General features: G+C 63.0%; 56 protein-coding genes (2 of these 56 cut by a window edge). 19 read left to right on the forward strand and 37 right to left on the reverse strand.

Annotated elements, in window-relative coordinates; translation table 11 throughout:
• Positions 1-430, reverse strand: the 5' portion of a protein-coding gene (gene secG / locus LB577_RS17180) for a preprotein translocase subunit SecG (protein WP_224687597.1). The gene continues 35 nt to the left of window position 1, outside the view; only the first 430 of its 465 coding nucleotides appear in the window; the start codon lies at positions 428-430; its stop codon lies off the left edge, out of view.
• A gap of 167 nt (positions 431-597) precedes the next feature.
• Complete coding sequence (gene tpiA / locus LB577_RS17185; protein ID WP_224687598.1) at positions 598-1,368, reverse strand: triose-phosphate isomerase; 771 nt, start codon at positions 1,366-1,368, stop codon at positions 598-600.
• 143 nt (positions 1,369-1,511) lie between these two features.
• On the opposite strand from tpiA, the gene LB577_RS17190 reads away from it, so the two are divergent.
• The 5 genes from LB577_RS17190 to glp are packed head-to-tail and all read left to right on the forward strand — an operon-like array spanning position 1,512 to position 6,917.
• A complete protein-coding gene (locus LB577_RS17190; protein ID WP_224687599.1) occupies positions 1,512-3,404 on the forward strand; it encodes a SurA N-terminal domain-containing protein in 1,893 nt (630 codons plus the stop codon).
• A complete protein-coding gene (trpD, locus tag LB577_RS17195) occupies positions 3,401-4,411 on the forward strand; it encodes an anthranilate phosphoribosyltransferase (protein WP_224687600.1) in 1,011 nt (336 codons plus the stop codon). Before LB577_RS17190 ends, trpD begins: the two co-directional genes overlap by 4 nt.
• Positions 4,412-4,414: 3 nt before the next feature.
• Positions 4,415-5,227, forward strand: coding sequence for an indole-3-glycerol phosphate synthase TrpC (gene trpC, locus LB577_RS17200; RefSeq protein ID WP_224687601.1), 813 nt, complete (start codon positions 4,415-4,417; stop codon positions 5,225-5,227).
• A 2-nt stretch (positions 5,228-5,229) separates the two neighbouring features.
• Positions 5,230-5,712: a cyclic pyranopterin monophosphate synthase MoaC gene (moaC, locus tag LB577_RS17205; RefSeq protein ID WP_224687602.1), complete on the forward strand. Its 483-nt coding sequence runs from the start codon at positions 5,230-5,232 to the stop codon at positions 5,710-5,712.
• Positions 5,712-6,917, forward strand: a complete 1,206-nt coding sequence (glp, locus tag LB577_RS17210; RefSeq protein WP_224687603.1) for a gephyrin-like molybdotransferase Glp — start codon at positions 5,712-5,714, stop codon at positions 6,915-6,917. Before moaC ends, glp begins: the two co-directional genes overlap by 1 nt.
• 44 nt (positions 6,918-6,961) lie before the next feature.
• Here glp and LB577_RS17215 read toward each other — a convergent pair whose 3' ends face one another.
• Positions 6,962-7,792, reverse strand: a complete 831-nt coding sequence (locus tag LB577_RS17215; RefSeq protein WP_224687604.1) for an alpha/beta hydrolase — start codon at positions 7,790-7,792, stop codon at positions 6,962-6,964.
• A gap of 310 nt (positions 7,793-8,102) precedes the next feature.
• Between LB577_RS17215 and LB577_RS17220 the strand changes: the two genes are divergently transcribed.
• Both LB577_RS17220 and kynA read left to right on the forward strand, forming a co-directional pair.
• Positions 8,103-9,728: an AMP-binding protein gene (locus LB577_RS17220; protein ID WP_224687605.1), complete on the forward strand. Its 1,626-nt coding sequence runs from the start codon at positions 8,103-8,105 to the stop codon at positions 9,726-9,728.
• On the forward strand, positions 9,725-10,561 hold the full coding sequence (gene kynA / locus LB577_RS17225) for a tryptophan 2,3-dioxygenase (protein WP_249490902.1): 837 nt from the start codon (positions 9,725-9,727) through the stop codon (positions 10,559-10,561). The genes LB577_RS17220 and kynA overlap by 4 nt, the downstream gene beginning before the upstream one ends.
• 4 nt (positions 10,562-10,565) lie before the next feature.
• Here kynA and kynU read toward each other — a convergent pair whose 3' ends face one another.
• The 4 genes from kynU to LB577_RS17245 all read right to left on the reverse strand — a co-directional run bounded on the left by kynU (position 10,566) and on the right by LB577_RS17245 (position 14,608).
• Positions 10,566-11,813, reverse strand: a complete 1,248-nt coding sequence (kynU, locus tag LB577_RS17230) for a kynureninase (RefSeq protein ID WP_224687606.1) — start codon at positions 11,811-11,813, stop codon at positions 10,566-10,568.
• Between the two features lie 18 nt (positions 11,814-11,831).
• The gene (locus LB577_RS17235; RefSeq protein ID WP_224687607.1) at positions 11,832-12,755 is read right to left on the reverse strand and encodes an ABC transporter permease; all 924 of its coding nucleotides are present in this window, start codon (positions 12,753-12,755) and stop codon (positions 11,832-11,834) included.
• Positions 12,756-12,760: 5 nt separating this feature from the next.
• Positions 12,761-13,540: an ABC transporter ATP-binding protein gene (locus LB577_RS17240; RefSeq protein WP_023777423.1), complete on the reverse strand. Its 780-nt coding sequence runs from the start codon at positions 13,538-13,540 to the stop codon at positions 12,761-12,763.
• A gap of 81 nt (positions 13,541-13,621) precedes the next feature.
• On the reverse strand, positions 13,622-14,608 hold the full coding sequence (locus tag LB577_RS17245; RefSeq protein WP_224687608.1) for an ABC transporter substrate-binding protein: 987 nt from the start codon (positions 14,606-14,608) through the stop codon (positions 13,622-13,624).
• 126 nt (positions 14,609-14,734) lie between these two features.
• Between LB577_RS17245 and LB577_RS17250 the strand changes: the two genes are divergently transcribed.
• Together LB577_RS17250 and lexA are read left to right on the forward strand one after the other, a co-directional pair.
• Positions 14,735-15,532, forward strand: a complete 798-nt coding sequence (locus LB577_RS17250) for a GntR family transcriptional regulator (RefSeq protein WP_411969286.1) — start codon at positions 14,735-14,737, stop codon at positions 15,530-15,532.
• 429 nt (positions 15,533-15,961) lie between these two features.
• Positions 15,962-16,714 carry a transcriptional repressor LexA gene (lexA, locus tag LB577_RS17255; protein WP_013895379.1) on the forward strand — a complete coding sequence of 251 codons (753 nt, stop codon included), beginning with the start codon at positions 15,962-15,964 and terminating at the stop codon, positions 16,712-16,714.
• Here the strand turns inward: lexA and LB577_RS17260 are convergent.
• The gene (locus LB577_RS17260) at positions 16,708-19,161 is read right to left on the reverse strand and encodes a ComEC/Rec2 family competence protein (RefSeq protein WP_224687609.1); all 2,454 of its coding nucleotides are present in this window, start codon (positions 19,159-19,161) and stop codon (positions 16,708-16,710) included. The genes lexA and LB577_RS17260 overlap by 7 nt on opposite strands.
• Positions 19,162-19,262: 101 nt before the next feature.
• On the opposite strand from LB577_RS17260, the gene gltX reads away from it, so the two are divergent.
• Both gltX and gltA read left to right on the forward strand, forming a co-directional pair.
• Positions 19,263-20,687 (forward strand): glutamate--tRNA ligase, encoded by a 1,425-nt coding sequence (gene gltX, locus LB577_RS17265; protein WP_224687610.1) that lies wholly within the window; start codon positions 19,263-19,265, stop codon positions 20,685-20,687.
• Positions 20,688-20,871: 184 nt separating this feature from the next.
• Complete coding sequence (gene gltA, locus LB577_RS17270) at positions 20,872-22,200, forward strand: citrate synthase (protein ID WP_013895376.1); 1,329 nt, start codon at positions 20,872-20,874, stop codon at positions 22,198-22,200.
• Between the two features lie 38 nt (positions 22,201-22,238).
• Here gltA and lpxB read toward each other — a convergent pair whose 3' ends face one another.
• The 13 genes from lpxB to LB577_RS17335 form a co-directional block, all read right to left on the reverse strand.
• Positions 22,239-23,423 carry a lipid-A-disaccharide synthase gene (gene lpxB, locus LB577_RS17275; protein WP_224687611.1) on the reverse strand — a complete coding sequence of 395 codons (1,185 nt, stop codon included), beginning with the start codon at positions 23,421-23,423 and terminating at the stop codon, positions 22,239-22,241.
• Positions 23,413-24,315, reverse strand: a complete 903-nt coding sequence (locus LB577_RS17280) for an LpxI family protein (RefSeq protein WP_224687612.1) — start codon at positions 24,313-24,315, stop codon at positions 23,413-23,415. The genes lpxB and LB577_RS17280 overlap by 11 nt, the downstream gene beginning before the upstream one ends.
• Positions 24,302-25,135 carry an acyl-ACP--UDP-N-acetylglucosamine O-acyltransferase gene (gene lpxA, locus LB577_RS17285; protein ID WP_224687613.1) on the reverse strand — a complete coding sequence of 278 codons (834 nt, stop codon included), beginning with the start codon at positions 25,133-25,135 and terminating at the stop codon, positions 24,302-24,304. Before lpxA ends, LB577_RS17280 begins: the two co-directional genes overlap by 14 nt.
• 12 nt (positions 25,136-25,147) lie before the next feature.
• The gene (gene fabZ / locus LB577_RS17290; RefSeq protein WP_013895372.1) at positions 25,148-25,615 is read right to left on the reverse strand and encodes a 3-hydroxyacyl-ACP dehydratase FabZ; all 468 of its coding nucleotides are present in this window, start codon (positions 25,613-25,615) and stop codon (positions 25,148-25,150) included.
• Positions 25,608-26,663, reverse strand: a complete 1,056-nt coding sequence (gene lpxD / locus LB577_RS17295) for a UDP-3-O-(3-hydroxymyristoyl)glucosamine N-acyltransferase (RefSeq protein WP_224687614.1) — start codon at positions 26,661-26,663, stop codon at positions 25,608-25,610. Before lpxD ends, fabZ begins: the two co-directional genes overlap by 8 nt.
• Positions 26,664-26,738: 75 nt before the next feature.
• The gene (gene bamA / locus LB577_RS17300; RefSeq protein WP_023764923.1) at positions 26,739-29,111 is read right to left on the reverse strand and encodes an outer membrane protein assembly factor BamA; all 2,373 of its coding nucleotides are present in this window, start codon (positions 29,109-29,111) and stop codon (positions 26,739-26,741) included.
• Between the two features lie 217 nt (positions 29,112-29,328).
• On the reverse strand, positions 29,329-30,471 hold the full coding sequence (gene rseP, locus LB577_RS17305) for an RIP metalloprotease RseP (RefSeq protein WP_023764921.1): 1,143 nt from the start codon (positions 30,469-30,471) through the stop codon (positions 29,329-29,331).
• 96 nt (positions 30,472-30,567) lie between these two features.
• Positions 30,568-31,383, reverse strand: a complete 816-nt coding sequence (locus LB577_RS17310) for a phosphatidate cytidylyltransferase (protein ID WP_224687615.1) — start codon at positions 31,381-31,383, stop codon at positions 30,568-30,570.
• A complete protein-coding gene (locus tag LB577_RS17315; protein WP_023764919.1) occupies positions 31,380-32,114 on the reverse strand; it encodes an isoprenyl transferase in 735 nt (244 codons plus the stop codon). The genes LB577_RS17310 and LB577_RS17315 overlap by 4 nt, the downstream gene beginning before the upstream one ends.
• 31 nt (positions 32,115-32,145) lie before the next feature.
• The gene (frr, locus tag LB577_RS17320; RefSeq protein ID WP_224687616.1) at positions 32,146-32,700 is read right to left on the reverse strand and encodes a ribosome recycling factor; all 555 of its coding nucleotides are present in this window, start codon (positions 32,698-32,700) and stop codon (positions 32,146-32,148) included.
• Between the two features lie 99 nt (positions 32,701-32,799).
• Positions 32,800-33,522 (reverse strand): UMP kinase, encoded by a 723-nt coding sequence (pyrH, locus tag LB577_RS17325; protein ID WP_013895365.1) that lies wholly within the window; start codon positions 33,520-33,522, stop codon positions 32,800-32,802.
• Positions 33,523-33,670: 148 nt separating this feature from the next.
• Positions 33,671-34,780 carry an aldo/keto reductase gene (locus tag LB577_RS17330; RefSeq protein ID WP_224687617.1) on the reverse strand — a complete coding sequence of 370 codons (1,110 nt, stop codon included), beginning with the start codon at positions 34,778-34,780 and terminating at the stop codon, positions 33,671-33,673.
• Between the two features lie 47 nt (positions 34,781-34,827).
• Positions 34,828-35,355 carry a nuclear transport factor 2 family protein gene (locus LB577_RS17335; RefSeq protein ID WP_224687618.1) on the reverse strand — a complete coding sequence of 176 codons (528 nt, stop codon included), beginning with the start codon at positions 35,353-35,355 and terminating at the stop codon, positions 34,828-34,830.
• A gap of 116 nt (positions 35,356-35,471) precedes the next feature.
• Here LB577_RS17335 and LB577_RS17340 point away from each other — a divergent pair, with 116 nt between their 5' ends.
• Positions 35,472-36,398, forward strand: a complete 927-nt coding sequence (locus tag LB577_RS17340) for a LysR family transcriptional regulator (RefSeq protein ID WP_224687619.1) — start codon at positions 35,472-35,474, stop codon at positions 36,396-36,398.
• Positions 36,399-36,475: 77 nt separating this feature from the next.
• Here LB577_RS17340 and tsf read toward each other — a convergent pair whose 3' ends face one another.
• The 5 genes from tsf to LB577_RS17365 all read right to left on the reverse strand — a co-directional run bounded on the left by tsf (position 36,476) and on the right by LB577_RS17365 (position 40,278).
• Positions 36,476-37,396: a translation elongation factor Ts gene (gene tsf / locus LB577_RS17345; RefSeq protein ID WP_224687620.1), complete on the reverse strand. Its 921-nt coding sequence runs from the start codon at positions 37,394-37,396 to the stop codon at positions 36,476-36,478.
• A 109-nt stretch (positions 37,397-37,505) separates the two neighbouring features.
• Complete coding sequence (gene rpsB / locus LB577_RS17350) at positions 37,506-38,288, reverse strand: 30S ribosomal protein S2 (protein WP_023777441.1); 783 nt, start codon at positions 38,286-38,288, stop codon at positions 37,506-37,508.
• Between the two features lie 176 nt (positions 38,289-38,464).
• The gene (locus LB577_RS17355) at positions 38,465-39,076 is read right to left on the reverse strand and encodes a LysE family translocator (RefSeq protein WP_224687621.1); all 612 of its coding nucleotides are present in this window, start codon (positions 39,074-39,076) and stop codon (positions 38,465-38,467) included.
• The gene (locus LB577_RS17360; RefSeq protein ID WP_013895358.1) at positions 39,073-39,351 is read right to left on the reverse strand and encodes a DUF4031 domain-containing protein; all 279 of its coding nucleotides are present in this window, start codon (positions 39,349-39,351) and stop codon (positions 39,073-39,075) included. Before LB577_RS17360 ends, LB577_RS17355 begins: the two co-directional genes overlap by 4 nt.
• 96 nt (positions 39,352-39,447) lie before the next feature.
• The gene (locus LB577_RS17365) at positions 39,448-40,278 is read right to left on the reverse strand and encodes a cell envelope integrity EipB family protein (protein ID WP_013895357.1); all 831 of its coding nucleotides are present in this window, start codon (positions 40,276-40,278) and stop codon (positions 39,448-39,450) included.
• A gap of 139 nt (positions 40,279-40,417) precedes the next feature.
• Between LB577_RS17365 and LB577_RS17370 the strand changes: the two genes are divergently transcribed.
• From LB577_RS17370 to LB577_RS17390, 5 genes are all read left to right on the forward strand, one after another.
• Positions 40,418-40,882: a RidA family protein gene (locus LB577_RS17370; RefSeq protein ID WP_224687622.1), complete on the forward strand. Its 465-nt coding sequence runs from the start codon at positions 40,418-40,420 to the stop codon at positions 40,880-40,882.
• A gap of 13 nt (positions 40,883-40,895) precedes the next feature.
• Entirely contained in the window at positions 40,896-41,624 is a 729-nt protein-coding gene (locus tag LB577_RS17375; protein ID WP_224687623.1) for a glycerophosphodiester phosphodiesterase, read from the forward strand.
• A gap of 55 nt (positions 41,625-41,679) precedes the next feature.
• Positions 41,680-42,891 carry a GNAT family N-acetyltransferase gene (locus LB577_RS17380; protein WP_224687624.1) on the forward strand — a complete coding sequence of 404 codons (1,212 nt, stop codon included), beginning with the start codon at positions 41,680-41,682 and terminating at the stop codon, positions 42,889-42,891.
• Positions 42,892-42,998: 107 nt separating this feature from the next.
• Complete coding sequence (locus LB577_RS17385) at positions 42,999-43,445, forward strand: HIT family protein (RefSeq protein ID WP_224687625.1); 447 nt, start codon at positions 42,999-43,001, stop codon at positions 43,443-43,445.
• A gap of 98 nt (positions 43,446-43,543) precedes the next feature.
• On the forward strand, positions 43,544-44,626 hold the full coding sequence (locus LB577_RS17390) for a phosphatase PAP2 family protein (RefSeq protein ID WP_224687626.1): 1,083 nt from the start codon (positions 43,544-43,546) through the stop codon (positions 44,624-44,626).
• Here LB577_RS17390 and LB577_RS17395 read toward each other — a convergent pair.
• The 5 genes from LB577_RS17395 to LB577_RS17415 all read right to left on the reverse strand — a co-directional run bounded on the left by LB577_RS17395 (position 44,623) and on the right by LB577_RS17415 (position 49,141).
• Positions 44,623-45,213, reverse strand: a complete 591-nt coding sequence (locus LB577_RS17395) for a chloramphenicol phosphotransferase CPT family protein (protein ID WP_224687627.1) — start codon at positions 45,211-45,213, stop codon at positions 44,623-44,625. The two genes, LB577_RS17390 and LB577_RS17395, sit on opposite strands and share 4 nt — an antisense overlap.
• Before the next feature lie 78 nt (positions 45,214-45,291).
• Positions 45,292-47,760 (reverse strand): ATP-dependent Clp protease ATP-binding subunit ClpA, encoded by a 2,469-nt coding sequence (gene clpA / locus LB577_RS17400; protein WP_224687628.1) that lies wholly within the window; start codon positions 47,758-47,760, stop codon positions 45,292-45,294.
• Positions 47,761-47,766: 6 nt separating this feature from the next.
• Positions 47,767-48,096 carry an ATP-dependent Clp protease adapter ClpS gene (gene clpS / locus LB577_RS17405; protein ID WP_010909565.1) on the reverse strand — a complete coding sequence of 110 codons (330 nt, stop codon included), beginning with the start codon at positions 48,094-48,096 and terminating at the stop codon, positions 47,767-47,769.
• 299 nt (positions 48,097-48,395) lie between these two features.
• Entirely contained in the window at positions 48,396-48,725 is a 330-nt protein-coding gene (locus LB577_RS17410) for a phasin family protein (protein ID WP_013895348.1), read from the reverse strand.
• Between the two features lie 152 nt (positions 48,726-48,877).
• Positions 48,878-49,141, reverse strand: a complete 264-nt coding sequence (locus LB577_RS17415; protein WP_224687663.1) for a hypothetical protein — start codon at positions 49,139-49,141, stop codon at positions 48,878-48,880.
• On the opposite strand from LB577_RS17415, the gene LB577_RS17420 reads away from it, so the two are divergent.
• Positions 49,068-50,453, forward strand: coding sequence for a D-alanyl-D-alanine carboxypeptidase family protein (locus LB577_RS17420; protein WP_224687629.1), 1,386 nt, complete (start codon positions 49,068-49,070; stop codon positions 50,451-50,453). The two genes, LB577_RS17415 and LB577_RS17420, sit on opposite strands and share 74 nt — an antisense overlap.
• Positions 50,454-50,499: 46 nt before the next feature.
• Here LB577_RS17420 and LB577_RS17425 read toward each other — a convergent pair whose 3' ends face one another.
• The 3 genes from LB577_RS17425 to LB577_RS17435 form a co-directional block, all read right to left on the reverse strand.
• Positions 50,500-51,201 (reverse strand): DnaJ domain-containing protein, encoded by a 702-nt coding sequence (locus LB577_RS17425; RefSeq protein ID WP_224687630.1) that lies wholly within the window; start codon positions 51,199-51,201, stop codon positions 50,500-50,502.
• 302 nt (positions 51,202-51,503) lie between these two features.
• Complete coding sequence (locus LB577_RS17430; RefSeq protein ID WP_013895345.1) at positions 51,504-51,941, reverse strand: DUF1489 family protein; 438 nt, start codon at positions 51,939-51,941, stop codon at positions 51,504-51,506.
• A gap of 77 nt (positions 51,942-52,018) precedes the next feature.
• A complete protein-coding gene (locus LB577_RS17435; RefSeq protein ID WP_224687631.1) occupies positions 52,019-53,422 on the reverse strand; it encodes an L-serine ammonia-lyase in 1,404 nt (467 codons plus the stop codon).
• A gap of 175 nt (positions 53,423-53,597) precedes the next feature.
• Between LB577_RS17435 and LB577_RS17440 the strand changes: the two genes are divergently transcribed.
• Positions 53,598-54,341 (forward strand): DUF599 domain-containing protein, encoded by a 744-nt coding sequence (locus LB577_RS17440; RefSeq protein ID WP_224687632.1) that lies wholly within the window; start codon positions 53,598-53,600, stop codon positions 54,339-54,341.
• On the opposite strand, the gene LB577_RS17445 is transcribed toward LB577_RS17440, so the two are convergent.
• The 3 genes in view from LB577_RS17445 to LB577_RS17455 are tightly spaced (at most 22 nt apart) and all read right to left on the reverse strand, a layout consistent with a single transcriptional unit that may run on beyond the window.
• Positions 54,290-55,087 carry a YdcF family protein gene (locus LB577_RS17445; RefSeq protein WP_224687633.1) on the reverse strand — a complete coding sequence of 266 codons (798 nt, stop codon included), beginning with the start codon at positions 55,085-55,087 and terminating at the stop codon, positions 54,290-54,292. The two genes, LB577_RS17440 and LB577_RS17445, sit on opposite strands and share 52 nt — an antisense overlap.
• A 22-nt stretch (positions 55,088-55,109) precedes the next feature.
• Positions 55,110-55,643: a hypothetical protein gene (locus LB577_RS17450; RefSeq protein ID WP_224687634.1), complete on the reverse strand. Its 534-nt coding sequence runs from the start codon at positions 55,641-55,643 to the stop codon at positions 55,110-55,112.
• A 1-nt stretch (position 55,644) separates the two neighbouring features.
• Positions 55,645-55,910: the final stretch of an amidase gene (locus LB577_RS17455; RefSeq protein WP_013895340.1), read on the reverse strand. It continues 1,300 nt past the right edge of the window; the window shows 266 of its 1,566 coding nt (coding positions 1,301-1,566); its start codon lies off the right edge, out of view — the gene reads right to left on this strand; its stop codon occupies positions 55,645-55,647.

Genomic DNA, 55,910 nt, shown 5'->3' on the forward strand with positions numbered 1-55,910 from the left:
TGTTGGTGGTGCCGCTGCTTGCCGGCGGCGTCGAGCCGGCGGCCGGCGCGGTGGCCGGAGGCGTCGTCGCGGCACCGTTGCCGGATGGCGGCGTCGGCTTGGCGTTGCCGGCGGGTGCCGGAGTGGTCGTGCCGGGCAATTGGTTGAGCACGCCCTTGCCGGCTTCACCCGACGTCGCGGGAACGCGGTCGAGGATGTCGATCGGCTTCTCGCCGTAGCGGGCAATGATCGACAAGGTCAGCGATGTGACAAAGAACGCGGCCGCCAGGATCGCCGTCGCGCGGGTCAGCGCGTTGGCAGCGCCACGCGCGGTCATGAAGCCCGATCCGCCACCAATGCCAAGGCCGCCGCCTTCGGAGCGCTGCAGCAGCACCACGCCGACAAGGGCGAGCACGACCATGAGATGGATGACGATCAGTACGGTTTGCATAGTTTATCCTGGCAAGGCCTTGCCCGGCCGCGAACACGACCGGTGAATTGGAGGCGGCTCAATACAATGCTTTCACGGCATTTCCAAGCCCGTGGCCGGAATATGGGAAGCAACGCCACCTTTGCAACGAATTTGGACGCGCCGCGACGCGTCCATCATCGCAAATCTCATCCGGAAATGCTGCGATAGGCTTCCGCGATAGCAAGGAAATCCGCTGCTTTCAGACTGGCGCCACCGACCAGTGCGCCATCGACATTCCTGACACCCAGCAGTTCGACCGCGTTGGACGGCTTGACCGAGCCGCCATAGAGAATGCGCATTTTGGCGGCTACGGCGCCAAGCTTTTCCGCCAGTTTTTCGCGGATATGCGCATGCGCTTCGGCAACGTCGGCCGCGGTTGGCGTCAGGCCGGTGCCGATCGCCCATACCGGCTCATAGGCAATGACGGTGTTGGACGCGGTGGCGCTTGGCGGCACCGAGCCGGCGACCTGGCGCGACAGCACCTCCAGCGTGGCTCCAGCCTCGCGTTCCTTCTGTGTCTCGCCGATGCAAATGATGGCCACGAGCCCGGCGCGCCATGCGGCGGTGGCCTTGGCCTGGACCGTCGCATCGTCCTCGCCGCGTTGTTCGCGGCATTCGGAATGGCCGACGATGACATGGCTCGCGCCGGCATCCTTCAGCATCTCCGCCGAGATGCAGCCGGTATAGGCGCCGCTTTCCTTGGCGTGGCAGTCCTCGCCGCCGGCATGGACCGGCGTGCGCGAAAGAATCTCCGCGGCATGGGAAAGCAGCGTCGCGGGAACGCAGACCAAGGCTTCGGTTTCCGCATCGAGCCCGCTCATGAACCCGTTGCCGATCATCCTCAGTTCGTTCAGCGAGGCACTGGTGCCGTTCATTTTCCAGTTGCCGGCGACGAGCGGGCGAATTCCTGGCGTCATGGTCTGCTTCTCCGGGCAATATCTGGCTCTGGCCCTCACTACCAAAATCAGGCCACAAAGCAATCGACAGTGGACCGGAAGGGCGCTATTGCGCTTGTTTCAGACTCGGCGCATGCGAAAATGCGCATAAATCGGAAGTAACCATGCTTGGTACATTGAGAAGCGCGGCAGGCACCTGGGTCGCGAAGACACTGCTTTCGCTCCTGGTGGTCAGTTTCGCCGCCTGGGGCATTTCCGGGCGCCTGATGGGCGGCTTTGCCGGCCACGATTCGGTGATAACCGCCGGCGGCACCAAGGTGTCGATCAACGAATACCGCCTCGCCTACGATCGCCAGCTGGCCGTCATGTCGCAGCAGTTCGGACAGCGCCTGACCCACGAACAGGCCAAGGGGCTCGGCATCGACAACCAGATCCTGGCTCAGCTCGTTTCCGGCGCCGTTCTCGACGAACAAGCAAGGAAACTGGGGCTCGGCCTGTCCAAGGACAGGCTGGCGGAACTGACACGCGAGGATCCGGCCTTCAAAGGCCCAGGCGGCCAGTTCGACAGAAGGACGTTCGAATACATGCTGCGCGAGATCGGCATGCGGCCCGAGGATTATCTGAAGAACCGCGCCCAGGTGGCGGTGCGCCAGCAGATCGTCGAGGCAGTTTCGGACGGCCTCAAGGCGCCGGACACCTTCTTCAAGGCGGTCGCGCTCTATCGCGGCGAGGACCGCACGGTCGACTATCTGACATTGCCAAAGGCGCTCGTCGAGCCGGTCGAGGCGCCGAGTGACAGCGTGCTTCAGGCCTATTTCGAGGCCAACAAGAAAACCTACGCCGCGCCTGAATACCGCAAATTCTCCTATGTCCGCCTCGAACCGGTGGACATCATGGATACGACCGCGGTCACCGACCAACAGGTCAGCGACGACTACAACAAGAACAAGGCGCGCTACACGACGCCCGAAATGCGCACCATCGAGCAACTCGTGTTCAAGACGCCGGACGCGGCCAAGGCCGCGCTTGATTCGCTCAAGGCGGGCGCCACCTTCGACAAGCTCGTCGCGGCCGAAGGCAAGACGCCGGCCGACACGTTGCTCGGCACGCTGGCCAAGGACAAGATCGCCGACAAGGCGGTCGCCGATGCCGCCTTTGCGCTCAACGCGAACGAGGTCAGCCCGGTCGTCCAGGGCGCCTTCGGTCCGGTTCTGCTGCGCGTCACCGAGATCAAGCCCGAAGTGGTGAAGCCGCTGGCCGAAGTGTCGGACCAGATCCGCAAGGACCTGGCGCTGGGTGAGGCAAGCCGCATCCTTTTGGATGTGCACGACAATTACGAGGACACTCGCGCCTCCGGCAGCTCGCTGGCCGACGCGGCGGCCAAGCTGAAGCTCAAGGACATCACGATCGACGCCATCGATCGCTCAGGCCTCAGGCCGGACGGTTCGATCGTCAAGGACCTGCCGGAATCGCCGGAGCTGATCAAGGCCGTCTTCGATGCCGAACCCAACACTGAAAACGACGGGCTGACCACGGCGGACAATGGCTTCGTCTTCTATGAGGTCAGTTCGGTCACGCCGGCTCGCGACCGGACGCTTGATGAGGTCCGCAAGAAAGTCGTCGCCGACTGGACGGCCGCCGAGACCACCAAGCGCCTCGCCGCCAAGGCGGACGAACTCGAAAAGCGGCTCAAGGCCGGCGCCACGCTGGACGTCATCGCCGGTGAGCTCAAGCTGGAGAAGCAGACCAAGCGCGGTCTGAAGCGTGAAGCCGACGATGCGGACTTCGGCAAGGAAGGCGCTGCCGTGATGTTCGGCGTCGGCGAAGGCGGAACCGGGTTGATCCCCTCGCCCACCGGCGACGGACAGATCCTGTTCAAGGTCGCCGAAGTGTTCGAACCAGCCGGGGCCGATGCCAGCTCGGTACCGGAGGACGCGCAGAAATCCTTCACCTCCGGCATGTCGGACGATCTGCTCGACCAATTGGTGGCGCAGTTGCAGACGCAGTACGACGTCCGCGTCGACCAGGCCGCCGTCGCCCAAGCCTCGACAAGATGAGCGCGCTGAAAACCCATATCGCCAAGGTCGCGACCGGCAGCGCGCTTTCCTTCGAGGAAGCGCGCGAGGCTTTCGACATCATCATGTCAGGCGACGCGACCCCGGGGCAGATCGGCGGCTTCCTGATGGCGCTGCGCGTGCGCGGCGAGACGGTGAGTGAGATCTCCGGTGCCGTCGCCACCATGCGCGCCAAGATGCTTCGCGTCGAGGCGCCGCCAGGCGCGATCGATATCGTCGGCACCGGCGGCGACAATTCCCATAGCGTCAACATTTCGACAGCCTCGGCCTTCGTCATTGCCGCCAGCGGCGTCCCGGTCGCCAAGCACGGCAATCGCGGCCTGTCCTCGCTGACCGGCGCCGCCGATGTCCTGGTCGCGCTCGGCGTCAAGATCGACCTCTCGCCGGAGCTCATCGGCCGTTGCATCCATGAGGCGGGCGTCGGCTTCATGTTCGCCCCCGCGCACCATCCGGCGATGAAGCATGTCGGCCCGACCCGCGTCGAGCTCGGCACCCGCACCATCTTCAACCTGCTCGGGCCCCTCTCCAATCCGGCCAGCGTCAAGCGGCAGATGGTCGGCGTGTTCCTGCCGGAATGGGTCATGCCGGTGGCCGAGACGCTGAAGGCGCTGGGCACCGAACATGCCTGGGTCGCCCATGGCGATGGCTATGACGAGATCACCACCACCGGTGAGACGCAGGTTGCCGAACTGGTTGGCGGCGAAATCCGCAGCTTCACGCTGACCCCGGAAGAGGTCGGACTGAAGCGCCATACCAAGGACGATCTCCGGGGCGGCGACGCCGCCTACAACGCCAGCGCGTTGCGCGATATGCTGGGGGGAGCTGCCGGCGCCTATCGCGACACCGTGCTGATGAATGCCGGCGCCGGGTTGGTGATTGCGGGCAAGGCGACGACGCTGGGCGACGGCATCACGCTCGCCGCGCAGGCCATCGACAGCGGCCGCGCTTTGCAGGTGCTTGACCGGCTGGTCGAAATCTCGAACGGGTGAACCGTGTCTGACATTCTGCGCAAGATCGAAGCCTACAAGCGCGACGAGATCGCCGCCGCCAAGGCACGCGCGCCGCTGGCGGAGATCAAGGCGCGAGCCAAGGATGCCGACGCACCGCGTGGTTTTCTCGCCGCACTCGAGGCGAAGCGCGGATCCGGCAACTTCGCCCTGATCGCCGAGATCAAGAAAGCGAGCCCGTCCAAGGGGCTGATCCGGGCCGACTTCGATCCACCGGCATTGGCACAGGCTTATGAAAAAGGCGGCGCTGCCTGCCTTTCCGTGCTGACCGATGCACCATCCTTCCAGGGCGCGCCGGAATTCCTCACCCGGGCACGGGCAGCCACCGCCCTGCCCGCGCTGCGCAAGGATTTCCTGTTCGATCCCTACCAGGTCTATGAGGCCCGCGCCTGGGGCGCGGACGCCATCCTGATCATCATGGCCATCGTCGACGATGCCTTGGCGAGCGAATTGGAAGCGACCGCATCCGAACTCGGCATGGATGCTTTGATCGAGGTGCATGATGAGGCCGAGACGCAGCGTGCGGTAAAACTGTCGTCGCGGCTGATCGGCATCAACAACCGCAATCTGAGAACATTCGAAACCAGCCTTAAGACCTCGGAGCGGCTGGCGCCGATGGTGCCGGGCGACCGGCTGCTGGTCAGCGAGAGCGGTATCTTCACGCATGACGATTGCCTCAGGATGCAAAAGACCGGCATCGGCACCTTCCTCGTCGGCGAAAGCCTGATGCGGCAAGAGGATGTCACCGCGGCGACGCGCCTGCTTTTGACGGGCAAGGCGTTGACCGAGGCAGTCTGACGATGGCAGCCGCCCTCACCCATCTCGGCGCGCAAGGCGAGGCCAACATGGTCGATGTCGGCGACAAGCAAGAGACGACCCGCACCGCGATAGCCGAGGGTTTCGTCTCGATGCAGCCCGAAACGCTGAAGACCATCCTCGCCGGCAACGCCAAGAAGGGTGACGTGCTCGGCACCGCGCGTATCGCCGGCATCATGGCGGCGAAGCGGACGCATGAGCTTATCCCGCTCTGCCATCCGCTGCTCTTGACCAAGGTTTCCGTCGACATCGAGCCGGACCATGCCCTGCCTGGGCTGAAAGTCACCGCTCTGGCGCGCGTCACCGGCAAGACAGGCGTCGAGATGGAAGCGCTGACCGCCGCTTCCGTGGCCTGCCTGACCATTTACGACATGGCGAAAGCCGTCGATCGCGCCATGGTCATTTCCGGCATCAGGCTGGTCGAAAAGACCGGCGGCAAGTCCGGCGACTACAAGGTGGGCGCCTGATGGCGCTGCTTCCGGTCGCCGAGGCGCTCGAGCGCCTGCTTGACGGCGCAGCACCCTTGGCTGGCGAAAGCGTTTCTCTTTTCGAGGCGATCGATCGCGTGCTGGCGGAGCCGGTCGTGGCGCTTCGCACCCAGCCGCCTTTCAACGCCTCGGCCATGGACGGTTATGCGGTGCGCGCCGCCGACATGGCCTCGGTGCCATCGAAACTCTCGGTGATCGGCATGGCGCCGGCGGGGCGCGGTTTTGACGGTATAGTCGGCAAGCGCCAGGCGGTACGCATCTTCACCGGCGCGCCGCTGCCTGATGGCGCCGACACCATCGTCATCCAGGAAAATGTCCGCGATCTCGGCCGCGGCGATATCGAAGTGATCGAACCCACCGCTGAGGGACGCAACATCCGCCGCGTGGGCCTCGACTTCGCGACAGGCGATGTCCTGCTGGAAAGAGGCCGGATGCTGGATCCGGCGGCGCTTTCCCTGACCGCATCGGCCAATCACCCTCGGGTGAGCGTGGTGAAGAGGCCGCTGGTCGCCATCATCGCCACCGGGGACGAGTTGCTGCCGCCCGGGAGCGAGCTCGGGCCGGACCAGATCATCTCGTCCAACGCCTATGGTGTCGCCGCGGCGGCGCAATCGGTCGGCGCCCGCGCGCTCGATCTCGGCATTGCCGCCGACCGCAAGGACGCAATCGCGGCATTGGTCAGGAAAGCCGTTGCCGCTGGCGCCGATGTCATCGTCACGCTGGGTGGCGCCTCGGTCGGCGACCACGATTTGATCCATGACGTGCTGACCGGCGAAGGCATGACGCTCGGTTTCTGGAAGATCGCCATGCGCCCCGGCAAGCCGCTGATGTTCGGCCGCCTCGGCGACATCAGATGCATCGGCCTGCCCGGCAACCCGGTGGCAAGCCTGGTCTGTTCGCAATTGTTCCTGAAGCCGATTCTGGCAAGGCTTGGCGGCCGCGATTATCGCCAGGACGTCCGCCAGGCCCGGCTGGGCGCCGCAATGGCGGCCAATGATCTGCGCCAGGATTATGTGCGGGCGATGGTCAGGGAAGACGATGGCGGGCTGGTGGCGACGCCATTCAGTATCCAGGATTCTTCGATGCTGCGGATGTTGGCCGACGCCAACGGGCTTGTCGTGCGCGCCCCCTTTGCCCCCGCATCCGCTGCCGGTGACACTTGCAACGTGCTGATGCTACGCTGAAGAATAGCAACATAAGCACTGATATAGGTCACAAAAGATCTTGATTATTCCGAGATCAAGACCCGTGTCAGCGCATGCGCCGGATCGGCAAGCCCGTCGACAATGTCGTAGTGATGCCGGTCGGGCTCGACTACGGCGCTGGTGGCGGCGCCAAGGCCGATCCAGATGTTGGCCAGCAGCGCATTCTGGCGCAGGAATTCGGAACGCTCGCCGCCGCCGGCCCAGCAGGTGATGCGGGCGCCGTCCATTGGCCGCAGCAGGGCCGGGCTTTCAGTCAGCGCCTCGTGCTCGTCGATTGCCAGCGCCTCGTTCATGCCGGTGCGCATGAGCGGACGCAGGTCATGCAGGCCCGAAATCGAAACGACATGGCGTACGCGCCTTGCCACATCGGCGGCCAGCGGCGTGGTCGTGGTCACCATTCGGGTGGCAAGATGGCCGCCGGCCGAATGGCCGGTCAGCATCAGCGGTCCCTCAACGAGTGCCGCTGCCTTGCTGATCGCCGCTCCGATCTCGCTGACGATGCCGGCGATGCGTATGTCCGGACACAGCGTGTAGGACGGCATCGCCACGGCGAAGCCGCTGCTGACCGCGCCCTTGGCTAGGTGCGACCAGCCGCTCTTGTCGGACTCCAGCCAGTAACCGCCATGGATGAACACCACGAGCCCCCTGGGAGCGGCATCGGGCAGGAAAAGATCGAACCGGTTGCGCGGTCTATCGCCATAGGCGACATCGAACCTTGCGCGACCCTGCGCCGACAGCGCATCGCGAAACGCTTGCGCCGGCTCCGCCCACGCGGCGGGCCACCGGTCGCTACCGGCGATATTCGCGCCGTTGGCGTAGGCATTGTTCCAATCGGCAATGCGATGTTCGATCATCGGCACCCTCCCCCGAAGCGGCATCGTTTCAGCGCTAGCAATGGCGGCCACCATGCCACGCGTCAATGCTCCAGGGCAAAACATTTTAGGCTTGAAACAAATTTCGACTGGTGCGATCCTGCCTGCGGAACAGTCGGCAAAATGGGAGGTCTGCTGTGCTGCCCTATCTCGGATATCCATCTTCCGATGGCATGGTCGAGCAGGTGCAGCCGGCGTCACGAAACCTCCACGAAAGACAGGAACGACGGATTAACCGCCTTCGGCCAGATGCCTCGCGCATTGGCCAGGTAGCACATAGGATAGCGGCGAGATGCTTGGGCCTTCAGCGCATATCGACACGTTCACGCGCGATCACCTGCCGCCGCCGGAACAATGGCCCGATATCCTGCTCGACGGTTTTGATTATCCTGAACACCTCAACGCCGGTGTCGAACTGACCGACAGGCTGGTGCAGAAGGGGCTTGGTGACCACACCGCCTTGATCGGCAACGGCCGCCGCCGCACCTACAAGGAGCTGTCCGACTGGACGAACAGGCTCGCCCATGCGCTGGTCGAGAATTATGGCGTCAAGCCGGGCAATCGGGTGCTGATCCGTTCCGCCAACAACCCTGCCATGGTCGCCTGCTGGCTGGCCGCCACCAAGGTCGGCGCCGTGGTCGTCAACACCATGCCGATGCTGCGCGCCGGCGAGCTCTCCAAGATCGTCGACAAGGCCGAGGTCACCACCGCGCTCTGCGACACTAGGCTGATGGACGAGATGACCGCCTGCGCCAAGGACAGCGCGTTCCTGAAACAGGTCATCGGCTTCGACGGCACCGCCAACCATGATGCCGAACTCGATCGCGCCGCGCTCGACAAGCCGGTGACCTTCACCGCCGTCAACACCGGCCGCGACGATGTCGCCCTGCTCGGCTTCACCTCGGGCACGACAGGCGTGCCGAAGGCGACGATGCATTTCCACCGCGATCTCCTGATCATCGCCGACGCCTATGCCCGCGAAATCCTGCAGGTGACGCCGGACGATATTTTTGTCGGCTCGCCGCCACTCGCCTTCACCTTCGGCCTTGGCGGGCTTGCCATCTTTCCCCTGCGCTTCGGCGCGGCGGCGACGCTGCTGGAGCAGGCGACGCCGCCCAACATGATCCACATCATCGAAACCTACAAAGCGACTATCTCCTTCACCGCGCCGACTGCCTACCGCGCGATGCTGAAGGCCATGGACGAAGGGGCGGACCTGTCGTCGCTGCGTGTCGCCGTGTCGGCCGGCGAGACATTGCCAGCTCCAGTCTTCGAGGAGTGGACGAAGAAGACCGGCAAGCCGATCCTCGACGGCATCGGCGCCACCGAAATGCTGCACATCTTCATCTCCAACCGCTTCGACGACATGAAGCCTGCATCGACCGGCAAACCTGTCGGCGGCTACGAGGCCCGCATCGTCGACGACGAGATGCGTGAAGTGCCGCGCGGCGCGACCGGACGGCTTGCGGTACGTGGACCGACCGGCTGCCGCTACATGGCCGATGACAGGCAGAGGGACTATGTCCGCGACGGCTGGAACCTTACCGGCGATACCTTCACGCAGGACGAAGACGGTTTCTTCCATTTCGCCGCCCGCTCCGACGACATGATCGTCAGCGCCGGCTACAACATCGCCGGACCGGAGGTCGAGGCGGCGCTGCTGTCGCATCCCGATGTCGCCGAATGCGCAGTCATCGGGGCCGGCGATGCCGAGCGCGGCCAGATCGTCGAAGCGCATGTCGTGCTGGTGCAAGGCGTGGCGCCGGACGCGTTGACCGTCAAGCGCCTGCAGGACCACGTCAAGGCCACCATCGCACCTTACAAATACCCGCGATCGGTGAAATTCATCACCGCGCTGCCCAAGACCCAGACAGGGAAGATCCAGCGCTTCCGGCTGCGCACGGAGACCGTCAATTGAGCGAGCCCTACGATCCAGCGTCCGAAGGCGCCCAGATGTCGTTCAAGGAACGCATGTCCTACAGCGACTATCTGCATCTGGAGAAAGTGCTGGAGGCGCAGACGCCGCTGTCGTCGGCGCATGACGAGATGCTGTTCATCATCCAGCACCAGACCTCCGAGCTCTGGATGAAGCTCGCTTTGCACGAGATCGGTGCCGCGATCCATTCCATCCGTGCCGATCGGCTTGAGCCCAGCTTCAAGATGCTGTCGCGCGTCGCCCGCATCTTCGAGCAGTTGAACAATGCCTGGGACGTGCTGCGCACGATGACACCCAGCGAATACACCGAGTTCCGCGATGCGCTCGGCCAGTCCTCGGGCTTCCAGTCCTGGCAATATCGCGCCATCGAGTTCATGGCCGGCAACCGCAACCTTGCAATGCTCGGGCCCCACAAGCACCGGCCGGACCTCAGCGGCAAACTGGAGGCAATCCTGGCGGAGCCATCGCTCTACGATGAAGCGCTGCTGCTTCTGGCGCGCAACGGTTTCGACATCGGTGCCGACGCCGGGCGAACCGACTGGCGCGAAACCCGGACCGAGAATGAGGCGGTCCTGGTCGCATGGCAGACCGTCTATCGCGACCCGCAGCGCTACTGGATGTTTTATGAATTGGCCGAAAAGCTGGTCGATTTCGAGGACTATTTCCGCCGCTGGCGCTTCAACCATGTCACCACGGTCGAGCGCATCATCGGCCTGAAACGCGGCACCGGCGGCACGTCGGGCGCCTCCTATCTCAAGAAGATGCTGGAGGTCGTGCTGTTCCCGGAACTCTGGACGGTCCGCACCCGGCTCTAGTTTCTCAAGTCACCGCCGTCTTGACCGCAAATCGCGCCTCTTTCCAAGCTTCAGTGCGCAAAATGTCCTCCAGCACCTCGACCGCCTGCCAGACGTCTCTGTAGCCGACATAGAGCGGCGTGAAGCCGAAGCGGATAGTCGACGGCGCGCGGAAGTCTCCGATCACGCCGCGCTCGATCAAGGCCCGCATCACCTGGTAGCCATGCGGATGCATGAAGGAAATCTGGCTGCCGCGCTGATTGCCGTCCCGCGGGCTCTCCAGTTCGAGGCCATAGGCACCGCATCTTGCTTCGACGAGCTGGATGAAAAGATCGGTCAGCGCAATGCTCTTCGTGCGCACCGCTGTCATGTCGACATCGTCCCAGATATCCAGCGCCCCTTTCAGCGCCCGCATCGAAAGCACGGGCTGCGTGCCGCACAGGAAGCGCCGGATGCCGCTGCCGGCGGCAAAACCCTGTTCGAAGGCAAACGGCCGCGCATGGCCCCACCAGCCGCTCAGCGGCTGGTGGACATCGCCGTGATGACGCTTTGCGGCATAGATGAAGGCCGGAGCGCCCGGACCGCCATTGAGATATTTGTAGGTGCAGCCGATGGCGAAATCGGCATTGGCGCTGTCGAGCTCGACCGGCAAGGCGCCGGCGGTGTGGCAGAGATCCCAGACGATCAGCGCGCCGGCTTGATGGGCCTTACGTGTCAGCGCGGCCATGTCACGCAACTGGCCGGATTTGTAATTGACGTGGTTGACCAAGATGACCGCGACGCGCTCGTCGATCAGCTCTTCGATATCAGGCGCATCGACGCCTTCGAGCCGCAGCACGGTACCCGGCCGAGTCGAGGCGACGCCTTCGGCCATATAAAGATCGGTCGGAAAGCTGTCGCCCTCGGCGACGATGACCGACCGGTCCGGCCGCATCCCGAGTGCGGCATGCAGCACCTTGTAGATGTTGATCGAAGTCGTGTCGCAGACCACCGTCTGGCCCGGGGCGGCGCCGATCAGCCGGCCGAGCTGGTCGCCAAGCGCGACCGGCATATCGAACCAGCCGGCGGTGTTCCAGGCACGAATGAGGTCCTGCGCCCACTCTTTGGTCGCGGCCTTCTGCAGCTCGTTGAAAACCGCAGGCGCCGCGGCGCCGAGCGAATTGCCGTCGAGGTAGATCACACCCTCCGGCAATGTGAACCGGTCGCGCATGGCGCGTACCGGATCCGCCGCATCCATGGCTTCGACGGCCTTGAGGTCGAGCGTTGCGTTCATGATTGGTGATGTCCTCGATTATTCACGAATGGCTTCGCGAGCCGGCGCGGGTCCCCGGCTGCGCTTGAGGCTTGGCAGAGCAAGCATGGCGAGCACGAACAGGCCCGTGGCAAGCTTCAAATCGGGAGGCGGCATGCCGGCGGCAAGGCAGAACGACACCAGTTGGTAGTAGATGATCGCGCCGGCAAAGGGCGCCAGCAGCTGGCGCCAGACCGTCTGCTTGCCGACAACCGCCTCGCCGATCATCAGCGCGGCCAGTCCGTTGATGAGGATGCCCAGCCCCATATTGACGTCGGCGAAACCCTGCGACTGCACCATCAGCGCACCGCTTGACGCCGAAAACGCGCTCGCCAGCCCGACGCCGCCGATGGTCGCCGCCCAGACATTGATGCCTTGCGCCTCGGCCATATCAGGATTGGCGCCCACGGCGCGCACCGCGGTCCCTTTCTCGGTCCTGAAGAACATGTGGAGCGACACGAAGACGACGAGCGCGAGAAGGCCGGCGACGACGATCTTGCTGGCCGGAAAACCCGGCCGCGCGAACGGTACCCAGTCGAACACCGCGGGCGAACCGAAGACGGAGAGATTGGACTTCCCCATGATGCGAAGATTGATGCTGTAGAGCATCGTCATCATCAGGATACCGGCAAGCAGCGTGTGGATACGGAAGCGCAGATGGATGAAGGCGGTGCAGCAGCCCGCCGCGAAACCCACGATGAATGCGACCAGGATGCCGGTCACCGGCGCTGCTCCGGCAGCCAAAAGCACGCCGCAGACGCAGCCGCCCAGCGGAAACGCGCCTTCGCTGGTGAGATCGGGAAAATTCAGCATGCGAAACGGGATCATGATGCCGAGCACGACAAAGGCCAGGATCAGGCTTTGCGCCAGGGTGACCGGCATGATCGCGATGAAGCTGGAGAGAACTTCCTGAATAAAGCCCATGGGGATCAGCTCGCCAGCAGCATGCGGTCGGTCTTGACGGAAAAATGGCCGATCAGATCGATAACCGTGACCCTGGCCTTTTCCTCGCCGGTGACTTCCAGCAGGACCCGGCCCGCGTCGAGCATGATCACCCGGCTGCCATAGTCGACGGCGTGCTGCATGTTGTGGGTGACCATCAGTGTGGTCAGCTTCAGCGCGCTGACGGCGCGCACCGTCGCCTGCATGACGATCTCGGCCGTGCGCGGGTCGAGCGCTGCGGTATGTTCGTCGAGCAGTAATAAATCAGGTGATCCGCCGACCGCCATGATCAGCGACAGGGACTGCCTCTGTCCGCCCGAGAGCAGGTCGACGCGCGTGTCGAGGCGATTTTCAAGGCCGAGGCCCAATATCGACAGCCGCTCCTTGTAGGAGGCGAGCCTTGTGGCGTTCAACCCTTGCCGCAAGGTGCGCTTGTGGCTGCGCAGATCGGCAAGCAGCATGTTCTCCGCCACCGTCATGCTGGCGGCGGTGCCGCGCATCGGATCCTGGAAGACCCGCGCCAATTTGGCGGCGCGCTTGTGCACCGGCATATTTGTCACATCGGCGCCATTGATCAGGATCTTGCCGGAATCGAGGATCAGCGCGCCGGAAATGGCGTTGAGCATGCTGCTCTTGCCGGCTCCGTTGGAGCCGATGACGATGCCGAACTCGCCAGTCGCCAATGACAGGCTGAGGCTGTCCAGCGCGATCTTCTCGTCGGCCTGGCCCCTGTAGAATACTTTGCGCGCGGATCGGATCTCGAGCATCGTTCCTCCCTGACCTGACGGGGGGCGGCGCCCCCCCCGGGCCCCCCCCCCCCCCCCCCCCCCCCCCCCTCAGTCCCGATATCAGTCGACGATGCAGCCGCAATCGGCCATCGAAGCCGGTATCTCGATGCCGAACGCGGCCATCGCCTTGCGGGAGATTTGCGCCATGTGGTCTTTGTAGGCCGGGCGCGATGGCGCGATCGTTTTCGGATCCTTGCCCTTGAGGATCTCGGCGGCGATGTTACCCGCATTGACGCCGACCTGCGTGTAATTGACAGCGAAGCTTGCCGGTACGGTGCCGTTGCGGACCGCGCTGTCGTCGGAGTTGACGACCGGGATGCCGGCCTGGCGAGCGGCCGCGGAGACGGCGGCGATCGCCGGCTGGATCAGGTTCGAGGCCGGGCCATAGATAACGTCGGCCTTGCCGGCGAGCGAGGCGATGCGTTGCTGGATGTCATTGACGTTGTCGATGCCGACCTCCACGACTTCGAAGCCGGCCGCAGGCGCCGCCGCCTTGATCTTTTCGACGAGGGCAACGTCATTGGCCTCGCCTGGATTGTAAGGCACGCCGAAGCGCTTGGCGTTCGGCAGAAGCTTCTTGGTGAAGGCCATCACCGCGGCGACATCCTGCAGATCGCTGGCGCCGGTCATACCTTCATCTCCCGCGTCCCACGACGGCACCAGCTTGGCCGCCACCGGATCGGTGACCGCGGCAAAGACGATCGGAATGCCGGAGCCCGCGAGTGCCTTCTTGGCGATCTGCGAGACCGGCGTGGTGATGGTGTAGATTAGCTTGGGCTGCTCGGCCTGCAGCTTGGCGATCATCTGCGGCACCAGCGATGCGTCGAAATTGGTATGGCTCTCCGTGTAGACGACGTCCTTGCCCTCGACGAAGCCATTGTCCGTCAGCGCCTTCTTGAAGCCGGCTATGGCGGCGTTCAATTGCGGATGCTCGCCGAAATTGGCAATGCCGATACGGATCTGATCGGCCGCGGCGCTGCCGGCGCTGACCATCAATGCGCCTGCCAGGGCCAATCCTGACAGCCATGCGGATTTCGACTTCAACATCATTTCCTCCCAGATTTGATCAGCGCCGCCTCGGGGCACCTCCAGCGATCATGGTCAGTCCCTCGGCGCATGTCAAACATTATATATAATTCTTGCCATCACCCACCATCATATATAATTTCTCCAATGGCAGAGAACGAATGGATCGCAATGCAGGACCAGAAGAACTCCACCAAGACAGAAGCCGCCTACCAGCTTCTGCGGCGCGATATCCTCACCACCCGTCTCATGCCGGGCGCCCCGCTCAAGCTCAGCGCTCTGCGCGGCACCTACGGAGTGGGCTGGACGCCGCTGCGCGAAGCGTTGTCGCGCCTCGAAGCCGAACGCCTGGTCACCGCCATCAGCAATCGCGGCTTTGCGGTCGCCCCCGTGTCCCGCGCCGAACTTGAGGATCTGGCGCGCGCGAGGATGGTCGTCGAGATACCGCTCTTCCAGGAATCGATGGAGAAAGGCGGCCGGGAGTGGGAAGACGCGGTTGTCACCGCGCACTACCGGCTCGCCCGGTGCAAGACCGCGGTGGACGACCCCTCGGATGCCGCCGTCGATCAGTGGGACGAGAACCACGAGGCTTTTCACGCGTCGTTGCTGAGTGCGGCGACGTCCAGCTGGCTGTTGCGGTTTCGCTCGACGATCTCGGATCAGCTGCGCCGGCACCATCGCTTTCTTGGGCTGGCGCCGACATTGCGGGCCGCGGCCGGCCTCAAGGACGGCTACGAGGAGGCTATGAACGCGCTGCGCGAGGCGATGGCGATCGAGCACCACACGGCAATCATGGAAGCCGCCCTGGATCGCGACGTCGAGCGGGCAAAAGCGCTGATGACGGCCCACATCGGCTATACGCTGCACGTCTATGTCCACACCGAGGACGGCGACGCGAACAAGGACGTCGGGCGCGCCGGCAGCCTGAAAGCGGTTGCCGGATGATCTCGGCGCCTCCGCATCGTCCGACGCTCGACGAGATTGCCGAAGCCCGCGATCGGCTGGCTGCTTCCGAACCGGCGATTGTTGGCGTTTTGATTTCGTTTCGTTCACGGCAGGCAAGCCGATCGCAGGCGCGAAAATCGGCCTCGCCAGGGTCAGCCGTCCGCTGATGCCGAGCCATGTCGCAAGACTGGCCGCAGGCTATTAACCAAGACATTTCAATGCGGGCGACGGGCGGCAACGGGCGAAAATCCCCGATTTCCGGCCTGTCCGGCCCTGCAAATGATTACGGCCCTCTTACCAAATTCACTAAACTTTAAACGGTTGCAGAACACAACTGGAACAGATAGTGTTTGTTCTGGGTTTGTTTTTTCGATTCTGGATCAGAACCATTCTGGATCAAAACCTTGTCCAGATGCCTTGGGGGCCGCCATGCTGACACGCAAGCAACATGAACTCTTGATGTTCATTCATGAACGGCTCAAGGAAAGCGGTATTCCGCCCTCCTTCGACGAGATGAAAGAGGCGCTCGACCTCGCCTCCAAATCAGGGATCCATCGCTTGATCACGGCGCTGGAGGAACGCGGCTTCATTCGCCGGCTGCCCAACCGGGCGCGTGCGCTGGAAGTGCTGCGGCTGCCCGATTCGATCGCGCCGGGCCTCAACGCGGCGAAGAAATTCTCTCCAAGCGTCATCCAGGGAAGTCTCGGCCAAGGCGGTCTCGGTCAGGGCAGCCTCGGCCGCCAAATCAAGCCGGCACCGTCGCGCTTTGCCGCTGCCGGCAATGACGACGATGCGGTTCCAGCGGTGTCCATCCCGGTCATGGGTCGCATCGCTGCCGGTGTGCCCATCGATGCCATCCAGCATCAGACGCATACTATCTCGGTGCCGCCGGACATGATCATGGGCGGCGAGCACTATGCGCTGGAGGTCAAGGGCGACTCGATGATCGAGGCCGGCATCTTCGATGGCGACACTGTCATTATCCGCAACGCCGATACGGCGAGCCCGGGCGAGATCGTCGTGGCCTTGGTCGACGAGGAGGAAGCGACTCTGAAGCGGTTCCGCCGCAAGGGTGCCTCGATTGCGCTTGAAGCCGCCAATCCGGCCTACGAGACGCGCATCTTCGGGCCAGACAGGGTCAAAGTGCAGGGCAAGCTCGTTGGGCTGATCAGGCGCTACTGAGCCGGCACGGCACTTGGCTTGTCAGGTTTGCGATAGGGCTGCAGGCCCCTCGCCTCGCGCGAAAACTTTCGCTGCGCGTGCCAGGGCCGATACGGACTGTCCACCGCGAAACTGATGGTCGGCGGACCGGTGGCAGATTGGCGGTCGAAGAAGATGGCCGCGCTGCCCTTGCGGGCGAGCTGCCGTTTGGTGACGACGAGAACCAGCGGATTGTGGCAGGCGTCGTAGGCCGTTGCGTCATTGACGATGATCAGGTCGGCGAAGCCACAGGCCTTCCAGGTATCCTTGCGGTCTTCGACATGCGCTATGATCGCACCGGACGGGTGCCTGGCGAGACAGACACCGTCGGTGCAATAGAACGGCGCTCCCGGCGGCAGGCTGACGGCATCGGCAATATCGAATTGTCCATCCGCCTTGTCGAACATCTCCGGCAGGATGATGGTTTCGGATCTCAGCGCGCGTTTCCAGTTGTCGACGGTGAATTCGTTCGGCCGGGCCCGGCTGACCGCGAGTTCGCCACCGCCGATCGGCAGCGCGACCAGCCGCGCGTCTTCCGAGACCAGCACATCCGGCGTGCGCGTGTCGGACACCACCAGCAAGCCGGCGAGCGCGAATGGAAGCGCTGCAAGCCGCAGCCACGTCGTCGCCATCGTCGCGATGACCAGGGCAATTGCCACCAGCAGAACGGATTGCTGTGAGATGAGCCCGACCGCATCGACCGGAGAGCGTTCCGATATCCACGCCGAAATGGCGATCATCGCGGTCAGGCCCTTGCCCATCAGGTAAAGGGATGGCGCGTCCAGGCCGAACGGCATCAGCAGCGCGCTGGCAACGGCCAGGAACATCACGAGTGAGACGATCGGCATGACGGCCAGATTGGCGAACAGGCTGAGCGGCGACACCCGCTGGAAATGCCAGATGGCAAACAGCGCCGTGGCGCTGCCGGCGATGATCGACGTCATGGCCAGCCCGCCTGTCGCCAGCAGGAATTTGCGCGTCAGGAAACCCGGCAAGGAGCGCTTCGGCGGCGGCGGTCTGGTCTTTCCCGCCCGGTGATCCGCCCAGCCGGCATAGGCGCCAACCAGGGCCGCGGTCGCGGCGAACGACATCTGGAAGCTCGGGCCGACCACCTCATGCGGCGAGACCAGGATGACGGCGATCGCCGAGATCGCCAGATTGCGCATGGTCAGCGCCGCGCGATCGAACAGGACGGCAATCAGCATCACCGCCAGCATGATGAAGCTGCGCTCGGCGGCGACGACGACGCCGGAGATGACGAGATAGGCGGCGATCGAGAAAAGTGCTGCCGCGGCCGCGTATTTCTTCACCGGCCGGCGCGCGGAAAAGTCCGGGAACAGCGCGAAGGCGCCGCGCAGCAGTCCCATGATGGTGCCGGCGACCAGCGCCATGTGCAGTCCCGAAATGGAGATGATGTGATAGATGCCGGTGCGCCGCATCGCTTCGTTGATTTCGTCGGGGATGCCGGCGCGCACGCCGACGATCAACGCCGCCGCGATCTCGCCTTCTGCGCCGCCGACGCTGCCCCTGATATGGTCGGCAATGGCTTCGCGGGCGTTCTCTATCGCTGATGAAAGGCGGGCCGACAGCGGCATGCCAGCGTCGTCGGCTGCAACGACTTTTGGATTGCCGAGAAAGAACCCGCTGCCACCGATGCCGGCGAAATAGCTGTCGAAGGAGAAATCATAGCTGTCCGGCCGCACCGGACCGGTCGGCGGCAACAGCTTGGCATAGCCGGTAATAAGGGAGCCGGCGGTCATTTCCGGCGGTATCTTGCGTGTCGAAAGCCGGACCCTTTCCGGCGCGTAGCGCAGTTTCGGCCGGGCGGTCGACGTCACGTCGATGGTAAGCCGGATGCGGCCGGTCTCCATCTCTTCGATCGAGACCACGCGGCCGCTCAGTTGCGTCGAGATTTCCGAGCCCAGCATCTGGGTTCCCGTGCGCCACGTCTCGACCTTGGCGGCGAGCAAGCCAAGCGCGCACAGCAATGCCGCCGTCAGGAACAGATGGGTTTTCGGCCACGAGCGCGAGACAATCGCCAGGAAGCCCATGAGGGCCACCACCGCGACAGGCCTGGCGAAGTCCGGTTCGGCTGCCAGGGAAAAATAGCCGATCGCGCCGATTGCAAGGCAAACCGGCACAAGCAGGAAGCCAATGCCGCGGTCAAGCTCCAGCTCCGCCGCCGCAGTGATGCCGTTGCGCAGGCGCGGCAATGACAGCCGGCCGAGTTGCCGACGCACACGCACGATCCTGCCGGCCGGCGACGGAATTGGCGCGGGGATATCCGGTGCGGGCTGGTTGCCGGAACCCGGCACGAGAGGCGATTGCGTCGGCAGCGAGGCCGGCAGCGGCATCGCAAACAGGGACCGCTCGCTGACGCCGACAACGGCGTCCTCGCCCTGATCCAAGCCCCGGCTTCGTCCAGCCATTGGGTCTGCCCCTTGCACCCCTGACGCCCTATGCTACATGAACGCGCGACGCGCGAAAGTCCGCGCACCCACACCCGCCCCAGACGCTTCCCGAGAGTTCCATGCCCGACAAGGTCGTCACCCGTTTTGCCCCCTCGCCCACCGGCTACCTGCACATAGGCGGCGCGCGCACCGCGCTGTTCAACTGGCTGTACGCAAAGCATACCGCCGGCACGATGCTGCTGCGCATCGAGGACACCGATCGGGAGCGTTCGACCGAGGCGGCGACGGCGGCGATCCTGGACGGCCTCACCTGGCTCGGTCTGGGCTGGGATGGCGAGGCGGTTTCGCAGTTCGAGCGCGCGCCGCGACACCGCGAAGTGGCCGAGGAGCTGGTGCGCCTGGGCAAGGCTTATTACAGCTACGAGACCCCCGCCGAACTCGAGGCGATGCGCGAAGCGGCGCGCGCCAAGGGCCTGCCGCCGCGCTACAATGGCCAGTGGCGCGATCGTGATCCGTCCGAGGCACCGCCCGGCGTCAAGGGCGCCATCCGTGTCAAGGCACCGACCGAGGGCGAGACCGTGGTGCACGACCGCGTGCAGGGCGAGGTGCGCTTCCCCAACAAGGATCTCGACGACTTCATCATCCTGCGCTCCGATGGCAACCCGACCTACATGCATGCCGTCGTCGTCGACGACCATGACATGGGCATCACCCACATCATCCGTGGCGACGATCACCTGACCAATGCCGCCCGCCAGACCGTGATCTACAACGCCATGGGTTGGGATGTGCCGTCGATGTCGCACATCCCGCTGATCCATGGCGCCGACGGTGCCAAGCTGTCGAAGCGGCACGGCGCGCTTGGCGTCGAAGCCTACCGCGCCATGGGCTACCTGCCGGAGGCACTGCTCAACTACCTGGCGCGCCTGGGCTGGAGCCACGGCGACGACGAGATCATGTCGATCGAGGACATGGTGTCCTGGTTCGACATAGGCGACGTCAATAAGGGCGCGGCCCGTTTCGATTTCGCCAAGCTGGAGGCGATCAACGGCGCCCATATGCGCGGCATGGCCGATGCCGAACTCTTGGACATCTTCATCGCCACCTTGCCCTTTCTCGAGGGCGGCCCGGCGATGGCCGCGCGCCTCGACGACCGCAACAAGGCGCAACTGCTGGCAGCGCTTCCCGGCTTGAAGGAGCGCGCCAAGACGCTGGTCGAGCTCGTCGACGGCGCCGCCTTCCTGTTTGGCACGCGGCCACTGCCGATCGACGACAAGGCGGCACTCCTGCTCAATGACGATGCCCGCAAGATCCTGCGCGGCGCTCACGAAGCTTTGAACGCGCTGTCGGGCGACTGGTCGGCCGCGGCCGCGGAGGCCGCGATCCGCGACTACGCGCTGGCCGGTGGCCACAAGCTTGGCGCCGTGGCGCAGCCTCTGCGGGCCGCCCTGACGGGCAAAAGCACCTCGCCAGGCGTGTTCGACGTGCTTGCCGTGCTGGGGCGCGAGGAGAGCCTGGCGCGCATAGCCGATCAAATCGATTAGGAGCAAACTGGCCCAAGAAGATTGGCATTGAAAGGCGGGTTTCGCAGTGCAACATTAGGTCCTGGCCCAATCTGGCACGCACCCTCCTGAAATGCGGTGGCGAATACGCGCATTGCGGTGATTTCGACGTGTCGCTCTGCAGAATTTGCCTTTGCCGGCATGAGGAAACGAGAAGGAGTTTGCAATGACCGAAGCTGCGACAAAACTGGAATTTGGCGGCAAGACCCAAGAGGCCACGGCAAAGCTGGAATTCGGCGGCAAGACTCATGAGTTCAAGGTGCGAAGCGGTTCCGTCGGACCCGACGTCATCGACATCGCTTCGCTCTACAGCACCACCGGTGCCTTCACCTACGATCCCGGCTTCACCTCGACGGCGAGCTGCGAGTCGGAGATCACCTTTATCGATGGCGATGCCGGCATTCTCCTGCACCGCGGCTATCCGATCGACCAGTTGGCCGAACACGGCGATTTCCTCGAAGTCTGCTATCTCCTGCTCTACGGCGAACTGCCGACCAAGGCGCAGAAGGACGATTTCGATTACCGCGTAACGCGCCACACCATGGTGCACGAGCAGATGTCGCGCTTCTTCACCGGCTTCCGCCGCGATGCGCACCCGATGGCGGTGATGTGCGGTGTGGTCGGCGCGCTGTCGGCCTTCTATCACGATTCCACCGACATCTCCGACCCGTACCAGCGCATGGTTGCCTCCATGCGGCTGATCGCCAAGATGCCGACGATCGCGGCCATGGCCTACAAGTACCACATCGGCCAGCCCTTCATTTACCCGAAGAACGATCTCGGTTTCGCGGCCAACTTCCTGCATATGTGCTTCGCCGTGCCGTGCGAGGAATACAAGATCAACCCGGTGCTGGCACGCGCCATGGAGCGCATCTTCATCCTGCATGCCGATCACGAGCAGAACGCCTCGACCTCGACCGTTCGTCTCGCCGGCTCTTCGGGCGCCAACCCGTTCGCCTGCATCGCCGCCGGCATCGCTTGCCTGTGGGGTCCGGCCCATGGCGGCGCCAACGAAGCGGCGCTCAACATGCTGGGCGAGATCGGCCATGTCGATCACATCCCGGAATTCATCGCGCGCGCCAAGGACAAGGACGACCCGTTCCGGCTGATGGGCTTTGGCCACCGCGTCTACAAGAACTACGATCCGCGCGCCAAGATCATGCAGAAGACGGCGCATGAGGTTCTGGGCGAACTCGGCATCAAGGACGATCCGCTGCTCGACATCGCCATGGAGCTTGAAAAGATCGCGCTGACTGATTCCTACTTCATCGAGAAGAAGCTCTACCCGAACGTCGACTTCTACTCCGGCATCACGCTGAAGGCGCTGGGCTTCCCCACCACCATGTTCACCGTGCTGTTCGCTGTAGCCCGCACCGTCGGCTGGATCGCGCAGTGGAAGGAAATGATCGAGGATCCGCGCCAGAAGATAGGCCGTCCGCGCCAGCTCTACACCGGTGCACCGGAGCGCGACTACGTGCCGATCGCGAAAAGGTAGGGAATAGAATAGGGAATAGGCAGTAGGGAATAAGATGCCTACTGCCTACTGCCTACTGCCTTCTTTATGCACCCCATCACCACCTCCGCGGCGATCTCGCCTGAAGGCCTGTCCGTGGCCATGCGCCTGACAACTTCAGCAAAGCCGTCCTTTTGCCAGCTACGGTAGGCGGTGTCCGAAAACAGCGCCTCCAGCTGCCGCGCCAGATAGCGTGGCCGCACATACTGGTTGTAGTGCTCCGGCACGATCGCCTGGTCGGCGATGAGATTGGGCAAGGCGGCACTCCACACCCTGACCAGGCCCTGGACCATGCGCATCACCGGATCGAGCCGGTAACACGAGATCGTCGGCACGCCCGACAACGCCAGTTCCAGCGACACCGTTCCAGACGCGATCAGCGCGGCATCGGCCTTGCCGAAGGCCTGCCATTTGCGCTCGGGATCGAGAATGATTTCCGGCTCCTGGTCCCAGCGCGCCACCGAGGCCCTGACCAGGTCGGCGACATGCGGCACTGTCGGCAACAGCAGACGCAGTTGATGTCCGCGCTGCCGCAGGATCGAGACCGTCTCGCCGAACGGTTCGATCAGCCGGCTCACCTCACCGCGCCGCGAACCGGGCAAGACGAGCAGCGTCTTGATGCGATCTCCCGAGAGGTCGCGCGGCTGGGTCTGCGCTCTCGCAGCGCTGAGTACGCCCGGATCATGCGCAAGGCGGTGCCCGACATAGGTGCCGGGCGGGCCGCCGAGGCGGCTGAGCTCCTTCACCTCGAACGGCAGGATGCACAATATGTGGTCGACATAGGGCTTCATCGCCGGCGCCCTGCCCGGCCGCCACGCCCAGACGCTTGGACAGACATAATGGACGATCGGAATCGACGGATCGGCGGCGCGGACCTTTTTGGCGACGCGCAGCGAGAAATCAGGGCTGTCGATGGTGATCAGGCAGTCGGGGGTTTCAGCAGCGACCGCGCCCGCCGTCTGGCTGATCCGCCGCATCAGGCGCGGCAGGTCACGCAGAATGGCGCTGAGCCCCATCAGCGCGATCTCGGCACCATCGAACAACGGCACCAGCCCAAGCGCCTGCAGATGCCGTCCGCCAATGCCGACGAGCCGTACCTCGCGTCCGGTCATGCGCTTCAACGCCTGCACGATGTCGGCGCCCAACAAGTCGCCGGACTCTTCGCCGGCGACGATGGCGATCTTCAGCGGCTTCTCAGTTGCCATGGCCAGGCTCCGCGGCCGGCAGGCCGAACACGAACAGGCCAAGCGCATTGGCGCGCGCGAGAACGACGGGACCTTCGAGGATCAGCGAATGGCCGGCTTCCACGGCAATGCCGGCAAGCCCGGCGGCGTGTGCCGCCTCGACCGTACGGGGGCCAATGGATGGCAGATCGGCACGCAACTCCTGGCCGGGCTTGGCGCATTTGACCAGGACACCGCGCGTCTTGCCGGCAAGCCTGCCATGGCCGCGCAGCTGCTGCGTCCGCTCGAGCAGTCCATGGGTGCCCTCGACGCCTTCCAAAGCGATGGCGCGGCCACCGATGGCAATAGCCGCCTGGCCAATGTCGAGCGCGCCGATGGCCTTTGCCGCCATGCGTGCCGCCTCGATGTCGCGCCAGTCGGACTTTCTCGGCACTGCCTTGGTCAGAGGCCCTTCGGCAGCGACAAGCCGGGGTACGACCTCATGCGCGCCGACGACCTTAACGCCGCGCGCCTCCAGGCCGCGGGTCAATATCTTCAACAGCCCGTCATCGCCGCGCGCAAGCGCCATGGCGACCGAGGGTATCAGCGCCAGCAAGCCAAGGCTCGGCCGCATGTCGACCAGCCGCGGCCTGCGCCTGATCTCGCCGGCAAGGACCAGATGGGTGATCCGCCGGCGCCTCAGCAACGCAGCCAGCGAGCCGATGTCTTCCAGCGCGAGACTTTCATGCTCGTAGATTGTGAGGTCGGACTGGCGGTCGGCCTGACCTTCGACCAGGATGATGACGGGCGGATGTCCTCCCTCTGCCAGGCCGGCCGCCACTTCGACCGGAAGGCTGCCGCCGCCGGCGATGATGCCGACCCTGGCATCAGGCGGGAGATCAAGAGCAGTATCCGCCGTCTTAGTCTTCGTCATCGGTGTCGTCGCCATCGCCGCCCTTGAGCGACGGCACGGCATAGTGCCGCTTGCCGCGAGTGGTGATGAAATCGATGATCTTCATGGCGGTCGGGGAAGAGGCGAACTCCGCCTTGGCGATCTCGATGTTCTCTCCAACGGTGCGGGAGCGATCGAAGATCGTCTTGTAGGCGCTGCGCAGCAGATAGATTTCGGAACGCGGCAGGCCGGCACGCTTGAGGCCGATGATGTTCAAGCCGCGCAAGCTGGCGCGGTTGCCGACGGCAATGGCATAGGGAATGACGTCACCGACAAAAGCCGAGCACCCGCCAAGAAAGGCGTTGTCGCCAACACGCACGAATTGATGCACGGCGCTGAGGCCGCCGATATAGACGTTGTCGCCGATCTCGCAGTGTCCGCCCAGCGTAGCGCCATTGGCGAAGGTGGCGTTCTTGCCGACAACGCAATCATGGGCGATGTGGGCGTAAGCAAGGAAATTGCCGTTGTCGCCCACCGTCGTTTCGCCCCGGCTGGTGTCGGTGCCGACATGCATGGTCACGCCTTCGCGGATGGTGCAGTTCGCGCCGATGACCAGGGTGGTGCGGCCGCCCTTGTGCTTGGTGTTCTGCGGCGGCGCACCCAATGTCGCCATCGGATAGACCTTGGTAGACGCTCCGATAGTGGTCGCGCCCATCACCGAGACATGGCTGACCAGTTCGACACCGTCGCCGATCACGGCATCGGCGCTGACATGGCAGAACGGCCCTATGCGCACACCTTGGCCGATTTGAGCGCCTTCTTCCACGACGGAAGAAGGATGGATTGAAGTCTTGATTTTCATAGCACTCGATCGTCAGTCGCCGGTGACCATCATGGCTGAAATCTCGGCCTCGGCCGCCTTGGTACCGTCGACCAGGGCTTCGCAGGCGAATTTGAGCAGGTTGCCGCGCTTCTTGATTTTCTTGACATGGATCTTCAACTGGTCGCCGGGGACGACCGGTTTACGGAATTTGGCATTGTCGATGGTGAGGAAATAGACCAGCGACGGCTTCGATGCTCCAAGGCTGCGGATACAGATGGCGCCGGCCGTCTGCGCCATGGCCTCGACGATCAGCACGCCCGGCATCACCGGCTGGTCGGGGAAATGCCCCTGAAAATGTGGCTCGTTTATGGTCACGTTCTTGATGCCGATGGCGGAGTTGTCGCCATCGATCTCGACGATGCGATCGATCATCAGGAAGGGATAGCGGTGCGGCAGGAGCTTCATCAGCCCCATTATGTCGACCGCTTCCAGCGTCGTCGCCGCCACCATGTCAGCCATTGTCCTTGCCCTGCTTGCGTGCCCTGGCCATCGTGCGCAACATGGCTATCTCTCGCATGGCTTCCGCCATCGGCTGTGCCGGATAACCGCCCCAGATCTCGCCGGCTGGAACATTGCTCATAAATCCACTTCTGGCGGCAAGCTTGGCTCCGGTGCCGATGGTCAGGTGATCCGCCAGCCCGACGCCGCCGCCCATCGTGACATTGTCACCCACGACCACGGAACCGGAAATACCGGAAAGCCCGGCCACTATGCAATTGCGGCCGATGCGGACGTTATGAGCGATCTGTACGAGATTGTCGATCTTGGTGCCCTGGCCGATGATCGTATCGGACATGGCGCCGCGATCGACGGTGGAATTGGAGCCGATCTCGACATCGTCCTGGATGACGACCCGTCCGATCTGGGGAACACGTTCCGGCCCCTTGGCGCCGCCGACGAATCCAAAGCCGTCCTGGCCGATCCTGGCGCCGCCATGGATGATGACCCGGTTGCCGATCAGCGCATACTGGATACTGGTGCCGGGCCCGACATAACCGTCACGGCCGATCTGGCAGGACTGTCCAATGACGGCGTTGGGCGCGATGACGGTGCCGCTGCCGATCGAGACGCCCGGCCCGATGACCACGCCGGCCTCGATGATCGCGCCGGCTTCGACATGGGCCGTCGGGTCGACATGAGCGTGCGGGGAAATACCGGTTTCACTGGTCATTGGCCCCGGGGTCGCGGCTGTCGGGAACAGCAGCCGGCCAATCAGCGCGAATGCCTGTTGCGGTCGCGGATGGATCAGGACAGCAACGCCGGCAGGCGCCTTGTTGGCGAATTCGGCCGGACACAGGACGGCCGCGGCCCGCAGCGACGGCATCAGCGCTGAATTACGCTTGCCGTCAACGAAGACGAGCGCATTGGCGCCGCCCTCGCTGGCCGGAGCCAGCGCAGAGATAGAAACGTCGGATTGGCCGGAATCGACAAGCACCGAGCCGGTCAGATTCGCGACTTCGGCCGCCGTATACCGGCGTGATGGCGCGAAGAACACCGGATCGGTCATTCCAGAAGCTATATCCAGCTAGGTCGGAACATTTCTCCCGGATCCAGAAAATCCGGGAGCATCGTTGGCCGCCGATCAGAAGCGGGTCGATATGCCGAAGTTGAATTCCTGCACGTCGTCGGTCGCTTCCTTCCTGACCGGGATCGCATAGTCGATACGGATCGGGCCGAAGGGCGAGGCCCACATCAGGCCGATACCGACCGAAGCACGCAATTTCATGTCAAGCGAACTCTGGTTCACGCTGGTATCGATCTTGCTGCCGTACAACGTTGCAGCATCCGCAAACACAGCGCCGCGCAGACCGAAGCTCTCCGGAACAACCGGCAACGGGAACTGAGCTTCGGCCGAGGCGTTGAAATAGGTCACACCCCCGAGATGGTCACCCGTGGTCGGATCGACCGGGCCGATACCGGCATAGGCAAAGCCACGGATCATGCGGTCAGTGCTTTGGAATTGATCGAATATCCGCAGAGATCCATCGCCGCCGTAAGCCTCCACGTGACCCGCACCGCCTGAAATCAATCCGACCAGGTCAAGCTGCTCGGATAGAGTCTGGTAGACGCTGCCGCGTCCGGTGACCTTCACGAACTTGGCATCGCCACCGAGACCGGCCACTTCGACCGTCGTGTTGGCGTAGATACCCTCGTGCGGGTTCTTCATGTCGTCAATGGTGTTGTAGACCAGCCCCAAGCTGACCGACGACTTGATCCAAGGGCTTTGAGCGATGCCATCCAGGATGGCCGGAGAAATCGTGCAGGTGCCGTCTGGGTTTCCGACGGTGGTAGGACCGCAACTATCGTCGACCTTATATTTCTCTTGCGAGATGTTGTAGGCCAGCTGGGTCGTGATGCTGTTGGTGATCGGCAGTCCGAAGCGGATCGTCGCGCCCGTCGTGTCGCTGTCGTAATTGTTGTTGTATTCCCGCGTCGACTTATAGATGTCGAAGCCGGCGGCGATGCGACGCCCGAGGAAATACGGCTCGGTGAAGGACAGGCTGTAGTCGCGTGAATTCTTGCCGCCGCCCGCCGACACCTTGATGAACTGGCCGCGGCCGAGGAAGTTACGCTCGGTGATCGATCCTTCGACCGACGGACCCGCCGTGTCGCCACCGGTGGAATAGCCGGCACCGACCGAGAATTCACCCGTCGACTTCTCGACCACGTCGACCACCAGCACGACCTGATCGGGCTGCGAGCCTGGCACCGTCGAGATATCGACTTTGTCAAAATAATTCAGGTCTTCCAGCCGCTTCTTCGCGCGCTGGATGAGCACCTGGTTGAACGCGTCGCCTTCGCTGACGTCGAATTCGCGGCGAATGACGTAGTCGCGTGTGCGATCGTTGCCACGGATCTCGATGCGCTCGATATAGGCCTTGGTGCCCTGATCGATGGTATAGACCACCGAAATCGTATGGTTCTCGAAATTGCGGTCGCCACGTGGCGTCACCTGCGCGAAGGCGTAGCCGGAACCGGCCACCTTCTCGGTCAAGGCAATGATCGAATCCTCGACGTTCTTGGCGTTGTAGACGTCACCCTTTTGGGTCTCGACCACCGATTGCAGCGACTTGGCGTCGACTTCCGGGATCGTGCTTTCGACGCTGATGTCGCCGAAATTGTACCGCTCGCCTTCCTGGACGGTAATGGTGACCGTGTATTTGTTCGTCGCATTGTCGAGTTCGCCGACAGCCGACACAACCTGGAAATCGGCGTAGCCGTGATTGTAATAGAAGCGGCGCAGCAGCTCCTGGTCGGCGCGCAGCTTGTCTTCGTCATAGACGTCATCGCGCAGGATGAACGAAACCCAGGACGAGCGCTTGGTGTTGATCACGTCCGACAGGCGGCGGCTGGAATAGGCGCTGTTGCCGACAAAATTGATCGCGGCGATCTGCGTGCGGTCGCCTTCAGTGACCTTGAAGACCACGTTCACGCGGTTGTCACCGAGATCCATGATCTGGGTGGTCACGCCGGCGTCGTCACGGCCGATACGGCGGTACGCGGCCTTGACCGCCTCGACGTCCGAATCGAGCGTGGCTTGCGAGAACGTGCTGCGCGGCTTCAGCTGAACCGCGGCCTGAAGCGCGTTGTCCTTGAGCTTCTTGTTGCCCTGGAACAGCACCTGGTTGACGACCTTGTATTCGGAAACCTTGACCACCAAGGTCGAGCCGACCTGGTTGATCTGGACATCCGAGAACAGGCCGGTGCCGAACAGCGCCTTGACCGCGCTGTCGATGTCCGAACTGGAGAAGGCCTTGCCCGGCTTGATGGTGATGTAGTTGCGGATGGTCTCGGCGTCGACACGCTGGTTGCCGCTCACTTCCACCCGGCTGACGACAGCGGCTTCAGCCGCCGATGTGGCAACGAATTGCACTGCGAGCGCACCTGGTACGACCAGAGCGGCGGACAGTGCCGCCGCGGACGCGGCGTTCAGAAACTTGGATGCTGCCTTCATCGGGCTTAATAACCTTTTCTCGTAGTCCCCACGGCGAGAAAACCGGACGTGCGGTAATTTCCCCTACCGTATTAACCGGATTTTCCCTACACGCAAGGCTTCTGGTTAATTTGTATTTACTTAACCGAGTTGCGTGGCTTTCGCGTCACTCATATCCCCGGGCATGGTAAACGACGTCTCAACATCGACCATGCCCAGGCCAAATTCCTTCATGATTTCAGCACCCAAACAGATCGTTCCAGAAAACGAAGCCCATGAAGCACAGCACCAGAAGCAGACCGGCCCGATAGGCCATTTCCATCATCCATTCCGACACCGGACGGCGGATGACTGCCTCCACCCCGTAGAACAAGAGATGGCCCCCGTCGAGGGGGGGAATCGGCAAAAGGTTTAGAATGCCTATCCCTACGGACAGCAATGCAACGAGCTGAACCAGCCACTCGAAACCCAGTTTGGCCGCCTTGCCGGCCATGTCGGCGATCTTGACCGGGCCACCCAACTGGCACTTGTCCTCGCGCCCGACGGCGAAACGCTGCATGAACTGGCCGGTGCGCTGGATGACATGGCCGGTTTCCTCGACCGCCGCGGCAACGGCCCCGACCGGCGTGTAGGTGACGAGACGGGGCTGGCCGAACTCCTTGTTGTTGACGACGCCGATCACCGCGACCTTGACCTTGTTGCCGAGTGCGTCTTGCTGCTCCATCAACTGCGGTGTCGCCGTCACGGTGACTTCCTTGCCACCGCGCAGCATGACGAAGGTGATGGTGTCACCGGCACGGCCCGAAACCAGGCGCTGCACGTCACCGAAGGTCTCGACCTTGCTGCCGTCGACGCTGACGAATCGGTCTCCGGGCAGGATGCCGGCCTTGGCTGCCGGACTGTCAGCGGTAACCTGCGCCACCATGGGCTCGGCGACATAACGCCCATAGGTGGTGAACAGCACGGAGAAGACGACGATCGTCAGCAGGAAATTGAACAGCGGCCCGGCCGCCACCGTCGCCGCGCGCTTCCATATCGCCTGGGTGTGGAAGGCAATCTTGCGTTCCTCATCGGTCAGCGTTTCGAGCTCTCCAGCCGTAGGTTTGCTGGAGGTGGCGCTCATGTCGCCGACAAATTTGACATAGCCGCCCAGCGGTATGGCGCAGAGCTTCCAGCGCGTGCCATGACTGTCGTTGAAGCCGATAAGTTCCGGACCGAAGCCGATCGAGAACGCCCTGACCCCGATGCCACACCAGCGGCCGACGAGGTAGTGGCCCATTTCGTGGACGAACACCACCACGGTGAGCACGAAGAGAAACGGCACCAGCGTGCCTAGAAAGAGGCCGTCCGTGCTGAAAATCGCGTGAAGAATCTCGTTCAACTCAGGCCCTCAATTCTTCCGCGGGTGCGCCGTGACTGTGACATCAATCCAGGCAAATCCAAGGCATGCCCGCATCGGATCGCGAAACGACACCATTCAAATGGGAAACAGCCCCCGTGCCGGATGATCGGCCCCCGCCGAAATCCAGCCGATGACGTACAGGGCAAGAGCCGCCGCGACAAGCCCATCGACACGATCCATGACGCCGCCATGACCTGGAATGAGCACGCCCGAATCCTTGCAGCCATGCCGCCGCTTGACCCATGATTCGAAAAGGTCGCCGGCCTGGGCGACAATCGAAAGCGCGAGCGCCACGAGACCGAGCAACGCCAGGTTGCCGGCGCCGGCGATGGTGGCCAGGATGAGACCGGCGACAACGCCGCCAACCGCGCCGCCGAGCGCGCCGCTGCGCGTTTTGCCGGGCGAAATCGACGGCGCCAGTTTGGGGCCGCCGACGGCGCGGCCGACAAAATAGGCAAAAATGTCGGTCGCCCAGACCACCGCGAACAGAAACAGGATTGCGACCAGCCCCGAATGGTCGCCATCACGCAGCAGGGCAAGCGACAAGCCAGACACGCAAGCATAGGCAAGACCGCTCGCGTCCCACTGCCCGCTCTTGCCGACCCGGGCGGCAATCGCCGCCACGGCAACCAGTGCCACGACGAGCGGCAGCAGCCAAAATGAGGAAAGGCCGGCAATCAGGGCGACGATGAAAACGGCGGCCAGCGCTTCCGGCAGGAACCCGAGCCCGCTGGCCGGCACAGCCCGCGACATGCGTGTCCACTCGTAAAAGATCATCGCCGACATCGCCGCGCACAGCAGCCGGAAGGGCAGACCGCCAAGCCAGGTCAGGCCAAGGGCGACGATGGCCAGCACGACCGCCGAAATGACGCGGAGCTGAAGGTTGCTCATCCCGCGGCCGGTCGCGAAGCGACGTCTGGCGGGCCCAGGCCGCCGAAGCGGCGCTCGCGGCCGGCGAATTCGCGCAAGGCCTCTGCGAGGTGCTCGCGGTTGAAGTCCGGCCAATAGCACGGCAAGAAGACGAGTTCGCTGTAGGCGGCCTGCCACAAGAGGAAGTTGGACAGGCGGAGCTCGCCGCTGGTGCGTATGACCAGTTCCGGATCGGGGATGCCTTGCGTGTCGAGCAAGCCGGCAAAGCTTTCGGCGGTGATTGCCTCGCTGTCGATCTCGCCGCGCGCCACGGCCGAGGCAAGCTTGCGCGCCGTGCGGACGATCTCGTCGCGCCCGCCATAGTTGAAGGCGATGACCAGCGTCAGCGCCTCGTTGTTGGCGGTGAGCGATTCGGCTTCGTCGAGCAGCCCCCTGATGTCGGCCTGCAGCCCTGTCCTGTCGCCGATGATCCTGACCCGCACGCCACTCTGGTGCAGATCGGCAAGGTCACGGCGGATGAACAGCTTCAACAGCCCCATCAGGTCGCTGACCTCGGACTTCGGCCGCGACCAGTTCTCCGACGAGAAAGCATAGACGGTCAGGAAGGAGATGCCGAGATCGGGAGCCGCCCGCACCGTCTTGCGCAGCGCCTCCACCCCGGCGCGATGACCCGCAAGCCTCGGCATGCCACGCGCCTTGGCCCAGCGTCCATTCCCATCCATGATGATCGCGACGTGCGCGGGCGTTGTCATGATCTCGCTTTCGGATCAGCCCAAGGCCAACCTAAACCTGCATGATTTCAGCTTCCTTGTCGGAAAGCAGATGATCGATGGTGCTGATCGTTTCGTCGGTGAGCTTCTGCACCTGGTCCGAACGCTTGCGATGATCGTCCTCGCTGATGTCGCCGTCCTTCTCCGCCTTCTTCAGAAAGTCCATGCCGTCGCGGCGCACGTGGCGCGCGGCGACGCGGGCGTTCTCGGCGTAGCCATGCGAGATCTTGACCAGTTCCTTGCGGCGCTGTTCGTTGAGCTCCGGCAGCGGAATCCTCAGATTGGTGCCGTCGACGATCGGATTGAAGCCCAGATTGGACTCGCGGATGGCGCGGGCGCCCGCGCCGACCATAGACTTGTCCCAGACCGACACCGAGATCATGCGCGGCTCCGGCACCGTGACGTTGGCGACCTGGTTGATCGGCATGGTGGTGCCATAGGCCTGAACCTGGATCGCATCGAGCAGATTGCTGGAAGCGCGACCGGTCCGCAGCGAAGCCAGGTCATGCTTGAACGCGGCGATTGCCCCATCCATGCGCCGCTTGAGATCGTCGTACTCACCACTCATCTTAGTCTCCTCGACCCGTCTGCCGCGGGTTCACTGCTTCGGGGGCGTTCGGGTCCGATTGTCGAAAACCGGCTTCCCTCTTCGGGATCAGGCCCCGGATCAATCGTCCGCGACGACCGTGCAGCGGCCGCCGCCCCTCAGAATATCGCCGAAACCACCTTTTTCGTGGATCGAATAAACGATTATCGGAATGTTGTTTTCACGCGCAAGTGCAATCGCAGCCGTATCCATGATGGAAAGGCCGCGTTTTATGACTTCGCCATGGCTGATGCGCTCGAAACGCGTCGCATCCGGGTCCTTTTTCGGGTCGGCCGAGTAGACGCCGTCCACCTGCGTGCCCTTGAACAGCGCGTCGGCGCCGATTTCAGCCGCGCGAAGTGCGGCGGCCGAATCGGTCGTGAAGAACGGATTACCGGTGCCGCCGGCAAAGATCACCACCTTGCCCTGGTTCATGTAGGCGGTCGCCTGGCGTTGCGAAAAGCTTTCGCAGAGCTCGGGCATGGCAATCGCGGACAGCACGACGGCGTCGACGCCGATCTTGTTCAGCGATGTTCGCAGCGCCAGCGAGTTGATGACCGTGGCCAGCATGCCCATGTGGTCGCCGGTGACGCGGTCTCCGCCCTTGGAGGCGACGGCCACGCCGCGAAAGATGTTGCCGCCGCCGATGACGACGCCAACCTCGATGCCCAGCGCGCGGGCTTCGGCGATGTCGGCGGCAATGCGGTCAACGACCGAGACATCGATGCCGAAATGCTGTTCGCCCATCAACGCTTCACCCGACGCTTTCAGCAAGACACGTCGGTAGAGGGGCTTCACCGTCATATGGTCCTCGTCATTTGCATGTGGCGCGCCTGGGCTGGCCGCCCTCGCGCAGGCGCCCGAACATTGGCACGATGCCGAGTTCCGATACACGAAGGGGGGCGCCCGGGGGCCCCCAGACGGCAATTTCATGGGCACCCTGCCCGATCGATCAACTGGTGGAGACGCTGGTCGGCAGACCTTCGACGAGCACCGGCGACGCGTATCCGGAAGGCTTGTCGCCAGTCGCGGCACCGCCGGTAACGCGCGCCTGTATTTGCGGACCGAAAAAGGAATAGGGAAACGGCGCCGGAGTCCTGCTGACCTCGTCCAGCCGGTCGCGAAGCCTTGCGGGAATCTCGAAATCCAGCGCGCCAAGATTGTCCTGCATCTGGGCAAGCTTCGTCGCGCCGAGGATGACGGCGGCAATCCCCGGCTGCGTCGCCGCCCAGTTGAGCGCGACCTGGGACATGGAGCGGCCAAGCTCGGATGCGACCTTCTCGAGTTCGGCGACGATGGTCCAGTTATGCTCGGTGAACTTCTGAAAGCCCGGATGCGTCGAGTTGCGAAATCCGTCGAGCCGACCGGCGTTTCCGGCCTGAGCCAGCCGATACTTGCCGCTCAGCAGCCCGCTGGCCAGCGGGCTCCAGACCATGATGCCGGCGCCATGGCGCATGCCGAACGGCACGAACTCGTTCTCGATCGCGCGTTCGGCCAGGGAGTATTCGAGCTGTAGCGCCGAGACCGGCTCATATCCACGCAGTTCGGCGATCGCCTGGGCCCGGCCCGCATACCAGGCCGGCACATCGGAAAGGCCGACATGGCGAATTTTGCCCGCGCGCACGAGATCGTCGAGGGTGCGCATGACCTCTTCGGCCGGCGTCAGCCTGTCCCAGACATGCATGAGATAGAGATCGATATAATCGGTGCCCAACCGCTTCAGCGAGGCATCGACGGCCCGCATGATGTTCTTGCGGCCATTGCCGCCGGCATTCGGATTGCCAGGCTGCATGTTCATGGCGAACTTGCTGGCGATCACCGCCATGTCGCGCAAGCCGCGCTCGGCGATGAATTCGCCAAGCCAGGCTTCGGCGGTGCCGCCGGTGTAGAGGTCCGCGGTGTCGAAGAAATTGCCACCCGCCTCGACATAGGCGTCGAACATCGCCCGCGCGGTGTTCCTGTCGGCTCCCCAACCCCATTCCGTGCCGAAAGTCATCGTGCCCAGCGCCAGACGGCTGACCCTGAGGCCGCTGTTGCCGAGCGTGTAATAGGTCATGCTCATGATCGTTCTCCAATGCTTGGTAGCTACTGCGTCACTGGCCCGCAGTGTCACTGTCCCGGCGCCGTCTTGACCCAGGGATTGCCGCGCTCATGCGTCATGCGGAACGTGAAGCCGTCGACCTTCCAGCCGGTGGCGGAGCGCGTCAGGTGGTGCTCATAGGTGCCCCAGACTTCCCAAAGCGGGTCGCCATTGCCTTCCATCCGGTTCCAGGCATAGCCGTTGGAACGAACGGTCGCCGCATCGGCCTCAAGGACGACCTGGTGGTTGGTGCGCAAATGCAGGCTTGTCTTGCTGCCCTTGAGGTTGCCCGCCCAGGCGCCGATCAGGTCGTCGGAAGCGATGTTGGCCGTCGGCTGTCCGGAAAGGCTGCTGAAATTGGCAGTGACCCGATCCGCGAAATAGCTGCGTGCAAGCTTCCAGTCCTGGGCGTCGACGGCGCGGTCGATGGCATCGGCGATGCGGATCACCGCGCGCTCGTCAGCGAACGCCCGCCAGTCGGATGGCTCCGCCCCGCCGGCATCGATCGGCGCCAACGCCATGCCTGCCGCGAAAGTTACCTGCTTCAATGCATTCATGTCTTTTCTCCTCGATGCCATCAGCCCATCGCCGACGTGTTGGCGACAATGTGGACCGGCACGCTGACATCGATAAGATTGCATTGTTCGCATGGACTATGCGATATCATGCATGAATGGACCGGGACCTGCTCCCCCACCTGCCTGTGATCGTCGCCGTTGCCCGGCGCGGCGGCTTCGCGCTTGCCGCTGCCGAACTCGGCATGAGCCCTTCGGCGGTCAGCCATGCGGTGCGCCTTGTCGAAGAGCGGATCGGCCAACCCTTGTTCGCACGCACGACGCGCAGCGTTTCGCTCACCGAGGCCGGCAAGGCGCTGGTGGAAACGGCGGCCCCTGCCCTTCAAGACATTGCCGAGCGGATGGACCGTATCCGCAGCGTCAAAGGCAGGCCGTCTGGCCTGCTCAGGATCAACGCCTCCAACATCGCGATCCCATTGGCGGTGACGCCAGTGGTCGCAGCGATGGCCGAGCGCTATCCGGAGGTTACGGTCGAGATTTTCGCCGACCAGGGTCTGGTGGATATCGTCGGCGAAGGCTTCGATGCCGGCATCCGGCTTGGCGAGATGATCGCGCAGGATATGGTGGCGGTTCGGCTGACGCCGCCATTCTCCGTCGTCATCGTCGCCTCGCCCACCTATATCGGACGGCACGGCCGTCCCGGCAGCGTTGCCGACCTGGCAAATCACAATTGCATTGGCTACCGGCTCGTCCGTTCCGGAGCACTCTATCGCTGGGATCTGGTCGAGGATGGCAAGGACATCGCCATGGAGACGCGGGGCAGCGTTGTGGTGACGGATTCGCTTGCGGCAATCGATCTTGCGCTTGCAGGCGTCGGGCTCGCCTATATGTTCGAGCCGCTGGCGCGCGCGGATCTTGCCGCCGGCCGCCTCGTCCAGGTTCTGCCGCAATCGGCGATCGAGGAACCTGGGCTGTTTCTCTACTTCCCACGCCGGGCCGCGATGGCGCCGAAGCTGAGGGCCTTCATCGATACCGCAAACGAAATCGGCCGGGCGCCCTTGCGGACACCCGGCCGAGTTGCCTGAAGCGGTTTTCCCGGGAAAAGCGCGTAGCGCTTTCCCTTGGGAATTGGGTCAAAACAAAGAGTTAGCCCTGGAAAAGGCTATTTCTTGACCGCCGCCGCGACTTCCGCCGCGAAATCGGTCTCTTCCCTCTCGATGCCTTCGCCGAGCGCGAAACGCAGATAGGCCGTGATCTTGGCCGGAGCGCCGATGTCCTTCTCGGCATCCTTGAGTGCCTTCTCGACGGTGATGTCGGGATTGAGCACGAAGGCCTGCTTCAGAAGCACGACTTCCTCATAGAACTTGCGCATGCGGCCCTCGACCATCTTCTCGATGATCGCTTCCGGCTTGCCGGACTGGCGCGCCTGGTCGGAGAAGATCGCCTTCTCGCGCTCTACCGCTGCCGGATCGATCTGCTCCGCGGTCAGCGCCATCGGGTTGGTGGCGGCGACATGCATGGCGACCTGGCGGCCGAACGCGTTGGCGGCATGCTCATTGCCGGTGGTTTCGATCGCGACCAGCACGCCGAGCTTGCCAAGGCCGTCGGCGACGGCGTTGTGGACATAGGTAGCGACGGCGCCGTGCGGAACGGTCAGCTTGGCCGAGCGGCGGAAACCCATATTTTCGCCAATGGTGCCGACGGCGTCCTTGATGGTGTCGGAAACCGACTTGTCCGAGTTCGGATACTTGGCGGCAGCCACTGCTTCGGTCGTGCCGTAGGCGAGCGCCACCTTGGCAACATTGGCAACGATTTCCTGGAACGCGGCGTTGCGGGCGACGAAGTCGGTCTCGGAATTGACCTCGACGACGGCAGCTTCGCGCACGCCATTGTCAACGCCGATCAGACCCTCAGCCGCGGTACGGCCAGCCTTCTTGTCGGCCTTCGAGATGCCCTTCTTGCGCAGCCAGTCGACGGCCTCTTCCATGTTGCCGTTGGTCTCGGTCAACGCCGCCTTGCAGTCCATCATGCCCGCGCCGGTCAAGTCGCGGAGTTCTTTGACCTGTGCAGCCGAAATGCTCATTGTCGCCTCTTTGGTTTAAATGCACCGACGCACCATCGATATTCGATGATGCGTCTGTCTAGCGTGCCAAAATATGAGAAAGATGAAGGCCGTTGCCGGCCTTCGATTGTCAAGCTTCGGGGGCTTCCGAAGCCGGAGCCGGATCGAGCGCAGGCTCGACGGGAGCTTCGACCGAAGCGCCGATGTCGACACCGAGCGCGCCCTGCTGACGGGCGATGCCGTCGATCGCAGCCTTGGCGATCAAGTCGCAATAGAGCTGGATGGCGCGGGCCGCGTCGTCATTGCCGGGGATCGGGAAGTCGATCTTGTCCGGATCGCAGTTCGAATCGATGATGGCCACGACCGGAATGCCGAGACGCTTGGCCTCGAGGATGGCGATCGCTTCCTTGTTGGTGTCGATCACGAACATCAGGTCGGGCGTCGAGCCCATGTCCTTGATGCCGCCGAGTGCCTTGTCGAGCTTCTCGCGCTCACGGTCGAGGTTGAGGCGCTCCTTCTTGGTGAGGCCCTGGGCCTCGCCGGCCAGCATCTCGTCGAGCTTGCGCAGGCGCTGGATCGAGTTCGAGATTGTCTTCCAGTTGGTCAGCATGCCGCCGAGCCAACGCGAATTGACGTAATACTGGGCCGAACGCTGTGCCGCGTCAGCGACGATGTCCGACGCCTGGCGCTTGGTGCCGACGAACAGCACGCGGCCGCCCTTGGCAACGGTGTCGGAAACCTGCTTCAGCGCCTGGTGCAGCAAAGGCACCGTTTGGCTGAGGTCGATGATGTGGATGTTGTTGCGGGCGCCATAGATGTAGGGCGCCATCTTCGGGTTCCAGCGATGGGTCTGGTGGCCGAAGTGAATGCCAGCTTCCAAAAGCTGGCGCATGCTGAAATCAGGCAGTGCCATTCTCATTTCCTTTCCGGTTAGCCTCCACGGACACAGGCATTTTTGGACAAAGTCCTCGAACGCCACCGGAGGTTTCAGCCGGATTTCTCCCGGGCAGACACCAAAGTCCGTGTGTGGAATGAGCGCGCATATAGAGGGGATGCGCGACAAACGCAAGCGACGAGGCGCTTCACCGCTCAGCGTGCGGCAATCAGCGCTCCGGTGCCGATCATGGCGCTGCCGGCAAACCTGTTCATCAGCCGCATGCGCTTCGGCGTCCTGAACCAGCCTGAGGCCCTGCCCGCCAGCGCGGCATAGAGCCCCATGGTCAGGACGTTGACACTGATCACGACCGCAACCACCAGCAAGCCATCGGTGAAGGTCATGGTGTCGAGATTGAGGATCAGCGGCATGATCGAGGCATGGAACAGGATAGCCTTCGGATTCCCCAGCGCTATGGACGCGCCAAGGAAGAAAGACCTGGATAATCTCGCCTCGGCCATCTGCGCCTTATTTGATTGCGTCGCCGAGGCCCGCCACATTCTGGCGCCGAGAAAGATCAGATAGGCGGCGCCCGCATATTTCAGCAGGAGAAAGATCCATTCGAAGGTCTGGGCGAGCGCCACCAGTCCGAGCAGCGCCAGAGTGACCAGCACGGCATCGCCGGCGGCGACTCCGACGCCGGCTATGAAGGCGCGAAGAAACCCACGCGACACGCCATTGGTGATGACCGCGAACATCGCTGGTCCGGGTGTTGCGGCGGCAAGGGTGACGGCGGCGCAATATGCGAGAAATGCCGTAGGTGTCATCGCCTGGCCTTTCCGTTGGGCACCCGCACGCGTCGGAAGATGGCGACGATCTGCTCGCGGCTGCATTCGATGGCGCCGAGCCGCACCGCGCGGTCGCGCTCGAAGCCGGTTATGTCATAATGCGGCGCCGATGTCTTGGGCGGTCCCTGGTAGGACGAGCGCTTGACGCCGAGTTCGGCGGCAAAGCGATGCAACTCGTCGGTATCGTCGGCCAGGAGATGGCACCAGAGATGGCCCGCCCACTTCCAGATCGCCGCGTCGACATAGACCGCCATCAAGCCCGCCGTGGCCCGCTCAATTGCACATTCCCGCTATTTCGATACCGCGCCGGTTATCTCGATACAGGGCCAATTATTTCGATACCAGGCCAATTATTTCGATACTGGGCAAGGCTTTGTCTGGTCGAACAGTGAAAGATTGACCAGCTTGCCGGTCATCGAGAAGTCGCCATAGTCCATGGTGAGATCGCGGGTGATGCCGTTCTCATGCAGCTTGAAGCTGATCCGGTATTCCGGCACTTCTTCGCCATTCTGGGCGCTGTCGTCGAAATAGGCGATGTCGACCGGCCAGTATTTGTCGGTGGCAAGCTTCGCCAGCGCCGGCGCTTCCGGATCGGCCTTCTCGCCATCAGTCTTCTTGCCGACGACGACGGTGGTCGCCATCACCTTGTTGGCGTCTTCCGAACCGTCGAACAGGTTTGTCTGGTAGAAGTTCTCGCCCTTCTCGGCCTTGCCGATCAGTTCGACCAGATGCTGGGTCGGGAACTGGGTGGCGGCGAGTTCGAGGCTGTTCTTCTCGGGCTTGTCGATATCGACCTTGAGCCCCTTGGCGTCTTTCGTGGCAATGCCCTTGACCTCCTTGTCGAGGTTCTGGTCGACGAAGGATTTGGTCACGAACGAAAACGTCTTGCCTTCGGCATCCTCGAACGTGGTCGTCTGCTGGTCGGTGACCCTTGTATTGTCGTTGGTGACGATCTGGGTGACGAAACGGAATTTCACGGTATAGCCTTCGCAGGCGGACCCATTGAATTCGTAGACCATACGGCCCGATATGCCGGTTATGCCGGAGCGGTCGGACGCCTTGTTGAGGGTGAGATCGTACACGGCGCGATGCGCCTGCAGCGCCGGCACGGCGAAAGCGGGCCCTATCGAGAAGACCGCCGACAACAGGACGGCATGGAATGCGAGGCGCGTTGCGCGCATGTGGTGCTCCGATCGTCGCGGCTGATGGCAGGGCCGCAGGGAAAGATGGTCCAGCTTAAAAAAAGTCATGGCGGAAGCGAGGCAAAAATAGCAATTTCGGCCCGGCCAGCGCGGCGCCTTCCAGCAATAGGGAAAAGCAATGAGTGAAACAATCGAAAAGCGGCTAAGCGATCTGGGCGTGACGCTTCCTGTCGCCGCCGCGCCTGCCGCCAACTACGTGCCTTACTGCAGGACCGGCAACCTGCTGTTCACCGCCGGGCAATTGCCGCTCAAGGACGGCAAGCTGCAGGCCGTCGGCCTGCTCGGCCGCGACGTCGATACGGCAAGCGGCAAGGACGGCTCGAAATACTGCGCCATCAACATTCTGGCACAGGCCAAGGCAGCGCTCGGCGATCTCGAGAAAATCCGCCGCCTGGTGAAGATCACCGTCTTCGTCGCCTCCGCCACCGACTTCGTCGAGCAGCACCTGGTTGCCAATGGCGCCTCAGATTTCCTGGTCGCCGCCCTTGGCGAGCGCGGCAAGCATGCCCGCTCCGCCGTCGGCACCGCCTCCCTGCCGCTTAATGCCGCAGTGGAAATCGAAGCGATCTTCGAAGTCGAATGAGCGAAGGCCCGACATGACCGACCTTTCCTGGCTGATTGCCCGGCCCGTTGCCCATCGCGGCTTTCACGACATGAACAAGACGCGCTGGGAAAACACGCTTTCCGCCTTCACTGCCGCGGCCGAACGCGGCTACGCCATCGAATGCGACGTGCATCTGTCGTCGGATGGCGTGCCCGTCATCATCCACGATGGCGACCTGAAAAGGCTGACCGGGCAGGATGGTTTCGTCTGGCAGCGCACCGCGGCTGAACTTGCGACGCTCAAGGTTGGCGGGACATCGGATCACGTGCCGACGCTGCAGGAAGCGCTCGACCTCGTCGATGGCCGCGTACCCATGGTCGTCGAGCTGAAAGGAACTCCCGGCCGCGACGAAGGCCTGGTGGCGCGCGTCGGCAAGATGCTCAAGCGCTACAAGGGCAAGGCGGCGATCATGTCGTTCGATCACTGGCTGATCCGCGGTTTCGCCGAACACGCGCAGGGAATTCCGGGTGGACTGACCGCCTACGGCAAGGACCTCAAACTGATCGAGGCGCATTTCGCCATGCTGGCGCACGAGCTTTCCTTCACCTCCTACGCAGCCGGCGATCTGCCGAATCCGTTTGTCAGCTTTGTGCGTGAAAAGCTCAAAATGCCTGTCATTACCTGGACGGTGCATGATCAGCCCGCGGTCGACCTGACCTTCAGATACGCCGACCAGATGACCTTCGAAGGGTTCGAACCCGACCTCGTCGAAGTCGCCTGAGCGGAGTGTCTGAAACGTGACTTGTAGCAGCCCGGATGGAGCTTAAATAAGCCTCATGGATCAGGGCGACGATGGCGACAGGCAAACGGCAAATGCGGACTATTCGATCCGCATCGCCGCAGGCATCGGAGCCTTCACCTGCGATGAATGGAACGGATTTGCCGGCACCACGCGCAACGCGGAAAACGACTATAACCCGCTCGTTTCATACGCTTTTTTAAGTGCGTTGGAGGATTCCGGCTGCGCCGTGCGGCGCACCGGCTGGCAAGGACATCACCTGCGGCTGGAGACAGCGCAAGGCAGGCTGCTCGGTGCCGTCCCCTGCTATCTCAAGTCGCACAGCCAGGGCGAATATGTGTTCGATCACGGCTGGTCGGATGCCTTCGAGCGCGCCGGCGGCCGCTATTATCCAAAACTGCAAAGTGCTGTGCCGTTCACCCCGGTCACCGGCCCTCGCCTGCTGGTCGGCAAAGGCGAGGACCAGGATGCGGTGAAGGCCGGGCTGGCCGCCGGCCTCAAAATGGTGACCGACAAGCTCGGCGTGTCCTCCGCCCATGTGACCTTCGCGCAGGAGAGCGACGTCGCGACGCTGGAGGCGGCAGGCTTCCTGCATCGCACCGACCAGCAATTCCACTTCTTCAACGAAGGCTTTTCCTCCTATGACGACTTCCTGGCCACGCTTGCCTCGCGCAAGCGCAAGGCAATGAAGAAAGAAAGGCGCGAGGCGCTTGCCGATGGCATCTCGATCGACTGGCTGACCGGCAAGGACCTGACGGAAAAGGCCTGGGACGACTTCTTCGCCTTCTACATGGACACTGGCAGCCGCAAATGGGGCCGTCCCTATCTGAACCGTCAGTTCTTCTCGCTGATCGGCGAACGCATGGCTGACGACATCCTTCTGGTGATGGCCAGGCGAAACGGGCGCTACATAGCCGGCGCCATCAACTTCATCGGCTCCGACGCGCTCTATGGCCGCAACTGGGGCTGCATCGAGGATCATCCCTTCCTGCATTTCGAGGTCTGCTACCACCAGGCGATCGACTTCGCCATCGAACGCAAGCTCAAGGTGGTCGAGGCAGGCGCCCAGGGAGAGCACAAGCTGGCACGCGGCTACCGGCCGGTGACCATGCATTCCGCCCATTACATTTCTCATCCCGGCCTGCGCAATGCGGTGGCCGACTATCTCCGGCGCGAGCGTCGCGAAGTCGAACGGATGGGCGAATATCTGGAAGACCACACGCCATTCCGTAAGGACCTGGAGGAATAGCGGGCGCCTTTTGCGCGGCAGCCACCTGATCGTCCCACGACATCGTCTTGCCGCTCCGGGGCAGCTTGGCTACACGGGACGGCGAGGCACAATCCGGAGCGTTCACCATGGCCGACACCGCCTACGACACCGAAAACATCTTCGCCAAGATCCTGCGCGGAGAAATTCCCTCGCACCGCGTCTACGAAGACGAAGCAGTCGTGGCCTTCATGGACGTGATGCCGCAGGGGCCCGGCCATACGCTTGTCGTGCCGAAGGCGGCGTCACGCAACCTGCTCGACGCCGACCCCTCGACCTTCGGTCCGCTTTTCACGGTCGTCCAGAAAGTGGCGGCGGCGGTCAAACAAGCCTTCGACGCCGACGGCGTCACCATCATGCAGTTCAACGAGCCCGCTTCGGGGCAGACCGTCTACCATCTGCATGTCCATGTCGTCCCGCGCTTCGACGGCATCCCCCTGAAGCCGCACACGGGTGGGATGGAGAAGCCCGAAGTGCTGGCACAGAACGCCGAAACGATCCGAACCGTCCTGCGTAGCGGTTTTAAGTCTTTGTAAACTGAACGATCATATCGGCACCTGCGCCACCGTGGGCGACTGCTTTTTTAATAGTCTTTCAAACCCTCTTGAGGCATTTGTCTTGCGAGGGGCATTCGATGCACGATATTTCCGAAGCTATAGGCGGGCGGGTTGGCGCTGGGGTCGATGGCGCCTTCTCCAACCTTTTGGTCGATGCATTTTTTCGGCACCGTACTGTTCATGCGGTAGCGCTGTTTACGCTCGGATTGGGTTTTGTCGTCGGCGGCAGAGTTGGAAACCTGCCGGATTTCGGATTACTCTACGAATACACTTTCTATCTGGTGGTTTACTTCTGGATAGCCGGATGCGCATACGCGACCTTCCGGCTGTTCTGGCTGGCGCTGGTCGATCGTGCCAGGTCGCCGCTTCGCATGTTGTTGCGTCCGCTCCAGCAGATGCTGACCGATCGAAATCGCATTGCCAACGGCATCAACGGCCTTGCCGCGATGCTGGTTTTTATGTCGGGCTTCGTGGTGCTGAAGGGAGCGATCGCGGTGCTGGTGCCTTTCTCCTGGGACCAGACCCTCGCGCATTTCGGCGCCGGCCTGCATTTCGGCCGCACTCCCTATCAATGGCTCTGGTGGATCGTTGAAAGTCCGCTGGCCGTTCACCTTCTCAATTTCTGCTACAATTTCTGGTTCGCAGTGCTGGTGGCAATGGTCTTTTCAAGCGTCGCCGCCGCCCGCGACTCACTGCTGCGCCATCAGTTTCTGCTCAGCTTCATGCTGGTCTGGCTGGTTGGCGGCTTCTTCATCGCCATGGCATTCTCATCCGCGGGCCCATGCTTTTATGCAAGGCTCGACCTTGGCGATCAGTATCAGCCGTTGATGGATGCGCTTGCGTCCGCGAACCGCCAGTATCCGATCTGGGCATTGTCCACGCAGGACAGGTTGTGGAGCGGCTATACGGGTTCGGCTTCGGGAACCATGGGCATATCGGCATTCCCCTCCATCCACGTCGCGACGTCGGTGCTCTTCGCTCTCTACCTGACGCGGTTATCGACCAGGCTCGGCATCGTGATGTGGATATTCGCAGCCATCATCATGCTCGGTTCGGTGGTGCTTGGCTGGCACTATGCCGTCGACGGCTACGCGGGCGCGCTTATTGCGGTCGCGATCTGGAAAATCACGGGCGGAGCATTGTCCCGGGCGCACGCCTAGTTTGTCACTTGGACGCTCTTGAGATGCTGCCGAATTGCATCCGCGCACTGCACCGAGCTCAGAAGCGAGGTGTCGACTTCCAGATCGTAAACGCCCGGCCGGTGCACCGCCTCCTGCCACAGACGCACCGGCAAAGGCACGGGATCGTCTGAAGAGCCGGTGACGTAGCCCCTGCCCGTCTCGCTGGCGGCCCGCCTTTCCATAATAATCTCAATCGGACAGCGAACGCCGACAAACAGCACCGGCAGGCCGGCGAGCCGGTGCGCGCAATCGGCCAGGATGTCGAGCGGTTTCGAATAGCGATCGTGATGACCGACATCCGCCACTACGTTCAGATCCAGCCGGCTATGGGCCGCGATCGATTCGTAGAGGGCGGCATAAAATCGCGGAACGAAAACTTCGAGGTCAGGGCGCTCGCCGCCGGGTCGCAGGCCTATTCCCGGACGATATCGCGGCGGCGTGATCTGCGCATAGCTGTCGACCCCCAGGTTCATCCACGGACCTTCAAAACGTTCCTGGATGGCCTGAGCGATGCTCGACTTGCCCGATCGCGGCGCGCCGTTGAGGATGATGATCTGGCCAGCCATATGCCACCTCTATGCCGCCACCTCTCTAGATCAATGAAAAAAGCCCCGTTTCCGGGGCTTTTCAGACTTTGATCAGGGTCAGCCCTTGCGGGGCAGTTGCGGCACCAGGCTGCGCTTGCCGCCATCCTTGCCCTTGGGCTCAGGCTTCTGCGCCACCACCTTCTTCGCGGCGGGCTTCTTGGCCACGGCCTTGCGCGGCTTCGGCGCTTCTTCCGGCTCTTCCTTCTTCGGCTTCACCGGCGCCTCGTCGGCCAGCGATTCGAGCTTCAGGCCGGTCTCGCCGGTTTCCTTCTTCTCGACGGTGACACGCACCGTGCCGCCCTTCTTGAGCTTGCCGAACAGCACCTCGTCGGCCAACGGCTTCTTGATGTGCTCCTGGATGACACGGCCGAGCGGCCGTGCGCCCATGCGCTCGTCATAGCCCTTGTCGGCGAGCCATGCGATGGCGTCCGGCGACAGGTCGAAGGTAACGCCACGCTCTGAGAGCTGGGCCTCGAGCTGCATGACGAACTTCTGCACCACCTGATGGATGACCGGCACCGGCAGCGAGCCGAACGGGATGATCGCATCGAGACGGTTGCGGAATTCCGGCGTGAACAGCCGGTTGATCGCCTCGACATCGTCGCCTTCACGCTTGGTCGATCCGAAACCGATCGCCGCGCGCTGCGCATCGGAGGCGCCCGCATTGGTGGTCATGATCAGGATGACATTGCGGAAGTCGATCTGCTTGCCGTTATGGTCGGTCAGCTTGCCGTGGTCCATGACCTGCAACAGGATGTTGAACAGGTCCGGATGCGCCTTCTCGACCTCATCGAGCAGCAGCACGCAGTGCGGATGCTGGTCGACGCCATCGGTCAAAAGACCACCCTGGTCGAAGCCGACATAGCCGGGAGGCGCGCCGATCAGCCGCGAAACGGTGTGGCGTTCCATGTATTCCGACATGTCGAAGCGGATCAGCTCGACGCCGAGCGAGGCGGCCAACTGCTTGGCCACTTCGGTCTTGCCGACGCCGGTAGGCCCCGAGAACAGATAGGAGCCGATCGGCTTTTCCGGTTCGCGCAGGCCGGCACGGGCCAGCTTGATCGCCGAGGTCAGCGCGGTGATCGCGGTGTCCTGGCCGTAGACGACGCGCTTCAGCTCGATGTCGAGGCCCTGCAGCACCTTCTCGTCATCGGCCGAAACCGTCTTCGGCGGGATGCGGGCCATGGTGGCGATCGTTGCCTCGATCTCCTTGATGCCGATCGTCTTCTTGCGCTTGGCTTCCGGCACCAGCATCTGCGAAGCGCCGGTCTCGTCGATCACGTCGATTGCCTTGTCCGGCAGCTTGCGGTCGTTGATGTAGCGCGCCGACAGCTCGACCGAGGCCTTGATGGCTTCGCTCGTGTAGCGGACCTTGTGGAACTCCTCGAAATAGGGCTTCAAGCCCTTCATGATCTCGATGGCATCCTCGATGGTCGGCTCGTTGACGTCGATCTTCTGGAAGCGCCGCACCAGGGCACGGTCCTTTTCGAAGAACTGACGGAACTCCTTGTAAGTGGTCGAGCCGATGCAACGGATCGCACCCGACGACAGCGCCGGCTTCAACAGGTTCGACGCGTCCATGGCGCCGCCCGAAGTGGCGCCGGCACCGATCACGGTGTGGATCTCGTCGATGAACAGCACGGCACCCGGATAATCCTCGAGTTCCTTGACGACCTGCTTCAGCCGTTCCTCGAAATCACCGCGATAGCGCGTGCCGGCCAGAAGCGTGCCCATGTCGAGCGCGAAAATGGTGGCATTGTGCAGCACCTCGGGAACATCGCCTTCGACGATGCGCTTGGCGAGGCCTTCCGCGATCGCCGTCTTGCCGACGCCGGGATCGCCGACATAGAGCGGATTGTTCTTCGAGCGGCGGCACAGCACCTGGATGGTGCGGTTGATCTCCGACTCGCGGCCGATCAGCGGATCGATCTTGCCGGCCTTGGCCTTGTTGTTGAGATTGACGCAATAAGCGGTCAGCGCGTCCTGCTGCTGCTTTTTCTTGCCGCCTTCCTCCTGCGGCTCGGCGCCGTTCTGGCCGCCCTGCTCATCATCGGCGCCGCGCGGCGAGCGCGTCTCGGAAGCGCCCGGGCGCTTGGCGATGCCGTGCGAGATGTAGTTGACCGCGTCGTAGCGGGTCATCTGCTGTTCCTGCAGGAAATAAGCGGCATGGCTCTCGCGCTCGGCGAAGATGGCAACGAGCACGTTGGCGCCCGACACTTCCTCGCGGCCCGACGACTGCACGTGGATCACAGCGCGCTGGATGACGCGCTGGAAACCGGCGGTCGGCTTGGAATCCTCGTCATAACCGGTGACCAGATTGTCGAGCTCTGTGTCGATATAGGTGAGAACGGTGTGCTTGAGTTCGTCGAGATCGACGTTGCAGGCGCGCATGACGGCGGCCGCCTCGGTGTCGTCGATCAACGCGAGCAGCAGGTGTTCAAGGGTTGCATATTCATGGTGCCGCTCATTGGCGAGCGTCAGCGCTTGGTGAAGCGCCTTTTCCAGGCCTTGGGAGAAAGCCGGCATGTTACCTCACTTCTTCTCCATCACGCATTGCAGCGGATGCTGATTCTGTCGGGCGAAATCCATGACCTGGGACACTTTGGTCTCGGCCACCTCGAATGTATAGACCCCGCACTCGCCCACCCCATGATTGTGAACATGAAGCATGATGCGTGTGGCAGCTTCGCGGTCCTTCTGGAAAAAACGCTCCAGCACGTGAACCACGAACTCCATCGGAGTGTAGTCGTCGTTAAGAATGAGGACCCGGTAGAGGCTAGGCTTCTTGGTCTTGGTTTTTGTGCGCGTGATGACGGCCGTCCCGCGGCCGGCCTCATTGCCGTCGCCGCCGCCGTTTTGCATCCGCGCCACCTGTCTCGTGGCAGTCAAACCGATCGTCACGTAATCCTGCCTCTTTCGAATCCTCATGCGAGCTCAACATGTAGGTGTTCGATGGACGATTTTAAGCCCTTCTGGTTAGCTGACAATATGGCTAGGTGACCAAACTTCGCGGATTTTCGCAATCGTGAAGGGGCGCGAGGCGCTGGATAGCAAATCGACATGAAAAAACCCGGCCGCGCTCGCGCAACCGGGTCTTGTCCCGACCCAAAGGGCCGGATCTCGCTGTCGTCGTGAGGCGAAGCTACTTCGCCCGGGCGAAATTACTTCGCCTTGGCAACGATCGATTCGAACGGCTTATAGGCTTCCTTGGCGAGTTCGGCATAGAGGTCGCCGATCTTGGTGGCCTCGGCGACGAACGCCTCGTAGGACTGCTTGGCATAGTCTGTGTGTATCTCGATCGCCTTGTCGAGCGACTTGGCAGAGAGCAGCTTCTCGGCAGCGGCACTGCCGGCTTCGAAACTCTTCTTGGTGTATTCGCCGGCCTCGGTTGCGATCGCCTGAGCGCCCTTGGAGAGCGAAGCGAAGCTCTTCAATCCGGTGTCGGCAAACTCTTTGCCGTATTTGCTGAAGTCCTCATAGGTCTGGGTCATTTCGCGATTCCCTTGACGGTTGAGGCGTCCTTCTTCGGGGCGCCCTTGTGCAATGCACTACAATATATTGTGCGCCGCACAAAAGTCAATATTTCGCCTGCGTTCAGAGGCCGCCTGCGCAGGCAATGCCTAAAAATCAAATAAAGTGAGTTTCAAGCCCGAAGAAAATGGTGAACGCGGCGGTTACCATAAACGGATTGGTAACGCTGGCCCGCTAGCTTGGCTGAAAGTGCGGCAGGACCCTTTGCCGCCTTCAGCGCAACGAAGAATTCAAGGTAAACATCAGTGCGTAAGGCGTTGTTGGGCATCGTTTCCAGATCCACCTCCCCCCTCAAAGCGATCATGGTCTTCGCCTTGGCGTTGACATTCGTTTGCGCCGACGTTGCCTCGTCGCTGGCGGCGCGGCAGGCGGCCATTGTCGTGGACGCCAAGACTGGCAAGGTGCTGTACTCCGCCGATGCCAACGGCAGGCGTTATCCGGCGTCGCTGACCAAGATGATGACGCTTTACCTGACCTTCGAAGCTCTGGCGAAGGGCAAGATCAGCAGGAACACGCCTGTCGTGTTTTCGGCCAAGGCATCCGCCGAGGCGCCGACGAAACTCGGCGTGAAGCCGGGTGGTTCGGTCACGGTCGACACCGCCATTCTGTCGATAGTCACTAAGTCGGCCAACGACTCGGCGACCGCGCTTGGCGAAATGATTGGCGGCAACGAAACCAATTTTGCCCGCATGATGACCGCCAAGGCGCGCCAGCTCGGCATGAACGGCACCGTCTTCCGCAATGCCAACGGCCTGCCCGACCCTGGCCAGTTCACCACCGCGCGCGACATGGCGACCCTAGGCATCGCGCTGCGCGAGCATTTCCCCCAATATTACGGCTATTTCTCGCAGCGGTCCTTCCTCTATGGCCGCCAGCGCATCAACGGCCACAACCGCCTGCTCGGGCGCATCAAGGGCGTCGACGGCATCAAGACCGGCTACACACGCGCCTCCGGCTTCAATCTCGTCTCCTCCGTGTCAGACGGCAATCGCCGCCTTGTTGCCGTCGTCATGGGCGGCACGTCGGGCGGCAGCCGCGACAACCAGATGGCGGCTCTGATCAACACCTATATGCCGCGGGCTTCGACCCGCGGCGGCGGCGATCTGGTCGCCAAGGCTGATAGCAATCCGATCAGGGCGCTGGCCAAGGTCCTGCTGCCCAAGCACGACGCACCGACGCCGGACGAAAAGCCGGTGGCTGTTGCAAGCGACGATACTGCCGTCGCCGAAGACGCTACCGTCGCGCAGGGCGACAGCAATGCCGAGGACAGCAGCGCAGAGGACGACGCCGCGATCGAAGAACCCAAGCTGGTCGTTCCGGCCAAGAAGGTGAAGACGGTCATCGTCTCCGCCCCCAAAGTCGCCACCGCGCAGGTCGTGGCCGCCTATGCCGAGCCGACGCCCGCGCCTGCAGTCGATCCGGTCAACACCGCATCGGTACCGTCGGGCTGGGCCATCCAGGTCGCTTCCTCGCCCAAGCAGTCCGAAGCCCAGGCTTTCCTCGACAAGGCCAGCAAGCAGGCGCCCAAGGTGCTGGCCGATGCCGCCGGCTTCACCGTCGCCTTCGACAAGGATGGCGTCACCTACTATCGCGCGCGCTTCGGCGGCTTCGGTTCGAAGACCGCTGCCTGGAAGGCCTGCACCGCTTTGAAGAAGAAGAGCATCGAGTGCTACGCCGTCCAGCAATAGGACGGCGTGCACACAATCTCCCGGAAAATTTTTGCGTCGAAGGAGACTAGTTGTGATTGGAGAGCAAGACGTCCTTGGCTTCGTTGATTCGCGCCGCCAGGAAAGACGTGCCGCCGATATCGGGGTGCAGGCGCTGCATCAGGCGGCGGTGCGCCTTGCGGACATCCGCCGCGGCGGCCCCCGCTTCAAGACCAAGGACCTTGTAGGCCTCCTCCTTAGTCATGGCGCCAGGACCTGGCGCAACACTCAGCCCTTCGCCACCGTCCGTCTCAGTGTTTTTGCGCCAGACGGGAAATCTGCCGTCAAGATACGCCTCTAGCAACTGCCGGCTCTCCGGATCGCCGGAGAGTTCGCGGTAGAGATGCTGCAACTCCGAAAGACCCATGGCGCCAAGCATCTTGCCGTCATGGCGGCCGGCCAGGACCAGCCCTTCGAGACCGCCCGAATTGTGATCAAGTTCCATCTCGAGTGCCGCTGTCCGCACTGTCGAGCGTTTTCCAGACGTCGGCTTGGCATTTGGCCGGCCTGCGCGCGTGGCGCCATACCAGCCGATCGCCGCGAACAGGATGATGCCGCCGATCCCGCTGCGCCCGACCAGCAGCACGGCGCCGCCCACCAGGGCCAGCAGGATCGGCCCCAATGTTCTCGTCGAACTGGCGAGCCTGGCCGGATCGGCGTGAAGAAACGCCGTCGTTGCGATCAGCAGCACCAGCAGCAATGCGACCAGGACGATAATTACGCCTAACATTTCCCACCGCCCCGCGGATTCCCTGCCCGCCTGGACAGCCGCGTCACTTCCTTCAACACTTCTTCTGCGCCGGAATCATGGCCTCCTCCGATCGGAAAAGGCGTTGGCCCGGCCAACGCGGCGGCGCTTGTCGACTTCGACAGCTTTTCATCGCGCATGAATTTCAAGATGTGGCGTTGTCTCGCCGCTTGCAAGTCCAGTACGGAGCAAGATGGAGGGCCAGCGGACGGCTAGAGCATGTCGCCCAAAAGCGAACTCAGACCCGAAGCGTGCCGCATGAATCCGTTTCAGCGCGACGCGCTTTAGAGCAAACCAAGATCGGCAAGCTCACGCCTGAGCTTCGGCGGCATCTCCACCAGCCCGGCCTTGCCTTTGCCGAGATCGGCCGGCGCATCCGACGGCTTCAGATAGCGCCAGCCTTGGAAAGCCCGGCGCGGCTGCCAGTCGGTGCGAATGACCCGCGGGTCGAGCATCAAATGGCAGCGGCCGATACCTTCGTCATCGGTGAACGGCCGGATTTCGGTGATCAGCTGGCGGCACTGCACATTGCCCTTGATCACCCAGTAAAGCGAGCCGCCATCGGTGACCTCTTGCCCACGCGTCGGCACCATGCGGGTCGTGTGCCAGTGTTCGACCGGATCACCGGCCCGGCGCCGTTCGTCGAGACGGAACTCGATCCATTCCTCGAGATCCTCGACGCTGTCGCAGCCGACGCACAGTTTTAGGAGATTGAGAGCCATCCGCTAAGGTTAGTCCGGAGCGCCGGGACGTCAACGGCCTGACGGACTTCTCCACAGTGCCGGTTTAGGCCAGAACCTCAGCACTCCACGACATTGACGGCGAGACCGCCAAGGCTGGTTTCCTTGTACTTCTCGTTCATGTCGAGGCCGGTCTGGCGCATGGTCTCGATCGCGGCGTCGAGCGGCACGAAATGCACGCCGTCGCCCTTGATCGCCAGCGACGCGGCGGTCACGGCCTTGACCGCGCCCAGCGCGTTGCGCTCGATGCACGGCACCTGCACCAGCCCGCCGACCGGATCGCAGGTCATGCCGAGATGGTGTTCGAGCGCGATCTCGGCGGCATTCTCGACCTGCTCGGGCGTGCCGCCCATGACGGCGCACAGGCCGGCCGCGGCCATTGCCGAGGCAGAGCCCACCTCGCCCTGGCAGCCGACCTCGGCGCCCGAGATCGACGCGTTTGTCTTGATGATGCCGCCGACCGCTGCCGCCGTCAGCAGGAAATCGCGGATGCTCGGCTGGTCGGCCTCGGGGTGGAAATGCAGCCAATAGCGCAGCACCGCCGGCAGCGTGCCCGCGGCCCCATTGGTCGGCGCGGTGACGACGCGGCCGCCGGCCGCATTCTCCTCATTGACCGCCATCGCGTAGATCGACAGCCAATCGTTGGCGAGCAGAGGGTTCGGCCGGTTCTGCTGCCATTGTTCCTGCAGCTTGTCGTGCAACATGCGCGCGCGGCGCCGCACCTTCAGCCCGCCAGGCATGATGCCGTCCTGCGAAAGGCCACGGTCGATGCAACCCTTCATGGCGCTCCAGATGGCGTCGAGGCCGGCATCGAGTTCCTCGCGCGTCATCTGCGTTTCCTCGTTGACGCGCTTCAGCTCGGCGATGGAGAGCCCGCTCTTGGCCGCCATCTTCAGCATCTCGACGGCGTTCTTGAAGGGATAGGGCACCTTCTTGCCCTCGGTCGTCACCGACCCCTTGGCCTTCATCCGCTGCAACTCTTCTTCCGAAACGACGAAGCCGCCGCCGATCGAATAGTAGATGCGCTTGAGCAGCAGGCGGCCGCCGGCGTCATAGGCGTAGAACGCCATGCCGTTGGCATGCCCCGTGAGCGGCGTCTTGCGGTCGAGCACAAGATCGGTGGCCGGGTCGAAACGGTAGGAGGGGTGACCGGGCGGTGAAATCAATCTGTCGGCGGTGATGCGGCTGACGATCTCGTCGGCCTTGTCGGGGTCGACCGTTTGCGGCGTCTGGCCGGCAAGTCCCAGGATGACGGCGCGGTCGCTGCCATGGCCGATCCCGGTATAGGCGAGCGAGCCATGCAGGCTGGCGCCGATGCGGTCGACCTTGGCGCCGGTGGGGCGCGGCCAGTCGTCCCCCGCGACCTCGTCGAGAAACCGCCGCGCGGCGGTCATCGGCCCCATCGTGTGCGAGCTCGAGGGGCCGATGCCGATCTTGAACAGGTCGAAAACCGAAAGGAACACGCTGTCTCCTGGATCACGTCGAGGATTACATATAGGAATTCCCAGGATGTTTCCGCTCTTTTGACAATCGCGGCGCGGCACCTGCCGACCTTGTTTGCTCCGGCAGCGACATCGGTTGCTTATCGCTCGATACCAGTGATCGAAGCGGTCACGCCGAATGTGATAAATTCAGCTCATGCGCGATTCCCTCGATCTTTCGACGGCCGATCTCGCGGCGCTGGGACTCTTCCTCGCCGCGTGGCTGCTGCACACGCTCGCCTCCGACGGCCAGCTGGTCAGCCGCGTGTCGCTGACCACGGCGATGAACGCGCAACGCGAGACCTGGATGCGCACCATGGCCGAGCGCGAGATCCGCATCGTCGACACCGCCATCATGAGCGGCTTGCAGCAGGGAACCGCCTTCTTCGCCTCCAGTTCGCTGATCGCGCTCGGCGGCTGCTTTGCTCTGCTCGGTGCGTCCGACCGGGTACTCGAAGTGCTGAGCGACCTGCCTTTGGGCGGTGCGCCGTCACGCTCGGCCTTTCAGATAAAGGTGCTGGGACTGGTGCTGATCCTGGCCTTTTCCTTCTTCAAATTCGGCTGGGCCTACCGGCTGTTCAACTATTGCACGATCCTGATCGGCGCGGTGCCGATCCCGCATGGTGAAGCCTCGCGCAACCCGGTCACCGAAACGGCGGTGTGGCGCGCCGCGCAGATGAACATGCTGGCCGGCAAACATTTCAACTCCGGCCTGCGCGGCGTGTTCTTCTCGATCGGCTATCTCGGCTGGTTCGTCGATCCGGTGGTGTTCGTGCTGTCGACGCTTCTGCTGCTGGCCGTGCTGGTGCGGCGCCAGTTCTTCTCGGCGGCGCGGCGCGCCGTCATCGGTCAGCCGCCCGGCGCCGGAAAGGGCCGGTCGATGCGGCCGGACAGCCAATAGGCGAACAATCCGGTCCATTCGCGGATCGCCATGGTCGTATTCTCAAGTGAATCGGCCGCATTGTCGCGAAACAGGCCGACACCTTCCTTGCCCGAGGTGCGATAATCGACCGGCCACGGGACGGTTGGAAAACCAGCCTTGTCGAACAGCGCCTTGGCCCGTGGCATGTGGAAGGCGGAGGTCACCAGCAGCCAGGTCTCGCCCGGCTTCGGTTCGACGAGCTTGCGGCTGAAGATCGCGTTTTCATAGGTGTTGCGGGACTTGTCCTCGAGGACAAGACGATCGGTCGATACACCCAGTGGGCCGAGCAGGCGGGGCGCGGTGTCGGCGTCGCCCTCGCCATCAAGGAAAAGCGAACCGTTTCCGCCGGATACGACCACCTTGGCCTGCGGGAAGCGCCGGGCGAGGATTGCAGTCTCGACCATGCGGTCGCCGCTGCCGCTCAATTCATAGCCGCCGCGCGCGAGGTTGATGGCGCCCTCGAACCCACCGCCGAGCACGATGATGCCGTCGACCTTTTGCGGCAGCGGCGGCCGTGGAAAGCGTTCCTCCAGCGGATTGAGCATCATGGCGCCAAGCGACGTCCAGGCCGACAGCGCAAGGATCAGGAAGGCGAGCACGCTGCCGGTGACGGCCAGCCGCCGCCGCCCGACCGTCCCGGCGATCAGCCCCGCCAGAAGCAGGAAGATCGTCAGGTTGAGCGGCTGGATGAAAAACCACAGGATCTTGGAAAGATAGTAGAACACGCTTTCCCCCTACGATCTGCCCCTACGACCTGCCTAGAGTGCGGCGGGCGGCAAAGCGCCTGACGGCTTCCGCAACAGCCTCAGCCTCCGATCGATCGAGTTCCCGCCCGAACGAGATTCGCCCGCTTGCCGTGGCCAGGCGAACCACTTCCTTCAGTCCGGTGTCGTCGGTCGGATAGGTGTGTTCCAGAACCTCGGCAGTGAGCTGCCCGTCATATTTGAGGAAGGCGCGATCACGGAACGGAGTGCCCCTGATTTCGCGGACAATCGTGTCTTTCGCGATCCGCAGCGTTTCGCCTCCCGATGTCAGCCAGATGAACTCCTTGCCGAGAAAATACGCGAGAAACCCGGCAATCGCCAGAAATGACATCAGGCCGAACAGGCCGCTCGCGACCGTTGCCGGCGATTTGTCGAACAGCCCCCATTTGGTGGTGACGGCGACGATTGCGATCGAGAGAAGAAGAAAGCCGATCCTGATGGCTGAACGCCTGGGCGGGTTTGTGATCAGCAGTTCATGTTCCGTCTCGACGATGGAAATGCGAGACGGGGGCGACATGTTACCACCACTTCTCCGGCTGGAACGTGCCTGCCGCCTGTTCGATGACGGCGGCTGTCTGGAACAGCGTCTCTTCCTCGAACGGCCTGCCGATCAGCTGCAGGCCAAGCGGCAGCCCCTTGGGGTCGAGTCCGGCGGGCACGGCAATGCCCGGCAGGCCGGCCATGTTCACGGTGACCGTGAAAATGTCATTGAGGTACATCTTGACCGGATCGGCGGCCATGTCCTCGTCGGCGATGCCGAAGGCGGCGGACGGCGTCGCCGGAG

Origin of the sequence: Mesorhizobium sp. B283B1A, from assembly GCF_020165735.1 — a bacterium.
GTDB classification, from domain to species: domain Bacteria; phylum Pseudomonadota; class Alphaproteobacteria; order Rhizobiales; family Rhizobiaceae; genus Mesorhizobium; species Mesorhizobium opportunistum.

What these genes read in the sequence shown, in the direction of transcription:
- tpiA (WP_224687598.1), bottom strand. Translation starts at nt 1,368, where the DNA reads ATGACGCCAGGAATTCGCCCGCTCGTCGCCGGCAACTGGAAAATGAAC.
- LB577_RS17190 (WP_224687599.1), top strand. Translation starts at nt 1,512, where the DNA reads ATGCTTGGTACATTGAGAAGCGCGGCAGGCACCTGGGTCGCGAAGACA.
- trpD (WP_224687600.1), top strand. Translation starts at nt 3,401, where the DNA reads ATGAGCGCGCTGAAAACCCATATCGCCAAGGTCGCGACCGGCAGCGCG.
- moaC (WP_224687602.1), top strand. Translation starts at nt 5,230, where the DNA reads ATGGCAGCCGCCCTCACCCATCTCGGCGCGCAAGGCGAGGCCAACATG.
- glp (WP_224687603.1), top strand. Translation starts at nt 5,712, where the DNA reads ATGGCGCTGCTTCCGGTCGCCGAGGCGCTCGAGCGCCTGCTTGACGGC.
- LB577_RS17215 (WP_224687604.1), bottom strand. Translation starts at nt 7,792, where the DNA reads ATGATCGAACATCGCATTGCCGATTGGAACAATGCCTACGCCAACGGC.
- LB577_RS17220 (WP_224687605.1), top strand. Translation starts at nt 8,103, where the DNA reads ATGCTTGGGCCTTCAGCGCATATCGACACGTTCACGCGCGATCACCTG.
- kynU (WP_224687606.1), bottom strand. Translation starts at nt 11,813, where the DNA reads ATGAACGCAACGCTCGACCTCAAGGCCGTCGAAGCCATGGATGCGGCG.
- LB577_RS17235 (WP_224687607.1), bottom strand. Translation starts at nt 12,755, where the DNA reads ATGGGCTTTATTCAGGAAGTTCTCTCCAGCTTCATCGCGATCATGCCG.
- LB577_RS17240 (WP_023777423.1), bottom strand. Translation starts at nt 13,540, where the DNA reads ATGCTCGAGATCCGATCCGCGCGCAAAGTATTCTACAGGGGCCAGGCC.
- LB577_RS17245 (WP_224687608.1), bottom strand. Translation starts at nt 14,608, where the DNA reads ATGTTGAAGTCGAAATCCGCATGGCTGTCAGGATTGGCCCTGGCAGGC.
- LB577_RS17250 (WP_411969286.1), top strand. Translation starts at nt 14,735, where the DNA reads ATGGCAGAGAACGAATGGATCGCAATGCAGGACCAGAAGAACTCCACC.
- lexA (WP_013895379.1), top strand. Translation starts at nt 15,962, where the DNA reads ATGCTGACACGCAAGCAACATGAACTCTTGATGTTCATTCATGAACGG.
- LB577_RS17260 (WP_224687609.1), bottom strand. Translation starts at nt 19,161, where the DNA reads ATGGCTGGACGAAGCCGGGGCTTGGATCAGGGCGAGGACGCCGTTGTC.
- gltX (WP_224687610.1), top strand. Translation starts at nt 19,263, where the DNA reads ATGCCCGACAAGGTCGTCACCCGTTTTGCCCCCTCGCCCACCGGCTAC.
- gltA (WP_013895376.1), top strand. Translation starts at nt 20,872, where the DNA reads ATGACCGAAGCTGCGACAAAACTGGAATTTGGCGGCAAGACCCAAGAG.
- lpxB (WP_224687611.1), bottom strand. Translation starts at nt 23,423, where the DNA reads ATGGCAACTGAGAAGCCGCTGAAGATCGCCATCGTCGCCGGCGAAGAG.
- LB577_RS17280 (WP_224687612.1), bottom strand. Translation starts at nt 24,315, where the DNA reads ATGACGAAGACTAAGACGGCGGATACTGCTCTTGATCTCCCGCCTGAT.
- lpxA (WP_224687613.1), bottom strand. Translation starts at nt 25,135, where the DNA reads ATGAAAATCAAGACTTCAATCCATCCTTCTTCCGTCGTGGAAGAAGGC.
- fabZ (WP_013895372.1), bottom strand. Translation starts at nt 25,615, where the DNA reads ATGGCTGACATGGTGGCGGCGACGACGCTGGAAGCGGTCGACATAATG.
- lpxD (WP_224687614.1), bottom strand. Translation starts at nt 26,663, where the DNA reads ATGACCGATCCGGTGTTCTTCGCGCCATCACGCCGGTATACGGCGGCC.
- bamA (WP_023764923.1), bottom strand. Translation starts at nt 29,111, where the DNA reads ATGAAGGCAGCATCCAAGTTTCTGAACGCCGCGTCCGCGGCGGCACTG.
- LB577_RS17310 (WP_224687615.1), bottom strand. Translation starts at nt 31,383, where the DNA reads ATGAGCAACCTTCAGCTCCGCGTCATTTCGGCGGTCGTGCTGGCCATC.
- LB577_RS17315 (WP_023764919.1), bottom strand. Translation starts at nt 32,114, where the DNA reads ATGACAACGCCCGCGCACGTCGCGATCATCATGGATGGGAATGGACGC.
- frr (WP_224687616.1), bottom strand. Translation starts at nt 32,700, where the DNA reads ATGAGTGGTGAGTACGACGATCTCAAGCGGCGCATGGATGGGGCAATC.
- pyrH (WP_013895365.1), bottom strand. Translation starts at nt 33,522, where the DNA reads ATGACGGTGAAGCCCCTCTACCGACGTGTCTTGCTGAAAGCGTCGGGT.
- LB577_RS17330 (WP_224687617.1), bottom strand. Translation starts at nt 34,780, where the DNA reads ATGAGCATGACCTATTACACGCTCGGCAACAGCGGCCTCAGGGTCAGC.
- LB577_RS17335 (WP_224687618.1), bottom strand. Translation starts at nt 35,355, where the DNA reads ATGAATGCATTGAAGCAGGTAACTTTCGCGGCAGGCATGGCGTTGGCG.
- LB577_RS17340 (WP_224687619.1), top strand. Translation starts at nt 35,472, where the DNA reads ATGGACCGGGACCTGCTCCCCCACCTGCCTGTGATCGTCGCCGTTGCC.
- tsf (WP_224687620.1), bottom strand. Translation starts at nt 37,396, where the DNA reads ATGAGCATTTCGGCTGCACAGGTCAAAGAACTCCGCGACTTGACCGGC.
- rpsB (WP_023777441.1), bottom strand. Translation starts at nt 38,288, where the DNA reads ATGGCACTGCCTGATTTCAGCATGCGCCAGCTTTTGGAAGCTGGCATT.
- LB577_RS17355 (WP_224687621.1), bottom strand. Translation starts at nt 39,076, where the DNA reads ATGACACCTACGGCATTTCTCGCATATTGCGCCGCCGTCACCCTTGCC.
- LB577_RS17360 (WP_013895358.1), bottom strand. Translation starts at nt 39,351, where the DNA reads ATGGCGGTCTATGTCGACGCGGCGATCTGGAAGTGGGCGGGCCATCTC.
- LB577_RS17365 (WP_013895357.1), bottom strand. Translation starts at nt 40,278, where the DNA reads ATGCGCGCAACGCGCCTCGCATTCCATGCCGTCCTGTTGTCGGCGGTC.
- LB577_RS17370 (WP_224687622.1), top strand. Translation starts at nt 40,418, where the DNA reads ATGAGTGAAACAATCGAAAAGCGGCTAAGCGATCTGGGCGTGACGCTT.
- LB577_RS17375 (WP_224687623.1), top strand. Translation starts at nt 40,896, where the DNA reads ATGACCGACCTTTCCTGGCTGATTGCCCGGCCCGTTGCCCATCGCGGC.
- LB577_RS17380 (WP_224687624.1), top strand. Translation starts at nt 41,680, where the DNA reads ATGGATCAGGGCGACGATGGCGACAGGCAAACGGCAAATGCGGACTAT.
- LB577_RS17385 (WP_224687625.1), top strand. Translation starts at nt 42,999, where the DNA reads ATGGCCGACACCGCCTACGACACCGAAAACATCTTCGCCAAGATCCTG.
- LB577_RS17390 (WP_224687626.1), top strand. Translation starts at nt 43,544, where the DNA reads ATGCACGATATTTCCGAAGCTATAGGCGGGCGGGTTGGCGCTGGGGTC.
- LB577_RS17395 (WP_224687627.1), bottom strand. Translation starts at nt 45,213, where the DNA reads ATGGCTGGCCAGATCATCATCCTCAACGGCGCGCCGCGATCGGGCAAG.
- clpA (WP_224687628.1), bottom strand. Translation starts at nt 47,760, where the DNA reads ATGCCGGCTTTCTCCCAAGGCCTGGAAAAGGCGCTTCACCAAGCGCTG.
- clpS (WP_010909565.1), bottom strand. Translation starts at nt 48,096, where the DNA reads ATGCAAAACGGCGGCGGCGACGGCAATGAGGCCGGCCGCGGGACGGCC.
- LB577_RS17410 (WP_013895348.1), bottom strand. Translation starts at nt 48,725, where the DNA reads ATGACCCAGACCTATGAGGACTTCAGCAAATACGGCAAAGAGTTTGCC.
- LB577_RS17420 (WP_224687629.1), top strand. Translation starts at nt 49,068, where the DNA reads ATGGTCTTCGCCTTGGCGTTGACATTCGTTTGCGCCGACGTTGCCTCG.
- LB577_RS17415 (WP_224687663.1), bottom strand. Translation starts at nt 49,141, where the DNA reads ATGGCCGCCTGCCGCGCCGCCAGCGACGAGGCAACGTCGGCGCAAACG.
- LB577_RS17425 (WP_224687630.1), bottom strand. Translation starts at nt 51,201, where the DNA reads ATGTTAGGCGTAATTATCGTCCTGGTCGCATTGCTGCTGGTGCTGCTG.
- LB577_RS17430 (WP_013895345.1), bottom strand. Translation starts at nt 51,941, where the DNA reads ATGGCTCTCAATCTCCTAAAACTGTGCGTCGGCTGCGACAGCGTCGAG.
- LB577_RS17440 (WP_224687632.1), top strand. Translation starts at nt 53,598, where the DNA reads ATGCGCGATTCCCTCGATCTTTCGACGGCCGATCTCGCGGCGCTGGGA.
- LB577_RS17450 (WP_224687634.1), bottom strand. Translation starts at nt 55,643, where the DNA reads ATGTCGCCCCCGTCTCGCATTTCCATCGTCGAGACGGAACATGAACTG.